Annotated in this window: 44 protein-coding genes and 2 pseudogenes; 16 read left to right on the top strand and 30 right to left on the bottom strand. The window is 56.3% G+C overall.

Annotated elements, in window-relative coordinates; genetic code table 11:
- Window positions 1–411: 411 nt before the first annotated feature.
- Window positions 412–621, top strand: a complete 210-nt coding sequence (locus B2R17_RS25370; RefSeq protein WP_286766199.1) for a hypothetical protein — start codon at window positions 412–414, stop codon at window positions 619–621.
- Between the two features lie 51 nt (window positions 622–672).
- Entirely contained in the window at window positions 673–1,251 is a 579-nt protein-coding gene (locus B2R17_RS25365) for a serine/threonine-protein kinase (protein WP_286766198.1), read from the top strand.
- A 682-nt stretch (window positions 1,252–1,933) separates the two neighbouring features.
- Here the strand turns inward: B2R17_RS25365 and B2R17_RS25360 are convergent.
- From B2R17_RS25360 to B2R17_RS25340, 5 genes are all read right to left on the bottom strand, one after another.
- Window positions 1,934–2,425, bottom strand: a complete 492-nt coding sequence (locus B2R17_RS25360) for a hypothetical protein (protein ID WP_037249510.1) — start codon at window positions 2,423–2,425, stop codon at window positions 1,934–1,936.
- A 2-nt stretch (window positions 2,426–2,427) separates the two neighbouring features.
- Window positions 2,428–3,513 (bottom strand): hypothetical protein, encoded by a 1,086-nt coding sequence (locus B2R17_RS25355; protein ID WP_008660608.1) that lies wholly within the window; start codon window positions 3,511–3,513, stop codon window positions 2,428–2,430.
- 93 nt (window positions 3,514–3,606) lie between these two features.
- Window positions 3,607–3,885, bottom strand: coding sequence for a DNA-directed RNA polymerase subunit alpha C-terminal domain-containing protein (locus tag B2R17_RS25350; protein WP_007326741.1), 279 nt, complete (start codon window positions 3,883–3,885; stop codon window positions 3,607–3,609).
- Between the two features lie 138 nt (window positions 3,886–4,023).
- Window positions 4,024–4,797, bottom strand: coding sequence for a lipoate--protein ligase family protein (locus B2R17_RS25345; protein WP_286766197.1), 774 nt, complete (start codon window positions 4,795–4,797; stop codon window positions 4,024–4,026).
- Window positions 4,778–8,422: an ABC transporter permease gene (locus B2R17_RS25340; protein WP_286766196.1), complete on the bottom strand. Its 3,645-nt coding sequence runs from the start codon at window positions 8,420–8,422 to the stop codon at window positions 4,778–4,780. Before B2R17_RS25340 ends, B2R17_RS25345 begins: the two co-directional genes overlap by 20 nt.
- Window positions 8,423–8,580: 158 nt before the next feature.
- Between B2R17_RS25340 and B2R17_RS25335 the strand changes: the two genes are divergently transcribed.
- The gene (locus B2R17_RS25335) at window positions 8,581–10,557 is read left to right on the top strand and encodes a TolC family protein (protein WP_286766195.1); all 1,977 of its coding nucleotides are present in this window, start codon (window positions 8,581–8,583) and stop codon (window positions 10,555–10,557) included.
- 216 nt (window positions 10,558–10,773) lie between these two features.
- Here the strand turns inward: B2R17_RS25335 and B2R17_RS25330 are convergent, their stop codons facing one another.
- The 10 genes from B2R17_RS25330 to aroF form a co-directional block, all read right to left on the bottom strand.
- Window positions 10,774–11,553 (bottom strand): SDR family NAD(P)-dependent oxidoreductase, encoded by a 780-nt coding sequence (locus B2R17_RS25330; RefSeq protein WP_286766194.1) that lies wholly within the window; start codon window positions 11,551–11,553, stop codon window positions 10,774–10,776.
- Between the two features lie 69 nt (window positions 11,554–11,622).
- Window positions 11,623–11,982 (bottom strand): hypothetical protein, encoded by a 360-nt coding sequence (locus tag B2R17_RS25325; RefSeq protein WP_286766193.1) that lies wholly within the window; start codon window positions 11,980–11,982, stop codon window positions 11,623–11,625.
- Window positions 11,983–11,989: 7 nt separating this feature from the next.
- Window positions 11,990–13,645: a putative manganese-dependent inorganic diphosphatase gene (locus B2R17_RS25320; RefSeq protein ID WP_007332016.1), complete on the bottom strand. Its 1,656-nt coding sequence runs from the start codon at window positions 13,643–13,645 to the stop codon at window positions 11,990–11,992.
- A gap of 276 nt (window positions 13,646–13,921) precedes the next feature.
- Window positions 13,922–14,485 carry a phosphopantothenoylcysteine decarboxylase gene (locus B2R17_RS25315; protein ID WP_286766192.1) on the bottom strand — a complete coding sequence of 188 codons (564 nt, stop codon included), beginning with the start codon at window positions 14,483–14,485 and terminating at the stop codon, window positions 13,922–13,924.
- Window positions 14,485–14,757 (bottom strand): DNA-directed RNA polymerase subunit omega, encoded by a 273-nt coding sequence (locus tag B2R17_RS25310; RefSeq protein ID WP_007326729.1) that lies wholly within the window; start codon window positions 14,755–14,757, stop codon window positions 14,485–14,487. The genes B2R17_RS25315 and B2R17_RS25310 overlap by 1 nt, the downstream gene beginning before the upstream one ends.
- Window positions 14,742–15,371, bottom strand: coding sequence for a guanylate kinase (gene gmk / locus B2R17_RS25305; protein WP_286766191.1), 630 nt, complete (start codon window positions 15,369–15,371; stop codon window positions 14,742–14,744). Before gmk ends, B2R17_RS25310 begins: the two co-directional genes overlap by 16 nt.
- Window positions 15,372–15,378: 7 nt before the next feature.
- Window positions 15,379–16,329: a YicC/YloC family endoribonuclease gene (locus B2R17_RS25300; RefSeq protein WP_339888285.1), complete on the bottom strand. Its 951-nt coding sequence runs from the start codon at window positions 16,327–16,329 to the stop codon at window positions 15,379–15,381.
- 74 nt (window positions 16,330–16,403) lie between these two features.
- On the bottom strand, window positions 16,404–16,973 hold the full coding sequence (secG, locus tag B2R17_RS25295) for a preprotein translocase subunit SecG (protein WP_286766189.1): 570 nt from the start codon (window positions 16,971–16,973) through the stop codon (window positions 16,404–16,406).
- 52 nt (window positions 16,974–17,025) lie between these two features.
- Window positions 17,026–17,790, bottom strand: coding sequence for a triose-phosphate isomerase (tpiA, locus tag B2R17_RS25290; protein ID WP_008660591.1), 765 nt, complete (start codon window positions 17,788–17,790; stop codon window positions 17,026–17,028).
- On the bottom strand, window positions 17,787–18,854 hold the full coding sequence (gene aroF, locus B2R17_RS25285) for a 3-deoxy-7-phosphoheptulonate synthase (RefSeq protein ID WP_286766188.1): 1,068 nt from the start codon (window positions 18,852–18,854) through the stop codon (window positions 17,787–17,789). The genes tpiA and aroF overlap by 4 nt, the downstream gene beginning before the upstream one ends.
- A 454-nt stretch (window positions 18,855–19,308) precedes the next feature.
- On the opposite strand from aroF, the gene B2R17_RS25280 reads away from it, so the two are divergent.
- Window positions 19,309–19,890, top strand: a complete 582-nt coding sequence (locus B2R17_RS25280) for an RNA polymerase sigma factor (RefSeq protein ID WP_007332024.1) — start codon at window positions 19,309–19,311, stop codon at window positions 19,888–19,890.
- 49 nt (window positions 19,891–19,939) lie between these two features.
- The gene (locus B2R17_RS25275; protein ID WP_286766187.1) at window positions 19,940–22,510 is read left to right on the top strand and encodes a VWA domain-containing protein; all 2,571 of its coding nucleotides are present in this window, start codon (window positions 19,940–19,942) and stop codon (window positions 22,508–22,510) included.
- A gap of 111 nt (window positions 22,511–22,621) precedes the next feature.
- Here the strand turns inward: B2R17_RS25275 and B2R17_RS25270 are convergent, their stop codons facing one another.
- Genes B2R17_RS25270 through B2R17_RS25260 form a run of 3 tightly spaced genes read right to left on the bottom strand, consistent with a single transcriptional unit; the run spans window position 22,622 to window position 25,411 of the window.
- On the bottom strand, window positions 22,622–23,416 hold the full coding sequence (locus B2R17_RS25270; RefSeq protein ID WP_286766186.1) for a DUF4184 family protein: 795 nt from the start codon (window positions 23,414–23,416) through the stop codon (window positions 22,622–22,624).
- Window positions 23,417–23,457: 41 nt separating this feature from the next.
- Window positions 23,458–24,330, bottom strand: a complete 873-nt coding sequence (locus tag B2R17_RS25265; RefSeq protein WP_286766185.1) for an SPFH domain-containing protein — start codon at window positions 24,328–24,330, stop codon at window positions 23,458–23,460.
- Between the two features lies 1 nt (window position 24,331).
- The gene (locus B2R17_RS25260) at window positions 24,332–25,411 is read right to left on the bottom strand and encodes an SPFH domain-containing protein (RefSeq protein ID WP_286766184.1); all 1,080 of its coding nucleotides are present in this window, start codon (window positions 25,409–25,411) and stop codon (window positions 24,332–24,334) included.
- A 208-nt stretch (window positions 25,412–25,619) separates the two neighbouring features.
- Here B2R17_RS25260 and B2R17_RS28465 point away from each other — a divergent pair, with 208 nt between their 5' ends.
- Complete coding sequence (locus B2R17_RS28465; protein ID WP_414707400.1) at window positions 25,620–25,739, top strand: hypothetical protein; 120 nt, start codon at window positions 25,620–25,622, stop codon at window positions 25,737–25,739.
- Window positions 25,740–25,855: 116 nt separating this feature from the next.
- Window positions 25,856–25,957 (top strand): annotated as a pseudogene (locus B2R17_RS28460) (hypothetical protein); the annotation flags it as partial.
- On the opposite strand, the gene pheT reads toward B2R17_RS28460, so the two are convergent.
- The 4 genes from pheT to rpmI all read right to left on the bottom strand — a co-directional run bounded on the left by pheT (window position 25,954) and on the right by rpmI (window position 29,964).
- Window positions 25,954–27,999: a phenylalanine--tRNA ligase subunit beta gene (pheT, locus tag B2R17_RS25250; protein ID WP_286766183.1), complete on the bottom strand. Its 2,046-nt coding sequence runs from the start codon at window positions 27,997–27,999 to the stop codon at window positions 25,954–25,956. The pseudogene B2R17_RS28460 and the gene pheT overlap by 4 nt on opposite strands.
- A 191-nt stretch (window positions 28,000–28,190) precedes the next feature.
- Window positions 28,191–29,234: a phenylalanine--tRNA ligase subunit alpha gene (gene pheS / locus B2R17_RS25245; protein WP_286766182.1), complete on the bottom strand. Its 1,044-nt coding sequence runs from the start codon at window positions 29,232–29,234 to the stop codon at window positions 28,191–28,193.
- Window positions 29,235–29,243: 9 nt separating this feature from the next.
- Window positions 29,244–29,600 carry a 50S ribosomal protein L20 gene (rplT, locus tag B2R17_RS25240; protein WP_007332030.1) on the bottom strand — a complete coding sequence of 119 codons (357 nt, stop codon included), beginning with the start codon at window positions 29,598–29,600 and terminating at the stop codon, window positions 29,244–29,246.
- A 157-nt stretch (window positions 29,601–29,757) separates the two neighbouring features.
- The gene (gene rpmI, locus B2R17_RS25235; RefSeq protein ID WP_007332031.1) at window positions 29,758–29,964 is read right to left on the bottom strand and encodes a 50S ribosomal protein L35; all 207 of its coding nucleotides are present in this window, start codon (window positions 29,962–29,964) and stop codon (window positions 29,758–29,760) included.
- Window positions 29,965–30,433: 469 nt separating this feature from the next.
- Between rpmI and B2R17_RS25230 the strand changes: the two genes are divergently transcribed.
- The gene (locus tag B2R17_RS25230; RefSeq protein ID WP_286766181.1) at window positions 30,434–31,474 is read left to right on the top strand and encodes a PQQ-binding-like beta-propeller repeat protein; all 1,041 of its coding nucleotides are present in this window, start codon (window positions 30,434–30,436) and stop codon (window positions 31,472–31,474) included.
- 43 nt (window positions 31,475–31,517) lie between these two features.
- Here the strand turns inward: B2R17_RS25230 and B2R17_RS25225 are convergent, their stop codons facing one another.
- Entirely contained in the window at window positions 31,518–31,961 is a 444-nt protein-coding gene (locus B2R17_RS25225) for a response regulator (protein WP_286766180.1), read from the bottom strand.
- 404 nt (window positions 31,962–32,365) lie between these two features.
- On the opposite strand from B2R17_RS25225, the gene B2R17_RS25220 reads away from it, so the two are divergent.
- Window positions 32,366–32,596: a FeoA family protein gene (locus tag B2R17_RS25220; protein ID WP_007326709.1), complete on the top strand. Its 231-nt coding sequence runs from the start codon at window positions 32,366–32,368 to the stop codon at window positions 32,594–32,596.
- Window positions 32,593–34,608, top strand: a complete 2,016-nt coding sequence (gene feoB / locus B2R17_RS25215) for a ferrous iron transporter B (protein ID WP_286766179.1) — start codon at window positions 32,593–32,595, stop codon at window positions 34,606–34,608. Before B2R17_RS25220 ends, feoB begins: the two co-directional genes overlap by 4 nt.
- A gap of 31 nt (window positions 34,609–34,639) precedes the next feature.
- On the opposite strand, the gene B2R17_RS25210 is transcribed toward feoB, so the two are convergent.
- The 4 genes from B2R17_RS25210 to B2R17_RS25195 all read right to left on the bottom strand — a co-directional run bounded on the left by B2R17_RS25210 (window position 34,640) and on the right by B2R17_RS25195 (window position 39,948).
- Window positions 34,640–36,172, bottom strand: a complete 1,533-nt coding sequence (locus B2R17_RS25210) for an MlaD family protein (protein WP_286766178.1) — start codon at window positions 36,170–36,172, stop codon at window positions 34,640–34,642.
- A gap of 3 nt (window positions 36,173–36,175) precedes the next feature.
- Window positions 36,176–37,060 carry an ABC transporter ATP-binding protein gene (locus B2R17_RS25205; RefSeq protein WP_286766177.1) on the bottom strand — a complete coding sequence of 295 codons (885 nt, stop codon included), beginning with the start codon at window positions 37,058–37,060 and terminating at the stop codon, window positions 36,176–36,178.
- On the bottom strand, window positions 37,060–37,950 hold the full coding sequence (locus B2R17_RS25200) for an ABC transporter permease (protein ID WP_339888272.1): 891 nt from the start codon (window positions 37,948–37,950) through the stop codon (window positions 37,060–37,062). Before B2R17_RS25200 ends, B2R17_RS25205 begins: the two co-directional genes overlap by 1 nt.
- 273 nt (window positions 37,951–38,223) lie before the next feature.
- Window positions 38,224–39,948 carry a hypothetical protein gene (locus tag B2R17_RS25195; RefSeq protein WP_286766175.1) on the bottom strand — a complete coding sequence of 575 codons (1,725 nt, stop codon included), beginning with the start codon at window positions 39,946–39,948 and terminating at the stop codon, window positions 38,224–38,226.
- A gap of 304 nt (window positions 39,949–40,252) precedes the next feature.
- On the opposite strand from B2R17_RS25195, the gene B2R17_RS25190 reads away from it, so the two are divergent.
- From B2R17_RS25190 to B2R17_RS25175, 4 genes are read left to right on the top strand one after another with little or no spacing between them, the layout of a single operon-like run.
- Window positions 40,253–41,146, top strand: a complete 894-nt coding sequence (locus B2R17_RS25190; protein ID WP_286766174.1) for a polysaccharide deacetylase family protein — start codon at window positions 40,253–40,255, stop codon at window positions 41,144–41,146.
- Between the two features lie 38 nt (window positions 41,147–41,184).
- Window positions 41,185–42,375, top strand: a complete 1,191-nt coding sequence (locus B2R17_RS25185) for a glycosyltransferase family 4 protein (RefSeq protein WP_286766250.1) — start codon at window positions 41,185–41,187, stop codon at window positions 42,373–42,375.
- 13 nt (window positions 42,376–42,388) lie between these two features.
- Complete coding sequence (locus B2R17_RS25180; protein ID WP_007332043.1) at window positions 42,389–42,994, top strand: lysophospholipid acyltransferase family protein; 606 nt, start codon at window positions 42,389–42,391, stop codon at window positions 42,992–42,994.
- A gap of 2 nt (window positions 42,995–42,996) precedes the next feature.
- Window positions 42,997–43,893, top strand: a complete 897-nt coding sequence (locus B2R17_RS25175) for a hypothetical protein (protein WP_286766173.1) — start codon at window positions 42,997–42,999, stop codon at window positions 43,891–43,893.
- Between the two features lie 15 nt (window positions 43,894–43,908).
- Here the strand turns inward: B2R17_RS25175 and B2R17_RS25170 are convergent, their stop codons facing one another.
- The 3 genes from B2R17_RS25170 to B2R17_RS25160 are packed head-to-tail and all read right to left on the bottom strand — an operon-like array spanning window position 43,909 to window position 47,707.
- Window positions 43,909–45,156, bottom strand: coding sequence for a hypothetical protein (locus B2R17_RS25170; protein ID WP_286766172.1), 1,248 nt, complete (start codon window positions 45,154–45,156; stop codon window positions 43,909–43,911).
- 8 nt (window positions 45,157–45,164) lie between these two features.
- Window positions 45,165–46,502 carry a 3-keto-disaccharide hydrolase gene (locus B2R17_RS25165; protein ID WP_008663025.1) on the bottom strand — a complete coding sequence of 446 codons (1,338 nt, stop codon included), beginning with the start codon at window positions 46,500–46,502 and terminating at the stop codon, window positions 45,165–45,167.
- Window positions 46,503–46,534: 32 nt separating this feature from the next.
- Window positions 46,535–47,707 (bottom strand): sulfotransferase family protein, encoded by a 1,173-nt coding sequence (locus tag B2R17_RS25160; RefSeq protein WP_008663026.1) that lies wholly within the window; start codon window positions 47,705–47,707, stop codon window positions 46,535–46,537.
- Between the two features lie 258 nt (window positions 47,708–47,965).
- Between B2R17_RS25160 and B2R17_RS25155 the strand changes: the two genes are divergently transcribed.
- Together B2R17_RS25155 and B2R17_RS25150 are read left to right on the top strand one after the other, a co-directional pair.
- Window positions 47,966–48,286, top strand: coding sequence for a MazG nucleotide pyrophosphohydrolase domain-containing protein (locus B2R17_RS25155; protein WP_008663028.1), 321 nt, complete (start codon window positions 47,966–47,968; stop codon window positions 48,284–48,286).
- A pseudogene (locus B2R17_RS25150) lies at window positions 48,262–49,617 on the top strand (hypothetical protein); the annotation flags it as partial. The gene B2R17_RS25155 and the pseudogene B2R17_RS25150, both read left to right, overlap by 25 nt.

Genomic DNA, 49,617 nt, shown 5'->3' with positions numbered 1-49,617 from the left:
CCCTCACCCTCGCGTACGCCTGAGCGGCGTCGCTCGACCTCTCCCCAAACTTCGTTTCGGGAGAGGTGCGTCGTGAGTCAATCTGCCGAAAAGCGGCATCAAAAAATTCCACAACCTCTCAGGTCGTGGGGGTGCTCGCGCTGCAGATTCGTCCCAAACGCGAGTTCATTCCGATCCTTCAGCTTGGTCGGACGGGTGCATCGGGTGAAACCTATGCCTTTAACGAACACGGCATCATGATCAGCAACAGCCGCTTTGACGAAGAGCTTTTCCTGTTGGGAGTGTTGCCGGACCAACCCCATTCGCATTCCATTCTGAAGACGTCCGTGCGAGACCCCGGCGGTGATATGACACGCGGTTTTCGCCCCGACCGTCGCCGGTCTCAATTGCCGCTGACGACCATGGCAGCTGATGCAATCGCGGGAAGCGGTGATCGAAGCTCAACAATTGGGCCAATACACACTGGATCAAAAACTCGGCAAAGGCGCGATGGGAGTCGTGTACAAAGGCCACCACTCGATGCTGCGCCGTCCCTCCGCGATCAGGCCGTTGCACGCCGACAAAGTGAACGACACCTCGATCGCTCGGTTCGAACGAGAGGTCCAGATCACCTGCCAATAGAACCACGCCAACACAATCGCGATCTACGATTACGGTCGCACTCCCGAGGGAGTGTTCTACTATGTGATGGAATACCTCGACGGCATCGACCTGCAAGAGCTGGTCAACAATTACGGGACTCAATCCGAGGCCCGGGCCATTCATATTCTGCTGCAGATCTGCGGGTCTCTGTTCGAAGCCCATTCGCAAGGGTTGGTCCATCGCGACATCAAACCTGCCAATGTGATGTTGAATCGGCGCGGTTGTGAACCTGATGTGGTGAAGGTCTTGGACTTTGGTTTGGTCAAAACCGTCGACCGCAGCGAAGGATCACCCGCGAACGAAGGGAGCTCGATGTCGGGGACGCCGCTGTACTTGTCGTCTGAGTCCATCCAGGCACCGATGACCGTTGACGCTTGCAGCGACATCTATGCCGTCGGTGCAGTCGGCTACTTCTTACTAGCGGGCAAACTGTGTTCGAAGCAGACAATTTGGTCGACCTGTGTCAAAAACACATCGAAGAAACGCCGGTCCCCCTGTCGCGGCGCGGCAACGTCAAAGTATCCAGCCAACGCGAAGACGCGATCATGGGGTGGCTGGAAAAGTCACGTGCGAAGCGACCGCAAACGGCGCGTGACCTTGGAATCCTGATCTCGAAATGTGAAGCTGTGAGCGAATGGACGATCGAGGAGGCCGATCGATGGTGGGGACGGCACGAACGCGGATCCGAAAACAAAGTCTCCGCGACATCGTCTCCTGGATCGTCTTCAACCGGTTCAGCGGCGATGGACGCCACGATGGACCAGTCTTCCAATGAATCACCAAACGACAATTTCTAGTCGAAGGGTTTGGACCGAAGTGTCGCCGCATGAACGTCAATGGTGGAAGCGAAGCCAACACCTTTCTGATTTGTTCTTCTAAGCAGGTACGCAGGTTTCATCGGGTATTTGAGCCGTTGGCGTTAGCCACGGTTTTCACGCACAACCGGGGCTAACGCCCAAACGGCTCACATGGTTGTACTTGATCATTCCTGCCGACCTGCTTAGGCGAGGTTGATTCCATGCAGCTCTACCGTGCCTTTGCTGAGATGGAAGTTCGCAACGGAAAATCCATGCTGGAAAACTGCCTCAATAAGAAGATTGATCGATCGGCAAGCCAAACACACCGCCCAATACTCAGACCTGCAACTTGCCGCCACTTCGCTGCTTGACGATTTCAGCCTGAATGTGCCTCGACGGCTTCCGAAGGTTGGCACCGCACTTGCTGAGGGCCCTGAAATCAGCAGCAAAACAGAATCGACTTGGTGTTGCCGTCCCCTTACTGCGACGAGCCGCTAGGACCGCGGGCGACGGCCGCGTAGCCGTGAGATGACCGACGGAAGTTTCGCTGCGAGCGATTTTCGCTGAGGTGCATCATGACGCTGCTCGAGCGGGACCGGGTCGGTGATCAATTCCTGATTCAACTCCGGCTGGTGCGTGACCAGATAAAACGGTTGCTCGGCGACGATCTCGCGACCGTCGGCCAAGAACACTCGCACGCGAATTTTCCAGTGGATCTGCATCAGGTGGCCCTGATAGCTGAGCGGCGAGGCCGGCAGCACACACTGGATCTCGTGACGGTCGTTTAGCGGGAGTCGCTCAAGATCCGAACGGTCGTATCGCTGGAAGTGATGGACTCCAAGGTCCTCGTCGCCTTTTCCCTCGGTGTGCCAAAGCACCGAGATCTCGACGCTCTGCAATTCCTCGAGTTCGACCCGACTGATACGCCAGCCTGCTTTCAACTGGCAGCCGGCCGCATAAGATCCGTCATCACGACAGACCGACACATTCACCGCGGGCTGTCGGGAGGCGACATGAGCGGCGGATGGACGAGCAGCGGGAAACTTCGGCAGAACGATGGCCACGGACGGGACTCTCCGGAAACTAGCAGTCGCCACCTGACGACGTTGTTGGTTGCAGCAAATGAATGCATCACGTTTTCAGGCAGCTCGAATGACAATTGTTGCTCCCAGGGCCCGCGGGGGTCAACACGGACCGTTTTTTCCTTCAGCAATTCTTGCCGCAGTGCCACATGATGATCACTGCGAACGTCCGTGCCCTGGCGAAAAAACGACTCTTCTTCGCAAACCAACTCGATTTTCAGCCATTTTAGGTGCATCTTGCCCATTTGCGAGACAAACAGCTCGTACTGGCCACCGGGCTGCAGCGGGTGGTCACTGATTTCCACCACCGTCGCCCCGACCCCGGCGACCTGCCGGACCTGCTTCAAAAACACCCGCAGAGACCAAACCGCAACACACGAAAACGGCACCATCAGCACCGCCAAAATGGGCCGAGGCATGTCGTACCACCAACCGGACACCACCACCGCCAACAGCACCAAACACAGGCAATTCCAGCCCAATGCGAGCGCCGCGGAACCAAACACACTCATCCGTCCGGTCGAGATCGAGGCCAACCGAAAGCGAAGCCGCTCGCCGGGACTCTCATTCATTCCCTGGCGACGGGGAACCGTTGGTAATTCGGGAAATTCCTGAGGGTCGAATTCCGGTTCGAACGATTGCGAAGACTCTTCGGCCGCCGAATCTCGCCCGGCCAACGATCGAGTCTCATCGATTGCTCGTTTCCGACTGGCCGAAAGACGCTCTTGGCTGAATCCAAGGTGCAGCAATCGGTAACCGAGCCCGAAAACTCCAGACGCGATGGAAGCAACCGAAACGACCGCAACCACCCATCGCCCCCATCTTCCGCCACCCTGAGTCAGGTTGGACTCCAGAACCCGACGGGCCTCTTCGGGAAGATCGATGCCGATACGAGACATCATCGCGGACGAAACGATGACCAACGCCAGAACAAAAACGCCCAGCAGGATCAATCCAAGGTAGAACGCGAGTTCACCAAGAATGCCACGCATGGCCCCGGTCCGCGAACGGCGTCCCCGTTTCTTACTCCAGGGACGCAGTAGCGTTCTCGACCAGGATCGTCTCACAAAGGACTACCGTAGCAATCAGTTAGCGGTCGAAACGGCCTGACGGCCAGGGCGATAAAACCCAAGTTGCTCAAGCGCGTCGTAGACTTCTTCGAGAGTCTTTTCGCCGAAGTTGCTGATTTTCAACAAACGTCGAGGCGTCGCGTTGAGAAGGTCGCGAACGGTCAAAATGCCGGTCTCTTCCAGGCAGTTTGTGGTTCGAACGGTCAAACCCATTTCCGCGATGCTCAGATCGAGACGTTCACGGCGCAGTCGGGCTTCTTCCTCAGCCTTACTCAATGGAATGCGGGTCTTCATGAGAATCCTTTCACGAAAGGGTGCAATGGCGACAAAAAATGTGCAGATCGTCGTGTAAAGATAACCAATTCATACGCCCTGACAATGGCAACGCCTCGCAATCTTGGACACTCTTTCCACCACACTCCGCGGCATCCATCAACGCCGAACGTGCCAATCCTCGGTGCCATAACGCGTCCTTAACAATTCGTCAGCCACTTCTTCGATGGATCGAACCACCGACGAGTCAGGCTTGGACGACGCCCCAAATTGCTCCGCCAAATCCAAAGTCAACTGCGGAACATCGACATTGATGTTCCCGATGAATTCGCGGTGACTTCTTTGCTGACGATACTCCGGCTGTCTCGGTGCAAAATCCAAGCACGACTGGATCAGATCCAAATCGGAATCAACCAAGATGGTGCCATGATAAAGCAGGTGATGCCGCGCCACACGCAAGCTGTTGCCGGAGAACTTTCGGTTCTCAAACGTCAGGTCGCAGATTCCTTTTCGTTCCGCATTTGGCAACTGTGACTGGACCGCCGCGAGAACTCGCTGCATCACATAATCATGCGCAACGTCAATCTTGCGAATCGACGTTTCATCGAGCAACCGCAGCACCACGCTGTACATCCAACACCCTGGTCCGCCGACCACGGAAGCGCCTCCGGTACAACGTCGCAGCACCTCAATTCGACGCTCGCGACACCACGTACGATTCACTTCTTCATTGATTTTGGAACTGCGTCCCAAAACGACGGTCGACTGATCGAACTGCCATAACCGCAACGAATCAGTATCCATCGTCGTGGACTGGTCTTCGCCGACGACTTGGTCCGCCCACTGCAACATCGCCTCATCACGTGCGAGTTGCCTGCGGGCGAGCATCGATGAATCTTCGGCAGGGTCGTTTTCAAAGTTCAACAACTGCATTTTCGGCTCGCAACGATTCGATCAACGGCAGCGTCAACACTTTCCAAACGGCCACCAAACCGGCCAAGGTCCCAAACAACAAAATCGCAAGCAAGATCCCCAGCGGTTCCATGATCGGCATGTTGGTTCCTGACAACCAAGCGTACGGCAAAACGGCCATCATCGCGGTCACCGCTCCGCATCCAATCCCGATAGCCAGCAAGAACGTATTCTCCCCCAACACCAACGCTGCCAAACGCTGACGAGTGAACCCGACCGCTCGCATCACCGCCAACTCGCCGCGACGCTCCAAAACGCTTCGCAATTGAGCGACCGCCAAACCGATCGTTCCAAGCAACAATCCCAACGCCCCTAAACTTTGGAACGTTCGCAGATACGTGTTTTGAACCGCCAGCAATCCCGCCAACACATGGTCGGCACGTTGCACGTCCATGCCAGCGTCAACCAAACGCGACTCCAACACTTCGGCGATCTCATCGACTTCGTCATCGCGGTCTGAAAGTTCACTCGCAGCGGACTCCGACGCGTCCCCACCTTGCATCGCAAACAGAAAGTACTGGTAACCAGTAGAACTCGGAAAGACGTTCTCGAAGGCTCGTTCACCAATGATCAACTTGCCTTGCAACACCGAGCCCGCCAACAAACCGACCACTCGAAAATGCACATCACCGCTGCCGTAGTTGAATGCTTTGACTTCACCCAGACCACCACGCATTTGCAAACTCCACATGGCGGTGTTTTGATCAATCACGACCGGCACCGGATCCTCGACCGTTCCGGCCGCGGGAACATCCAACAGCTCCCAGGTCGCCTCCGACGAGTCCGCCTCCATGCTCGCCCAACCAAAACCGTCCAGCGAATCTTGATCTGACAATCCAATGACCGTCGGACGCATCGCTTGATAAAGATTGTTGCAACTCGCATCGTCGCCACCCTTCATCCGAAACGGAACGACGCGAACGTTGTCTTTGGTGAACGATTCGGCGTCTCGACCGAGCAACTCCGCACGCACGTCCTCCGCACGCAGATCTTGGTGAAGCGGCTGGGCCGTTTGTCCGATCAAGTCAAAGCCGCCGGTCCCTTCTCGCGTCGGCGACAATCGAAACACGCTGATCGACAAGATCAAGAAAGCCGCCGTCGCAACCAACCCGATCGCAAGCGTGCTGCGGAGGGGACTGCGACGAGCGTTGGCCATCGCCAGTGAACTCAGCGACCCACCGCCCAGCCCCGGTGTTCGCATCGTGTGACCGGTTGAAGCTTGCTCACCGCGAGCCCCACCGGAATCTCCTCGTCTGCGAAGCGATCGGTGCACCCAAATCAAAATCGCCACCAACGACAACATTCCTGCTCCAACGAAGCCGCCCGCCGCTTGTTGACCGCCGCCCATTGCTCCAGCGATCGCGGCAACAAACGCGAGCACCAACAACGCGGTGGCAACCCATTTCGATGCATTGCCATCATTGGGATTCTTGGCCTTCGCACCGCCGCTCAAAGCATGCGATGAATCCATGGTGCGACCACCGACCAACGCAGCAGGGTTCAACCGCAACAAGAAACGCAGCGTCCAGGCCGCCGTGAACATGCACACCAACCAACCGAGGATCCCTCCCAAGGCGATCGACATCGGCGTCGCATGAAATTGCAAAAACGGAACTGTGACCGCTCCGACCCACCATGACTTGAGCGCCCACAGAACCGCCCACGCGTACGCCACTCCGCCCGCGATTCCAAGCAGTGTTCCAAACGCAGCGGTCACCGCGGTTTCACCCAATGCCAACTTCATCACTCGTCGCGGGGTGAATCCAACGGCCAACAATGTGCCGAACTCACTGAGTCGTTGAATCACGCCCAATCGCAACAGCAAAGCGATCAACATCGTCGCGGCCAAGATCACAAAAAACGACAAAGCCAAGAACAAACCATCAAACGGTGTGGTGCCTTTGGACGCCGCCAACTGTTCGGCACGAATGGATCGCGGTGTCCAACCAAGCTCACTCTGCACGCCGCGAGTGGCAGCCAGGATTTTGGCTCGCAAGGCGGGCATGTCTTTGGCCAAACTCGCATCCAACCTCAAACCAGTCGTTTGCCCAAAGCGGCTTCCAAAGATCGTCTGGCCGACGTCCAGCGGAACAAACGCTTTGGGGGTCAGCCGCTGCTCGTTCCAATAGGCATCGTCCTCACGTTCAATCTTGCGATCCAACTGAAACGGCAAGTCCCAATCGCCGATCGAATCTTGATCGGTCACGCCAGGAACATCGGGCGTCAACGCCGGATCGTTGTAGCGAGTGATCGGCTCGTCAAACACAGCTTCCCGGTTCCTGCGATAAGGCTTGCTTGGGATCGTCAACGGAACAATCTGAGTCACCACCGCATCGAACGACCGTTCAATTTCGCGGCCGTTTTCAACTTCCGGTTCGTAGAAGAACACGCGAACTTGATCACCAACTGCGGCACCCAAACGATTCGCGGTCCAATCATTCAACACGATCGGGGTTTCGCCCGAATCCGTCGTCGGTTGCTCCTGGAACGAATAGTCCAGCGGCAACGTGGGTCCGTCATCAATGGCGGACAACGTGCTGTAAGGAACCGAATGGGATTGTTCGTTGACGATCACTTCGCCGGTTTTGGGATCGACCTTTTCGATCGCATTGGCGAGGTAAGTCATCACCGGCGTCACGGTGCCTTCGGGCAACGCATCCATGACCGCGTTGACCGCATCGTTCTTCAGCAACAGGTTCTCGCTAGTCAGCGAAATGTAGTCGATGATTGGCTCGCCGCCTTCTTCACCACCCCGCTGAATGTGTTGCAGGTTCCATCCCAGCGTTTCCAACGACCAACTCACGTCATCCCCAGAAATTTCGCGAGCCAGGAAAATTGCGTTCGCCTGTCCATCGCGGTCCAACACGTCTGCGATGACTGTGCGAGACGCAAAAACCGTCTTGGGTGCCGCTTGGTTGGGACTCAGCGAAAATCGGCCCAGTCCGGAATCGGGCACGATGGCAGCGACCTTCATGCGAGGCAAACCTTCGCTTTGGATCTCACGACGCCCCAGCGGACTATCGGCCGGCACCGCACCCTCAACCGGCAATCGCAATGTGACTTGATCGCCGACGGAAACTTTCAATTCGTCCGCAGCGGCTTGATTCAAGACAACGCTTTCTTCTCCTGGCATCGCCTCCGGCCGAATCCCGGTCACGTCCAAATCCCAAAACGATTCGTCGATCCCAAGAACTTGAACGCCGCCGATGCGTCGCTGTCGATCCGAACCTTCGACATCCGCCTCAATACTGCCACCGGGAAACAAAATGACCGGCGTCACAAAGGAATCCTTCGCGGTGGTGCCCGTTGTTTCCGTCTCTCCCTGACCGATGGATTCGCCTTCGATGGACAAATCCGCCAACGGGAAAAAGGCTCCAGGCGAAACAATCGATTCAATCTTCCCGAGCCGCTCCACCGTCAGCGATTTCAAGCTGCCACGCATGGAATCGCCCACCAACAAGGCTCCCGTGATCACCGCGGTCGCAGTCGCTACCCCGAGCGCCACCGCAACCGTCACAGCTTGACGATGACGAAGCGTCGAAAGGATCAGCGAGACCAAAGTGACGGATCGAGCGCGAGATGCCATTGGTTTCCGGGGGTCGGGGGGTGTCAACGGTCGTGACGGATGAACACGCGTCGGGGTCCAAAGTGCCTGGCGTGTTCGCTTTGCGACGATAACACGGTGGAGTTTGATTCCGAGTGCGTCCCACCAAGTTTGTAGGTTTCCTTACCGTCTGTCCACGCATGCATTTGCAACGCAGTCATTCGACGTTCTGCAACCGCCATTGTCACGGTGGCTGGGATAGTCCATTGCAATGTTGGACGTTGGTGTTCGCCTTAGCATTCACCTCGATCGGGTGCCGATCCAATCAACCAATGCCCGATCGCGTTGCCAATTCAATCAAAGTCCCAAGCGAAATCAACGATCGAACGAATCTAGCGTCGGCCGTTCGCCTGGGAATCCCGACCGCCACGCAACAAGCCGGCGTTGAGCACCACGTTTACAATGACCACGTCGAGTCAGCCCCCACCAACTCGCAAGATCCGTTCGGCGGCAAACGAGACACGCAACGTCTGATCGAGTTGGCCTCCGCTAAACAATCTGGCCAACTGGACATCGCCACCCCGGCGATGCCTTCATCTGTTCCGTTGTCAAACGCATCCCTGTCGCCGGAGTTCTGGGATCTGACGGAAGCCGAGATGATCACGTTGGCTTTGCAAAACAGCGACGTCATTCGATCGCTTGGTGTACGAGTCCTCGAAGCACCGGCCTCCGTCACGACAGCCTACGACACCGCGATCCAAGCGACCGACCCAATGTTTGGACCGCAGGCTGCCTTAGCGGAGTTCGATAGTCAACTCAGTGCCTCGCTGAACACCCAAAACAACGACCGCGTTTTCAACAACGCCACGTTGGGCGGACAAGTTCAAGAGTTGGTCCAAGACTACGCCCAATTCCAATCTGGTTGGACAAAACGAAACACATGGGGCACCCAGTGGGACGTGCAATCCATCCACCAGTACGACAGCAACAATAGAGCGGGCAACTCTTTCCCAAGTTATTGGGAGACCCAACTGGAATTGGGAGTCCGTCAACCGTTGCTGCAGGGTGCCGGACGCACGTTCAATCTCATCGCGGGTCCCAACGCTCGCCCCGGGTTGAACTTCTCGAACGGTATTTGGATCGCTCGAATCAATTCCCAAATCAGCCAAGCCGATTTTGAAATTCAGTTGCGAGACTACTTCCTCGAACTGTACACCGCGTATTGGCAACTTCAGCGACTCTATCATTCGTACGCAAGCATTCGCCAAGCTCGAGACGTCTCGTACGAAATCTGGCAAACGGTTCTGTCAAAGAAACAATCCGGACTGATCGGCGGCGAAGCCTACAAAGAAGCTCAGACGCGAGCGCAGTACTACCGCTATCAACGCGAAGCGGACCTTGCACTAGGCGGCAGCGAAGGCGAAACGGGAATCCGGAATGCTGAACGAACACTCCGGCGGATGATTGGGCTGCCCATCGCTGATGGCAAACTCCTGAGACCAGCCGACGGTTTCACGGTCGCCCCCTTCGAATTCGCGATCGATGACAGCGTTGCTCGCGGGTTCCAACACCGAACCGAACTCAGGCGTCAACGCCTGCAGGTCCAACAACACAACCTCCGGCTCGTCGCTGCCAAAAACTTCCTACTTCCACGATTGGACATGATCGGTCGCACACGAGTGAGAGGCTTTGGCGACGACCTGACGGGCGATGGCCCACGTTTCAGCAGTGCAGCCGACGACTTCTTCTCTTTCGATCACACCGAGTGGGAATTCGGCGTCGAAATGGGTGTCGCTCCTTTGAGGCGACAAGCCAAAGCCGCGGTGCGAAATGCCAAACTGCAACTGCACCGTGAACGCTCCATCCTGGAAGAGCAACAACACGCGGTGACGTTTGAAATTCACGACGCGATTTCGAACAGCCAATCCAGCTTCGCCGCGTTGCAGAATTCGCTCGCCCGTGTTGAAGCGGGGCAAGACCGCCTCGCTTCCTCGAGGGCCCTCTATGACGCCGGAAAAATTCAATTGGAGTTTTTGATCGACGCAACGGAGGAACTGCTTCATTCCCAACGTCAATTGCATGTTGACCAAACGAACTACAGCTTGTCGCTCGTTCGAATCAGCCGAGCGATGGGAACGCTGCTGACCGACGTCGGCGTTCACTCTTACCGCCGCTAAGATCGGTCTTGGGGCCTTCCAAGGCCGTCGAAGTGAAAACCCGACGCGTGAGCGAGGCATTCCCCAGATTCCGGCCGCGCAAGTTTTGAAGTTGCGCTTTTGCAGTCGGTTTTGTTGGCCAACAGCCAACATCAACCCACACGTTATGAATTGAATTTGGCCGTTGGCCATTAGAAGTAAAACCCAAACTCAAAACTCACGCCGCGGTTTTCCAGGTCAGCGAGCCGTCCAGCCTCCATCGACCGTCAGCATGCTGCCCGTCATGTAGCTCGAAGCATCGCTGGCCAAGAAAATCGCAGCCCCTTGGATCTCTTGCATCTGTCCCCAACGCTCCAGGGCGGTCGCACCGACAATGAACCGTTTGGCTTCTTCGGTATCCGCGATTGGAACGTTCATCGGAGTCAAAAACGGACCGGGGCAAATGGCATTGACGGTGACATTGTCTGGGGCCAGTTCCAAACCCAATGCTCGTGTCATTTGCACCACCGCACCTTTGCTGGATGCGTACGGAGTTCGGTTGGCCAACCCGACCAAACCGAGCGTGCTGGCCAGGTTGATGATTCGGCCGGCACCGTTCTTCTTCATCACCGAACTGGCGTGCTTGCAACACAACCACATGCCATCCACGTTCGTTGCCTGAACCTGCCGGAATTGTTCCAGCGTCAGCTCATCGATCGAGCCACGCACATTGATTCCTGCACTGTTGATCAATACATCCAACCGAGAAAACTGGTCGACGCATCGCTGCACCATCTCAGCAACATTGCTTTCGACGGTCACGTCCGCCCCGATGCCGATTGCTTGAACCGGGTATTCGTCAGCAATCTTCTTTGCCGCCTCGAACGCTTGTTGTTCATTGCGACTGACCAAACAAACGTTCGCGCCGGCGGATGCGAGCCCGGCACCCATCGCTTCGCCCAACCCTTTGGAGCCTCCCGTGATCAGGGCGGTTCGGCCGGACAAATCAAAGAGCTTCACACCGGGCCATCGAGTCATGTTTGTCACCAGAGAGAAAACGTGGAACGAGACCCAGACCAACTGCTCCATCAGCGGCAGCTTGCCGTCTCAAGAAATCGCGATGCGGCCGCCAATGTATCCAGCGAACAAAGCAATGAGAGAATAGAACCCGGTCAGGCCAATGACGAGCCCCAGCATCGAGTCCAGCCCCATTCCTTGCAAGTGAACCGCCACCGCGAAGGACATCAATACCATGCCCGAGAAAATGGATGCGAGAAAGCACCAGAACATGGTGGATAGAAACCCGAGGACCATGCCTTCCAAGGTTCCCGAAGCGGCTCGTCCGGCCAGCGGTCCAATGGTCGCCGGCCCGAGAGCCACCCAGAACACGGGGTTTAATCGCACCAAAGAGAAAACTATCGCAGCCCACGTCAACACCAAGATCAAATGCACGATGCGGAACTGCATGACAGACTCACGTGGGTCCAGGTGAATTTTCCAACAGGCTGCTGATCAGCGGCAACAACTGCTTTTTGCGACTGACGACGTTCTCCAATTTATACAATCGGTCTTCGAGCTGGGGGTAGTTGATCTCCTCCCAACCTTCCGGTTCGCTGCTCATCAACAACAAGCTTCCGTTGCTCGAGATATCAGTCACCAACAAAGCTGAAAACTCAAGGTTCTCTTCTTCCGACAATCGCACCAAAGCCTGACTGAGTTCCGTTTGGCGTTCCCAGAACAGATCGAGTCCGATCTCTTCGATTTGAGAGATCGAAAATCGTCGTCCGTTCTCTTCGAACTGCTTGCAATCTTCGCGAACGACCTTGTCCGGCGTGCAGGATCGAAGTGCCGAACCGATCTCGAAGAATTCATTGGCGTACTCCGCCAACTCCACTTTGCAATAACCCTGCAACCATTCCAGTAATTCGCGATCCACGTCCGTTGTTGTCGGCGAACGCAGATACAGCGTGTCACTGATGATTCCCGATGCCATGCAAAGCGCGATGCCGGGTTCAGGATCCAAACCTTCCTGCCGATACATGCGTGCCACCAATGTGCACGTGGACCCGACGGGATCCATGATGAACCGAATGGGTCCGGTCGATTTCAATGAGCCACCAAGCCGGTGGTGATCGAGAACTTCGACGATGTCAGAATCTTCCGCGCCTTCGACGGCCTGTCCGATTTCGTTGTGGTCCACCAACACCAACTGAGGCCGGGGTGGGTGAACCATATCCGACTTGCTCAACACCCCGATCAGCTTTTGGTTGTCGACCACGGGGAACACGGTCTGCGCCGAGCGATAAATCTGTTGCTTGGCTGCTGCGACAGGAAGCTTCGCGGACAACGCCAGGAAATCTCGATTGACGACTTCTTCAATCAACTGAGCGGCTTTGATCCGCATCGTCGTCGTCGCGGTGTCATACGGGCTGTTGATGACGGTCACGCCACGTCCGCGCGCGAGTTCCATCAAACCGCTGGAGAGCTCATAGCCTCCGGTGACCACCAATCCTCGCACACCCATCTCGAGAGCGGGCAATTGGATCGTCGGCCGGTCACCGCTGACGACCAACAACCGGTCGGCCGGGAATTGCTTCATGCGCTCGCAGAATCCGCCGGCGCTCATCGCACCAACGGTCAGGATCATGTCCTCATTGAGGCTCGAATCGACCGCGTGCTGGTACGATCCGCCCAAGACGGAAACGACTTTGTCGAGGTTGGTGCGGACCTCTCGAGATCGATATGGATCCACACCACCTTGGAAGACCAGCTCCAACAGATCCAGCAGCGTGACCAATCCGATCAACTGATCGTTGTCGTCCAATACCGGAATGGAGCGAAGCTCATGCTCGTCCATCCGTTCGTAGACTTCATAAAAGACGTCCGAAGTTCGAGCGACGATGACGTCTCGATTGCAGATATCCTCCAGCTCCGGCCGGACATCCATGATGATTTTGGGCGCCGCCAGCTTGGCTTTCCGGAGCGCAAATTCGGTTCGTTCGTTGGGTGGACCACAACAGGCCGCCACCGCGTCAGGTCGAGTGGTTCGACGAAGAAAATCAGCGTAGGCCAAAGCACTGCAAATCGCATCCGTGTCCGGATTGCGGTGACCAAAAACGTGGACCGTCATGAAGACTATTCAATAACTCGATGGTGAAACGCGAGATGCAGCGCTTCCCGCGTGGATGATCCCAAGCCAGCCGCCATCACTGAACCGAGCCACCCGCGTCTGCCCAAGTGAGCATCAGCCCACTTCAAACATGGATCGGTTTCCAAATGCACGACCATTCAATCTTAGACCAAATGCCGGCACGAATTGTGCCAAAGATTTCGCTTGCGATGTCACGCCCAAATCACCCTGCAACCGATTTCACTGGTGACGCATTGTCGCACGGCACATCAACGTTCAGTCGATTTGCGTTGCACGATCGGAGAACAACGTTTCCAACGTCTTCAAAATGGTGACGGGTTCACTCATTCGACCGGTGCCTTTGACTCGGCAACTGAGCCAACCGTCCTCGGGGCCGACCAGATGGCAACCATCCTCTCGAAGGATTTCCACGTTTCGCTGGACCGCCACATGGTTCCACATTGGATCGCTCATCGCGGGTGCCAGCAACACCGGGCTGGTGTTTTGCAGATACAGCGTGCTGATCAGATCTGACGCCATTCCTTGAGCGAATTGAGCCATCAAATTCGCGGTCGCGGGTGCAACGACCATCGCGTCAATTTCTCGCGTCAGCTCGATGTGGCTGCCCAGCGGAAATCTCGCATCGAAGACTTCATGAACGACCGGACGGCCCGAAAGCGCCGCCAAAGTCGCATCACCGATGAATTCGGTGGCCGCCCGAGACGTGACCACCTGAACTTGATGGCCAGCCTGTGCCAATTTGCTGCACAGGTCGGCCGCTTTGTACGCGGCGATTCCACCACCAATCGCCAACAGAATCCGCCGCGTCTTGGGTTCCATTACAGGTCCGAAGGATCCAGTTCAGGAGCTTCGCTAGCCGCAACGATGGCATCGAGGTCGTCGACCGTTTCGATTTCGTTTTCCATGTTCAGAAAGATCTTGTCCTGGACAATCTCTTGCAACACGATCGACATTTTGTCGTGCGTGTCCACGCTGACCAACGCTCGGCTGCCCTGGTTGAGCTGGACGAGACGTTTTTGGATCAAGGTGCTGAGTTTGAAACGGCCACCGATCTTGTTGACGATTTCTTCTTCTTTCAGTTCTTCGAGCACGGCGTCGTTTTCCTTTGATCCAGTAAGATCTGGCAAATTTCGGTGACAGCGTTGTCGACCGATTCATTGATGATTTCGTATTGATAGCGGCTCAAGCATTGCATCTCGGCCGCGGCGGTTTCGAGTCGAGCAGTCAGAGAAGATTCTGATTCGGTGCCACGATTTCGCAACCGTCGCTCCAACTCTTCCATGCTGCCGGGATGCACAAAGATCGTCACGGGGCGGTAATGAGGGTCATCTAGGACCGCCATCGCACCTTGCACATCAATCTCTAAAATTACCCATTTCCCGGCATTCAGGCCAGTGGCAACTTGGTCCTTTAGGGTGCCATACCACTGCCCAAGGCTGAAAACTTGCTTGCATTCGACAAAGTCGTTCAGCTTTCGGCGGCGTTCGAATTCCTCATGGGACAGGAAAAAGTAGTCTCGTCCGTGTTTTTCGCCCGGACGTGGCTCGCGAGTCGTCGCGGAAACGCTGAGCTGGAGCGGCACGTCGCAACGTTTCATCAATTGCTTGACGACCGTCGACTTTCCTGCGCCGCTGGGCCCCGAAATGATGACCAAACGGCCCGGATGAGCGGTTTCGCAGGCGGATGAGCTGGATGGATCGTTCATTCGATGGTCACTCCAAATTCTGAACGAGTTCACGCATGCGTTCGATCGCGCACTTGATCTCGACCACATGCTCGGCAACTTCAGCGTCCCCGGCCTTGCTGCCAATCGTGTTGGTTTCGCGATTGAGTTCCTGGATAATGAAATCGAGCTTGCGGCCGACGGCTTCCCCGCGGCTGCCCGATTCACTCGAGGCCGTTTCCGCAGATTCGCCAACCAACACGCCTCGCATCAGACTCAAATGACTTCCCAGGCGGGTCAATTCTTCGCTGATGTCGGATCGATCTGCAAAAAGCTGCACTTCGCGAATCAGATCGACCGGGTCGCCCGCCGACAAACCATTCTCCGCCAACGCTTTTTCAATGCGTTCGCGAAGCCGTTCTTGATAACGGGCCACCACCTGAGGAGTTCGCTTGGCGATTTCCTCGCAGCGGGTCTGAATCAGCGTCATGTCCTGCTCGATCGATTCGGCCATCGCGATGGCTTCATCCGATCGCATCTGCTTGAAACGATCCAGCGCGGATTCCACGCTTTCCTGGATCAACGACCACTTGGCCGCCAAAGCCTGCTCATCGGCCGATCGGTTCTGTGATCCGGCCGAAGGCGATTCCAGCACACCCGGCATTTGCATCAGGTGAGCCAAATCAATGTTGGTCGAGGTGACGGCATCGCCCATTGCCAAAGAATCAGCGACCTGTGCCAACTGTTCCGCGTATGAACGGACCACATCGGCGTTGATTCGAGGCAGATCAGCTCCGGGTGGCGGGGTGAACCGAACCTGGACAGTGACGCTGCCACGGTGCAGATGCTGACGGACCAATGCCTCCATCTTGGGCTCAAACTCCGATACCGAATCACTGGTACGGAGAATGATTTTCAGACCACGATTATTGACCGAGCGAATCTCGGTGACGACCGAACCGGCGGCCCCTGAGGTTTCGCCTCGGCCCTGGCCGGTCATGCTGCGCAGCGAAGGGTAGGGCGACCCGCCGTGCGGTGAAGAGGGATTTGCTTGCGTGCGAAGGGACGCCTGCGTCACGGAGTTTCCTCATCCGAGGTGGTTTCAACTTCGGTTGTTTCGTCTGCTTCTGGTTCGGTTTCGGTTTCGTCGGCTGTGTCAGCAGCATCGGAATCGCCCGACGACAAAGAGCCCAATGATCCGATGGCAGCATCCAAATCGCTGACTTCGTCGCTATCGGATCCCGTTGGTACAACCAATCCGCTGGTGATGTCTTCGACGTCGTCACCAGGCCCGCCTTGAATTTGCGAGTCACTAGTGTCGGCGACGGCGGGAGTGTGAGCTCCCAATTGATACATCGCAAATGCACACACCAATGCCCACACGGCCGCGGTTCCGACGGTGATGGCGGTGAAAGTGTCACCCGCTTTGCTGCCAAATGCGGACTGGCCACCGGGTCCACCCAGGGCTCCTGTCAAACCGCCGCCTTTGCCGCGTTGGATCAAGATCAACAAGATCAAGAACACCGACAAAAACGCCATCAACCAACCCAACACGACGCTCATGAACGAGGCCAAGGGCAGGGCGGGAATCAGTTGATTGACCAACGACGCGGGTTGGAGCAAAGAATCGAAAGCGACACTCACGGCGAACAGTCCGTTGAAATGGAAAGGTTGTGGGAACGAATACGGAGTCAGATCAGGCGGAGGGAGCCGCGTTGATGATCCCAGCGAAATCATCGACCTTCAAGCTTGCCCCGCCGACGAGAGCCCCGTCGATGTTGGGTTGGGACAACAACTCTTCTGCGTTGCCCGGTTTCACACTGCCACCGTACTGAATTCGGATTTGTTCGGCGACTTCGGTCGAGAACATTTTTCCCAAAAGCTCACGAATGAAGGCGTGAACCGCTTCAGCTTGCTCTTTGCTGGCGGTTTTACCAGTCCCAATCGCCCAAACAGGCTCGTAGGCGATGACAATGTTGGCCGCACGAGCCTCGTCCAAACCTTCCAACGACCCGCGAATTTGCGTTTCGATGACCGATTCGGTGTCGTCCGCTTCGCGTTGTTCGAGGGTTTCGCCGACGCAAACGATCGGGACCAAGTTTCCAGCCAACGCGGCATGCAGTTTTTTCGCGACGCAAGCGTCCGTTTCGCCCATCAATTGACGACGTTCGCTGTGACCCAAAATCACAAATCGGCAACCGACATCGGTCAGCATCGACGCGTTGACTTCGCCGGTGAAGGCACCGTCTTCGGCGGCGTACAGGTTCTGAGCGCCCAATTCGACGGGAGTCCCGACGACGGCATCTGCCACGCCGCTCAGGTAAACCGATGGAGGACACAAAACGACTTCGACAGCGGGCGACTTGCCAACTGCGTCGACAATGCCCTTGGCAAGCGACGCGCCGGACTCGGCACGCATGTTCATTTTCCAGTTACCAGCAATCAGAATGCGACGACTCACGCGAGGGCCTCGGTTGGCGGGGTGTTTTTAGTGGTTGAATTCGGAAGAGGTGAGATCGTTTTACCCAGCAGTTCAGCCATCGCGGCCATCTTCTGAACGATCTCGTTGTATTGTTCGGGCAACAAGGCTTGAGCCCCGTCGCTCTTGGCTTCTTCGGGACAATCATGGACTTCGATGTGCACGCCATCCGCACCCGCAGCCAAACCCGCCAAAGCACATGGCGGAATCAAATCCGGCCGGCCCGTCGCATGCGATGGATCGACGATGATCGGCAAGTGCGTCAAACCTTGGACAGCTGGCACGGCAGCGACGTCGTACAGGTTGCGAGTCGACGGATCAAAGCTCTTGATACCACGTTCGCAAAGCACCACGTTCGGGTTGCCTTGAGAGAGCACGTACTCGGCGCTCATCAGCAGGTCTTGGATCGTGGCCGCCATCCCACGTTTGAGCAGGACAGGGCGATCGGTTTTGCCGACCTCGGTCAGCAACACGAAATTCTGCATGTTGCGAGCTCCGACCTGCAGCATGTCGGAATACTCCGCCACCAACTCCACATTTCGCGGGTCCGTGATCTCAGTCACAACCGGCACGCCAAACGTATCGCCGACTTCACGCAGGATCTTCAGGCCAGCTTCGCCCAGACCTTGAAACGCGTAGGGGCTGGTCCGCGGCTTGTAAGCTCCCCCGCGAAACAGGTTGGCACCTGATTTCACGACACTCTCGCCGATCCGCATCATCCGGTCGCGATCTTCGACGCTGCATGGCCCCGCGATCATGGCCAGGTTGCCTCCACCGATTTTCACTCCCGACACGTCGATGACGCTGGATTCAGGATGAGCTTCTCGGGAGGCCAATTTGTAGGGTGGCAAAACGGGAACGACTTGGTGCACGCCGGGGATCGATTGGAGCTGTTGTTCGGTGATGAGACTCTCGTCGCCAATCATGCCGATGATCGTGCGAAACGTCCCGCGGCTGAGGTGCGTCTGGAACCCCATCGACTCGACCTTTTGGATCACATGGTCGATCTGATCGTCGGTCACGCCGTTTTTCAGAATCAATATCACGACTAAATCCGCGAAATGGCCGGTGGGTGGGGATGCAGACTGCTAAAAGAGACCGCACACCATAGCAGTCGACCCGCCAAATCGTCGAGAGGAGCTGTTTTCAGGGTTGAGGGGCCTGGGGAACACGGCAGTGGCGAAGATTGAGAAAGTTAAATTGACAGTTGCAAATTTGAAATTCAGTGAACTCCCTCTGGGCGAACATCGGGTAGATCAGCACGGCAGCAACAACTGGCCGCCAAACCGCCGAATCTTTGGCCTCCCAACCAAGATTTTACAATTTCAAATTGTCAATTGAACTTTTTCAATCTCCACCGGCAGACAACCAAGTGATGGCGATCCCCTGAACACCCTCAATCTTTTTCTGCCATCCTCCTAAGAAATCCGCCCCCCACTCGTTGAGTAGTCGGAGGCGACATGATTCGTCTCCCTTTTTCTCCTCTCGCAATGAACCGCCATGAGTCAACCGGCCTCCACTTCCGCGGCCGAGGACCTCGTCGATCCAGGTGCATCTGAACCGGATTCGTCCGGACAAGATTCTCCTGGGACTCGGAATACCGAGTGGATCGCCGAGGTCGTCGACCAGTTCCAGCGTCCTTTGTTGGCCTACGCCACCGGGATGCTGGCGGATCGCATCGCCGCCCAAGACGCCGTGCAAGAAACGTTTTTGCAATTGTGTCGCAAACGGCCGGACGATTTGGTCGACCGCTTGGCCCCATGGTTGTTCACCGTCTGCCGCTCACGAGTGATTGACATGCAACGCAAACGATCCCCTGACCGACTGGATCCTGACGCTGTCGCCGTCATCGATCCCGCCCCGCGCCCCGACGCGGTGGCCCAAGACCACGAGGCCCACGAGCAAATCGCGGCTTCGATTGAAACGCTGTCGCCCCGACAACGCGAAGTCATCCAGCTTCGAATGCAGGCTGGACTGAGTTATCGAGAAATCGCTGACGTCACCGGCATGACGGTCAGCAACGTCGGCTTTCATCTTCATCAAGCCGTCAAATCGCTTCGCGATGGTCTGGCCGTCACCTGAAGCCTGACCAGTTCTTCCAATTCATTCTTCCGTCATCGGATCATCGATCATGTCTAATTCATCCACTTCTCCTCCGTGGGACGACCCTCGCGTCACGGCATTCGTCCTGGGCGAGCTGCCTGAAAACGAAGCCGCTCAATTCACCGAAGAGATGAACGCCAACCCGGAACTCGCCACCGCCGTCGAGGAAGCTCGAGCGGTCACCGAGCAAGTCGAATCGTTCTTCCACTCCGCCGCGGTCCCACCACTGGAATCCAACCGCGTCGAAAGCATCGTTCGCGAAAGCGAAACGGCTCCTACCGACGAAGCCCCTGTCTCCGCAGGCTCAGCGGCTAGCACCGCCTGGTTCCAAACTCGATGGGTCCAATGGTTCATTGCGGCCAGTGTCATCGGGATCATCATGGGACTGTCAATTCCAGCGGTGCATACCGCTCGCGAGTTGGCATCTGACCAACGCCCTGCCGTCGGAATGATCGCCACCGATCAATCGGGTCCAGAAGTCTACGAGTCCGTTTTGATCGAAGAAGAGATGCCACTCGAAGATGACGAGATGGTCTACCAACCGCTCGACAGAATGACTGCCAAATCAGCGCCCGCCGAAAAGAAGGCGAAGGGCGAGTCCTTTGGCTTTCAAGCAGCCAGCCGTGTCTCAGGAATATCGCCTGCCGCCGAAGCCACTTCATCGGATGCAAGCCCACGAACCATTGCCGAGTCCTCGCTTCCTTCGGCGAACGAGCAAGCCGTAAGGTCGAGACGAGCCAAGCGAGCTGAGGATCCAACGATGGAAATGGGCATGGACTCCATGATGGGAATGGGCGACATGGAGATGGCTGGCCCGGCAATGGACATGGGCATGGGCAAGGACGGGATGGGAATGATGGGCGGAGGTATGGGCGGTATGCCAGCGGGCGAGATGCTTCGTCTTGAACTAGATAGCCAGCTCGCTACCTCCACGGACAGCGAACCCTCAGCTGGCAAACCGATGATGCATGACTTTGGATTCAAGCCCGTTCCTTCTTCCGCACCCAACCAACCAGCCAGCGACCGAGTCGCCTTGCGAGTGCTTGGACGCAGTGTCCCAGAGAGTGAACAGGAAGAATTGACGCGAGGACGTGCTGGTGGATTGCCAGGCTATGGTGTGCCAGCCACGCCCGATGGCGAAGGCCAGGGTCCCGGGATGTCCGGTGACAAATTCGAACCCATCACGGAAAACGAATTCCGACGCGTCACCGCTGATGCGCTCAGCACGTTTTCAATCGATGTTGACACCGCCAGCTACGCGAAAGTCCGCAGCTACCTGCAACGTGGCCAACTGCCACGCCCCGACTCGGTCCGCATCGAAGAACTAATCAACTACTTCGATTACCAGTACACGCCTCCATCGGCCGAAGATCCGGTTCCGTTCTCCTCCGCGATGGCGGTCGCCTCGTGCCCTTGGAACGAAAACAATCGCTTGGTCCGAGTTGGTATCCAAGCCAAAGACATCGACCGAAAAGAACGTCCGCGTTGCAATTTGGTGTTCTTGATCGACACCAGCGGATCGATGAAGCGGCCCAACAAGCTGCCGTTGGTCATCGAAGGCATGAAGGTGCTGCTCGACCAACTGAAAAACAAAGATCGTGTCGCGATCGTGGTCTACGCCGGTTCCTCCGGATTGGTCCTCGACTCGACCCCGGTCAAGCAAAAGAAGAAGATTGTCCGCGCCCTATCTGCTCTGTCGGCTGGTGGCAGCACCAACGGTGGTGCCGGTTTGCAACTCGCTTACCAAACCGCCCGTGAGAACTTCATCGAGGACGGCGTGAACCGAGTGATCCTGTGCAGCGATGGCGACTTCAACGTCGGAATGACTGGCACCGATCAACTGGTGGCCGAAGCGACTCGCCAATCCAAATCGGGCACCGAACTGACGGTGCTGGGATTCGGAATGGGCAATCACAACGACGCGATGATGGAACGCATCTCCAACTCCGGTGCAGGCAACTACGCCTTCGTTGACACCGTTTCCGAAGCAAAAAAGGTGTTGGCGGATCAAGTGACCGGCACGCTGTTCACGGTTGCCAAAGACGTGAAGATCCAAGTCGAATTCAATCCCGCGGTCGTCTCGGCCTACCGATTGATTGGGTACGAAAACCGGATCTTGGCCAAGGAAGACTTCAACGACGACAAGAAAGACGCCGGTGAAATCGGAGCCGGCCACCGAGTGACGGCTCTGTACGAGATCGCTCCGGTGGGCAAGCTCCCTGATTCCATCGCACCCGATGTCGATCCGCTGAAGTATCAACCCACGGACGATGCTGATTTGAGCTCCGAAGCACCAACCAATGAAATTCTGACGCTGAAGATTCGTCACAAGCCACCGCAAGGCGACGTCAGCGAGAAACTCGCATTTCCGCTTGTAAACGAGAGCGTGCCCTTCCAGGAAGCCGACACCGACTTCCAATTCGCTGCCGCGGTCGCAGGTTTTGGGATGCAGCTTCGCAATAGCCCCCAAGCTGGAACATGGACGATGGACGACGTGATCGCCACCGCGACCGCTGCCAAAGGCGATGACGAACACGGGCTCCGAGCCGAGTTCCTGGAACTGGCGCGAACGGCGAAACGATTGATCGTCAACGACTGATCCCTCGCCCAGAACCTGTCTCTCGGTGGTCCCCCACCGAGACGAGCACTGAAGACCAGACCATGGTTCACGATGGAGACCATCGTGCTACAGGTTCACTGACGTGCACGTCTATTGATCGGACGAAGCTTCCGCACGCGACCAAATCGCGTGCATCACGACACTGTAAAGCACCAGCGCGATGATCATCAACGCACCGAAGATCATCACGCTCTGGCGAAGTGCAAACGTGACGCCGTAGTCCGAATGAACGGCGTACACCCAGGACGCGTGAACCAACATCATCAAGCACGCCACCGTCATCACCGACAACGTGACCGAATCCGGGATACGAGTTCGCTTGGGTTCCGGACCGCCTTCGGGTTGTTTCCACAACCACCTCAGAGCGAACACGCCCATCGGCGGCAACAAGAACAGCGACGACAAGTGCTGGGCCACCGCATACCATCGCACGCTACGATCGGACAACGAGAACGCTTCGGATGACAAAAACGGCAACGCGATCATCGATCCCCAGCGATGTTGATGCGTGAACGAATCCCAGAACACGTGCGTCGACGCGCCGACCAAAACACAAATGGCAACCGAAAGAATGGATTGCCACTCGACCGACACCGGGCGATCCGCGATCGGTCGAACCCGCGTCCGCAACGGCCCCGGCAGCAACTCCACCGCCGGTTGCTTGATCAACAAGTGATAGACAAAGTACGCAGCGACGCCGACTGGAACGCAGTCGATGAACAACCCACGGATGCTGTGAAACGATTCGTAGTCGAACAGCATCGGGAAGAACACGCCCGCGTCGGGCACCATGCACCCGATCGCGAGAGCGGAAAAGGGCAGACGCCACTTTGCCATCCACGCGATCGGAATTGCCGCAGCAACATGAGTCGGAGTGAACGGCATCGCTTCTCAAATCACTTGTTGGGCAGTGCCACGGAATGAGCTCAGCTCGCTTGAACCAGAACATTCGCCGAGTTTGGCAAAACACTGACCGAAGCTCCTGACTCAAGCAAGTTTTCAGCCTCCATCACTTGAAGCACCGCTTCCAGGATTTCAGGGTCTCGCTTGGCGATCTCGTTCAGTTTTTCACCCACGACGCTCGGACGCGCCGCAGCGGCTTCGGCCATCTTACTCGACACCTTCAGCGCGGTCTCGCTCTTGATCAAACCCACACGGTTTTCACCATCTTGCTTCATCGCACTGGTCACCTGAACCAATCGCTTGACGACCTTCTCGGTGATGTTCTCGACCATATGACGGTCGGTAAAGGCGACCTTTCGAATGTAGACCGAACCCAACCGATACCCCCACTTTTCTGACAGCGGCGACACCGCCTGCCGGACAGTTCGGGAAAGACTGTGCCGATCCTCAAGCATCTTTTCCATTTCAAGGTTGCTCAGCGTCGAGATCGTCGAACTGGTCACGTTGGCTTGCAACGAGCCGTCTGGGTTTGCATTGGTGAACAGGAACGCGGTTGGATCCTGGACCTGCATTTCGTACCAGATGCCGACGCCCATCGGCGTGCCTTCTTCCGAGTTGACCATCTGGCTACGCAAGTAGTGCTGACGCAGTGCCGTGTCGACGACGTACTTCTTGCCGAAGAACGGAATCAACATCGCCTTGGCACCAAAGTGAACCAGCGGGAATTGCAAACCGGGCGTTTTGATCTCACCCAGCACTTTGCCAAACAAAGTGAACACCTGCGACTCGCACTCAGCGACGCAGCAATACAAACCAAAGAAACGAGCGAATCCGAGCAAGATCGGAACCAACATCAACCCGAAAACGAAGCCGGGAACAAAACCAAGAACATCCATCTTATGCCTTCCCTTCAATCTTTGATTCGGTTTGATAAATACGCTCGGTGCGTTTGAACAACGGCACTCGCAAGTTTCGCAAGTAAGCCTTCAAGCAATCCGATCCGCCTTCGGACTTAATGCTGATCAACGTCCCGGCAAGTTCATGCAAAGGAGCCACTTCGGCTTGAGCGTTGTTCGTCGCGATCTCGACCGCACGAGCACTCATCGTGATCTGTTGCTCCGAATCCGCACGCGCGGTGCTGATGTCGGCGGCGACCTGGTTGCGTGTGCTATTAATCGCCGACAAGGCTCGGTCGACTTCGGCGGGTGGATCAATTTCGGTGATCAACGCGGCATCCAGCTCGATGCCATATCGGCCGGTCGTCGAACGACACTGCTCTTCCATGTATTGATTCAACAGTGGCAAGTTCTTTCGCAAATCGTTGATCGAAACACCTTCGGAAAGTTCAACAGCACTCGTTTGAGGTTCAATGTCACCGTCGCCCGTGCCAGCGATTGCTTCGGTCTCCGCGACGGCATCGGCCAACAAGCTTTGTCCCTTGGGATCGACAAAGTTCGCGATCCGCTCACGCAGCACGGAGACGAAATACCCCATCACGTGCTCCAGCGGACTCTCCACGCCAAACAGATACGGGTAGAGGTTGTTCTCACTGATCCGGTAGCGAATCTGGCCGTTGACTCCTGTGGTCAGGTTGTCTTTGGTGACCGCTTCAATCGTGCTTTGAGCCTTGGATGGGTCCCACGTCAGATCGACCGTTTGAGTCGCGACGCTGACCTTGTGAACTCGTTGCCAAGGCAGCTTGAAATACGGCCCACCGGGACCGATCACTTCGACTTGCGGGTACTCATAGCGTTCCCGTTCGTCATCCGAGAGAACTTGACCATCGGATCCCGCCCCGAGACGTTTCACCGCCCCAAAGGTCGTGACGACCGCTCGCTGATCCGGTCGCACGGTGTACAAACACCCGACCAGAACCTTGAGAGCGGCATAGAAGCCAACTCCCATCATCAACCCAACCAAGAAAAACACGCTGCTACCTCTTTGGAAAGTTTCCGTTGCATCCGAACTGAATGTCACCCGAATTCGACAGCGAAACGCTGCTTGAAACCCTAGCCCGCGAAGAAAGCCACGGAGCGGTTTTCCAACAATTCATTCGCTTCCAAAATGGATTGGATCGAATGTAACGACTGAAAGAGGGTGACGCTGGATGAAGAGGCTGGTTTGCATGCGAGAGAGGGCGCAGGTTGGTTGATGTTGATGCGCATGCGCCGAAGTAGGCCAGGTCATTACCTGGCATCCAGCCGATGCTTTGGAACAAAGCGAGGCGAATAGCAACACGCCTTCAAGCTCTAAACCCGCCGGCCAATCAACTTGCCAGGCGGGGCCTGGCCTACGTTTGGCATGATTCAGACTTGGGAATTGAAAAAGTTCAATTGACAATTCTAAATTGTAAAATCGCAGGCAGAGGTTCAGCACCGATGTAGGCCAGGTCATTACCTGGCACCCAGCCGATGCTTTGGAACAAAGCGAGGCGGGCAGCAACATCGCCATCAAGCTCTAAACCCGCTGGCCATTCACCATGCCAGGCGGGGCCTGGCCTACGGAAACTTGAGAGCGATCTAGCGAAGCAAGACGGCGTCGAGCTGTTTTTCGCAGGACGCGACCAACTCGTTGATGATTGAATCAGCATCGCCGCCGCTGAGTGTCTCCGTCTGGCTTTGCAGTTCCATCGAGAACAGCACGCGTTTCTTGTCGGGGCCGTCGACCTTTTCGTTGCGATACGTTTCGCGATAAGTCAAATCCGCCAAACGCTCCTTGGCTGCCTTGCGAACCAACCCAGCCAACTCATTCCAACGCACTGACTCAGGCAACACCAAATTGAGGTCACGCTGAATCGACGGGAACGGACTGACCGCTTGTTGCTGTGGCACCAATCGCGACTGATTGACCAACACGTCCGCGGACAACTCGGCGGCAACGACACGTCCGGTCAACTTCCATTGCTTGACCAATTTATCATCGACAAATCCCAAGAAGCCCAAACGCATTGGCTCCTTGCCATCGTCACCGACAAGCGACAACTCCACCGCGCCGCCCTTGGCAAAACCATCTCGCTGCACCGGAGCGACGGTCAACTCACCTGGAACACCCAAGCGATCGCAAAGCGTTTCGATGGTGCCCTTGAGAGCAAAGAAGTCTTCGCCAGCGATCAAACCAATGTGATAGGTCTCGTCGGGCAACAACGCACTGTCGCTTCCCGCAGGCGCGGGCAAGTAAACGTGAGCGATCTCAAACAGGTCCGCAATCAAACTGGCCGAAGCCCAGTTCGCGGCACGGCTTTGCAGCAGACTTGGAATCAGCGATCGTCGCAGCGTCCGGGCACCTTCCAACATCGACGTGCGAGTCTGCAGAGCGGGCAACTCCGTCCACGGCGAGATCATTTGATCCAGCTTTTCGGTGACCACGCTGGGCGTCATTGCTTCGCTGATTCCGGCTGCGGTCAACACGCCGCGAATGCGTTCCATCGCGGTGTCGAAACGACGCTTGCTGCTGGGAGCAACGGGGATCGGCGAGTTCTCGGAAATCTTGTCATAGCCGTGAATCCGCGCGACTTCCTCGATCAAGTCGACTTCGCGAGTCAAATCGTGACGCCAGCTTGGCGGGACACACTGCAACCCATCGGCGAACGCGGAAACCTCGCAACCGAGCGAACGCAGGATTTTGTCCAGTTCCGCGGTTTCGATTTCCAAACCCAGCAGCGCCGCAACACGCTTGGGACGCAGTAACACGGTCTCGCGGGCTGGAATTTCAGGAGCAGTGTCGATGACACCCGGTGCAACCGATCCGCCAGCGATCTCGGTGATCAACTGGCACGCTCGGCGACTGGCCCAATCAATCCCGACTGGATCCACGCGACGTTCAAACCGGAACGACGATGGGCTGTGCAGCTTCAATCGACGAGCCGTTCGCCGAACCGACAACGGCACAAACTCGGCGGCTTCCAAGACGATATCGGTCGTCGCTTCGGTGACTTCCGAGGACGCTCCGCCCATCACGCCACCAACGGCCAACGCATCGGACGAATCCGCGATCACGCAAGTCGAATCGTTGAGGTCGTAGTTGCGATGGTCAATCGCCTCGAGTTGCTCTTTGTCTTTTCCTGAGCGAACGACGATCTTGCCATCGCCGACCTTCGCCAGATCGAACGCGTGCAGCGGTTGGCCACATTCCATCATCACGTAATTGGTCACGTCGACGACGTTGTTGACCACGCCGATGCCAACGGACTTCAGCGACTCCTGCAACCACTCAGGGCTGTCGCCAACCTTCACGCCGCGAATCACGCGAGCGGTGTAGCGGGGGCAGGCCTCGGGCATCTTGTTCTCGACCGCAAGCGATTCGTCGATCGCCGCCCCGGACTCTTGATACTCGATCGCTGGAATCTTCAGCTTCTGCTCCGTCAGCGCCGCGATCTCTCGCGCGACACCGATGTGTCCCAGGCAATCACCGCGGTTGCTGGTGACTTCCAAGTCGATCACGACATCGCCGCCGACTGTTTCACTGCCTTCGTGATTCAGCCCAGACAGACTGAGTCGATCGACCAACTCATCGTGTGGCAGCGTCAGGTCAACGTATCGCGACAACCATTTCCAAGAAACAAGCATGAGAGCGAAGTGGGCAGAAGATGAAGTCGGGAGGGAAAATCTTGATAGAAACCGCAGAGCATCGTGTCGATCATGTTTTCACACGTGCGACAACTGGTAGCCGGATTCGCCAGAATTCGGACCGCGAGTTGCTTCTTCAAAGTCAGTCGACTGCAGCTAAATCCAGCTCGCGTCAACGACATTCTGATTGCTCAAAACTGCTTCAAGAACCGCAAGTCGCCGCTGTATAAATCGCGAATGTCGGTGATGCCATGACGACGCATGCACAGGCGTTCGACGCCGAGACCGAATGCGAATCCGCTGACCTTTTCAGGGTCGTAGCCAACAGCAGCGAACACGTTGGGATCGATCATCCCGGCGCCACCAAATTCAATCCACGTTCCGTTCCACAGAAAGTCGACTTCGACACTGGGTTCGGTGAACGGGAAGAAAGATGGCCGGAAGCGAATTTCAACGTCTTCGCCGAGGTAGTTGTTCGCGAAAACACGCAGGACGGTCTTCAAGTTGGCCATCGTCACGTTGGTGTCGACGAGCAACCCTTCCATCTGATGGAACATCGGGAAGTGCGTCGCGTCCGGTGCATCGGGACGATAGACACGACCGAGCGAAATGATTCGGATCGGCGGCTGACCTTCCTTCATCACGCGAATTTGAACGGTGCTGGTTTGGCTTCGCAGCAACTGCGAACCTTCGTCACCGGCACTGACCGAACTCTTGCCCGAGGGATCCTTCGCAGTCGCCAAGTAAAAGTTATCCAGCGGATCACGAGCGGGATGATCTTCAGGAATGTTCAGCGCAACGAAGTTGTGCCAGGGGTCTTCGACCTCGGGACCTTCGGCGACCTCAAACCCCATCCGCCCCATGATTTCAGTCAGGTGACTGATCGTCTGGGTGATCGGGTGAATGTGCCCGAGCGAAGGGCGAGTTCCGGGGAGAGTTGGGTCGAAAGTCGGATCGGCACCTGAATCGTCGCCACCAGCCAGGTTTTGCTGGGCGCCTTCGAAAGCAGAGTTGATCGCCGACTTAACCGCGTTCAGCTTCGCACCGGCGGCAGGCTTGTCAGCCTTCTCGATTCCGCCGAGCATTTTCTGAATGTCTTTGAGCTGCCCTTTCTTGGCACCCAAAAACGTCACACGAGCTTCCTCGAGCGCTGCCGCATCGGAAGCAGAAGTGAACGCGGATTCAGCGTCCGACTGGAGTTGATCCAGTCGGGAGAGGAATTGATCGAGTGACATGATGGCGACTTAAGCTGCCAGAGTCTCTTTGACCTTGTCGCAAACCTGCTTGAAGCCGGCGGCGTCATGAATCGCCATTTCCGACAACGATTTGCGATCGAGTTGAATCCCGGCTTTGTTCAAACCGTGGATGAACTCACTGTAGCGCAACCCGTGTTGCTTGACGGCGGCGTTGATCCGAATGATCCACAGCTTGCGGAATTCACGTTTGCGGACGCGACGGTCGCGGAATGCGAATGCGCCCGAACGGAGCAGGGTTTCTTTGACGGTACGCGTCAGATTCCCGCGGCCACCGCGGAAACCTTTGGCTCGTTTGAAAAGACGCTTCTTCGATTGCCGGCGAGCGGCACCTTTGGTCGTACGCATCGAATTGAATTCCTAAATGCTGTGGTGATCTTTCGGGTCGTCCTGATTCAGGCCCCGGCAGAAAGAAAGGTCAACGCGACCGCTCAATCCCCGAAGTTCCGCCCAACCAGGTGGCCGTTGGATTCCGTGGTGGAAAAGAAGTGTAAGTCAGGTCGAATCAGTAGCTGTGGCCGTTGAGAGCTGCGTGAATGGTTGGTTCCATGCACTCAGCAACTGCGGTGGTTCCACGCAGGTTACGACGACGTTTCTTGCTCAAACCCTTGGCCAAGTGGCTGGTACCGCTTTGACGGTGCATCGCCTTGCCTTTGGCCGACAGACGGAACCGTTTCTTGGTCCCTTTGTGAGTTTTGATTTTGGTTCCCATGAGGGCATCAACACTGGTTGGATGGTGATTTTCGAAAAACGAAGCGGGGGAGCATATCGGATAGTCGTCAAAGCTGCTAGGGCGACCGTCCGGTTTCTGCGCGAGTGGCAGGTTCTGCATGACTGGCAGGGTGCCGTCTTCTCACCCGGTACCTGCTCCGGTGAAGGCGTGCAGGCTAGCACACAGGACCGGCTGTTCGGGCAAAGATCGGCAGGACCGACCGAATCGCTGCACAAAAGTGGTCCTCGGCGGCAGTAATACCTGCGTGATTCCCCGCAGAACACGTCCGTTCCGCAATAAACCCCGCCACACCCTCAGTTTTCTTGCCATGCCAGATTCTGGCATCCCCGCAAACCGATGAATGCGTGATTCTGTTCCATCGCGGCCTCTCCGGCGGCAGATTCGTCTATCATCGGACGCGATCGCTAAGATCCCTTCCCAAATCCCCTCCCCGCAGAAGCAAGTCCCCATGATTCAGAGACTCCAAGCTTGGATCGGCTCATCCCGCGCGACGACCGCGTCATTCCAATTGCGAACCACCCGACGAGCAGCTTTGCCGGTCATCGCCGCAACGCTGATTGGTTTTGCGATACAAACCAGCCCGGTGTCGGCCGAGGAAACGACCGATCAACACCGCGTGCTGCTGCACGGCAAGAAAGGCCTCGTCGTCGTTGAGCCGGATGGCTCCATCGGATGGCAGATGGATTGGGGCGGGATTCACGATCTGCACCTGTTGCCCAACGGCCACATCCTGACTCGCCAAGGCCCAGCAACCGTGGTCGAAATCGATCCGAGCACGAAAGAAGTGGTGTGGAGCTACGATTGCGGGAAGCGGGGCGGCAATGAAGGCAAGCGGATCGAAGTCCACGCTTTTGAACCACTCCCCAACGGCAACCTGATGATTGCCGAATCGGGTGCTCAACGACTGATCGAGGTCAACTGCGACGGTGAGATCGTTCACCAAATCGCCTTGCAGGTCGAAAACCCGAACGCACACACCGACACGCGTTTGGTGCGTCGTCTCGACTCAGGAAACTACCTGGTCGCCCACGAAGCCGACGGCAAGGCTCGCGAATACAACCGTGATGGCGATGTAGTTTGGGAATACGAAGTGCCAATGTTCGGCAGAAAAGCTGCTCGTGGTCACGGACCGGAAGCGTTTGGCAACCGCCTTTTCGCTGCCCTGCGAATGAAAAATGGCAACACCCTGATCGCGTCAGGCAACGGGCACAGCGTTCTCGAGGTCACTCCGGACAAAAAAATTGTCTGGGATATCCACCAAAACGATCTCCCCGGAATCCGCTTGGCTTGGGTCACGACACTGCAGGTCCTGGATAACGGCAATTACGTGCTCGGCAACTGTCACGCGGGTCCGGGGCAACCCATCCTGATTGAGCTTGAGCCCTCGACGAAGAAAGTTGTCTGGCAACTCGATCGTTTCAACGACTTTGGAAATGATGTTTCCAATTCGTTGATCATCGACAAAATCGAACTCGACTGGCTGAACTGAACCAGTCCCCAAGCGGAGCGACCCGATCAACGAAGTGTGCGTGTCACGGAATTACCACGATCCGCCAATAGGATCGAATCAGATCGTGAAGATTCCGGCACGCGTCACCGACCCGTGACTTCAAGATGTAACCCGCAACGTTCTTCTTGTAGGCCGCGACCAAGTCCATTTCGTGGTCGGATGTTGTGAGCACGAATACGACGGTCGAACAAAGTTCAGGATCTCGGCGAATCTCCTCGAGAAACTCCACGCCGTTCATGATCGGCATGTTCATATCGAGAAAAACCATCCGATGTGGCCCGATTGACTTTTCCGGATGCTCGCCTCGAAGAATATCGAGAGCTTCTTGACCGTTTTCTGCTACCGTCAGTGGGTTCGGGACATCATTCTTTTTGATTCCGCGTTGAAACGCCATCACATCGATTTCGTTGTCTTCCACCAGCAGAATGTGGACCTCGTCCAAGCTCGAAACCGTTGCATGCGACATATCAATCAGCCAAACGAAGGGAAAGCACTCGCGTGATATCGGGAAGTAACGGTCCGACAAGCCAACGGACCAAGACAAACTGCGAGCAACTCGAAATCATATCGAAATCTGCTGGCTAATCGAAACGCTCAAACCACACCTCCGCAAACTAGAATTTGTAAATGCTGTCACGCCGACGCCCCCCAAAAGGACGACTGGTGATCGCCAGAGCACGATCCACGCCCACCAACGACTTCCTTCCAATCCGATATGCGTTGTTCCTTTAGCGGATGACCGAATCATTCGCTGTGAACGAGCGAACTGCAAAATTTGTGCACATTCGGCGAAACGTCCCACTACCCACCGATCGCTCGAAGATCTAAAGTGGACGCAATCGAGAACCGTTCTCATTTACAGGTGATGACTTGATCGCTGAACTCGCCCTGGACCGTTGCGGATCCAACAGTGCCGAAATCGTTCGTTTGGACCTGCCCGAAAACTGCGCTTCGCGTTTAAAAGCGTTGGGACTGTTTGAAGGTCAACTGGTGCAGTTGTCTCGCCGAGGCAATCCGCTGATTTTGAAAGCAGCAGGAAGCCGGATTGCCGTAGCTGGGGAGATCGCTCAACAGATCTTCGTTCGAGCCACTGACGGATGAGCGTTTCACCGGTTGCTCCTTGCAACTCTTCTGAAGATGCCTCCGCCCAACAGCTTTGCCAAGCTCGAGTGGTTGCCATGGTCGGCAACCCAAACGTCGGCAAAACATCTCTCTTCAACCGACTGACCAACCTGCTGGCGAAGACCTCTAACTTCGCTGGCACCACCGTGGACCGACGCACCGGCACCGCGGATTTAAACGAAGGTCAATCATGCACGTTGGTTGATTTGCCGGGCCTGTATTCGCTGACGGCGTCATCTCCCGAAGAACAGATTGCTCGAGCATTCATCACCGGTGAATCCGAATGCCCTCCCGAGGGCGTCCTGGTCGTGGTCGATGCGACCAACCTTCAACGCAGCCTCGCCGTTGCCCGCGAAGCCATCCAGTGCGGGCGGCCAACGCTCGTCGCCGTCAACATGATCGAACTGGCTCGCAAGAGCGGTGTCGATGTGGACTTGGATGTCCTGTCACAAAAACTTGGCTGCCCCGTCATCGGAGTTTCCGCCCGTACCGGCGAAGGCCTGGACGACCTGAAATCCAACCTGAGGCAATTGCTGCAGCCACGAAAAATGGTAGTGCTGAGCGCGGATGCCGAGCCGGCTGAGATTGAATGCGGAGCATGCGGGGCTTGCCCGTTCGCGGATGGCCACCGCTGGGCTTCGACACTCGCTCGCGAAAGCACGCGAACCGGATACGTCGCCTCGGACGAATGGACGGACCGAGTCGACCAAGTCACGACCCATCGTTTCCTTGGCCCGGTGATTTTTGTCGCCGTGATGGTCGCCGCGTTCGCGTCAGTGTTTTACCTCGCGCAGTATCCGATGGAATGGCTCGACGCCACCTTCGGTTTGGTGACCGAGAAGGTCGGCGGTTGGTTGCCCGAAGGCGACCTGAACAGCTTGATCACCGACGGAATCTTGGCAGGCATCGGCGGCGTTGTGATCTTCCTGCCGCAGATCTGCATTCTGTTTTTCATGTTGGCCATCCTCGAAGACTCCGGCTATCTCTCGCGAGCAGTCGTCGTAATCGATCGATGGATGCGGCGCGTCGGATTGCCTGGCCAAGCGTTTGTGCCGTTGCTCGCAGCTCATGCTTGCGCCATTCCGGCGATCATGTCCACCAAAGTCATCGCGAATCGGCGAGACCGACTCGCTGCGATCATGGTCATCCCGTTGATGACTTGTTCGGCACGTCTTCCCGTCTACACGATGGTCGCCGCGTTGCTGTTTCCTTCCAGCCCATGGTCGGCCGCGTTGCTTTTCGCGTCGGCCTACGCACTCGGGATGGTCGCCGCTTTCTTCGTCGCATGGTTGCTGAAACGATCGATCTTGCCGGGTGAAGCCTCTCCGCTGATTCTGGATTTGCCTCCCTACCGAACACCATCGCTCAGCAACGCACTCCGGCATGCATACGAACGCGGATGGGGATTCCTGCGCAATGCAGGGGGCGTGATCCTGGCCATCAGCATTGGCATTTGGGTTTTGTCGACCTATCCTAAACTTTCGGAAGAACGTTTTACTGAGCAGTTGCAAACGGCAGGCTTGAACGCGGAAACGCTCGAAGAAACGGACCTGGAAAACCGCCGTGCCCTCGCCGCACAAGAACACGCCGTGATCGGACGGATGGGCAAGTTTGTTCAGCCCGTTTTCGCGCCGCTCGGTTTTGACTGGAAGACCAGCGTTGGTGTGATGACCAGTTTCGCCGCTCGCGAAGTGGTCGTCTCGACGCTCAGCATTCTGTACGGCTTGGGCCCTGAACCCGAGGATGAATCATCGCTGCATGATCGATTGATGTCGGCCACCGACGCGGAAGGCAACCGAGTCTTCACTACCGCAACATGTGTCAGCCTGCTGGTATTCTTCGTCTTGGCGATGCAGTGCCTTCCAACTCAGGCTGTCACCAAAAAGGAAACCGGCTCATGGGGATGGGCGGTGTTCCAATTCGGCTACATGACCGTCTTGGCCTACGTCGCCGCCTTGATCGCCTACCAGACGATCTCGCGGTTCACCTGAGCCAATCGATCAATCATTTGCGGGCATTGGTTTACTTCAAACCCATTCCGCTGGGACGGTTGGTGATCGCACCGCGGACGCCCAATTGCCTTGGGTCACGAGCGATCTTGTCCGAGAAGACGCGAACGTCATCGAGGATCGGTCGCAGACGTGCCGAAGCCGCTTCGATGTTCTGAACGGTACGCTGGACTTGGTAGAACAGCTCATCATCTTCCAGCAGACGACGAACGGTTCCGTCACTGCTGTTGAGCGTTCGACCAAACGTATCCAACTGCACCAATGCGTTGTCAACGTTGGCCAAGCTCACCAAAACAGCTTCGATCAACTCACCGCCACGTTCACCCAACGGTTCAGTGAAGGCCTCGATGTTCTCCGCTGTGCCCTCAAAGCTCTTGGCCGTCGATCGAACGCTGCGAAGCGTGGATTGCAATTCGTTCGCGGTTTGCGAAACAGCGTCCTCGGCAACGATCCCGACCTGTTCGAATTGCCCACCGACATCACGAAATGTCTCAAACGTTTCGCGAGCGTCTTCGAGAGTGACTTTGACTTCGTCCAAAACACCAGGCAATCGATCGACCGTATCACTCACGCTTCGCTGTATTTGAGGGTCACCAATGATTGACCTGATGTCGCGAACCAAGAAGCTGAACTCTTTGACCGCTTGTGATGCATCCCCGGCCAATTGTGTGATCGTTGGCGGAGTCTGCATTCCTTGCTGGCCGGGCAATGGTGTCCCCAACTGAGTTCCAAACCCTTGCGGCGGAGTGAATCCCTGCGGAGGAATGGTTGGCTGCTGCATGCCCTGCTGTGGCAGCGGTTGTTGCATCGCCACTTGTTGAATCACACCCTTCGACGTAGCGTCCTTCGGACTTGAATGAGTCGCCAAAACAATCGGCCGGGCCCACTCGGGAGCGGGTGCCATCGACTGAGGAAAGCCGCCCATTGGAACCGATGGCGACGATACCGGTGCGGTTGGACTCAGCCCAATCACGCCACGAACATCGCGAACCAATCCCTTGATGTCGCTGCCAATATTTTGAATCGCATCCCCCGCACCACGCACGCTTCGGAACGTCGAGACGAGTTCATCTTCCATCCCAAAGATCAACGAGAATGGGTCTTCCAACTTTTTTCCATAGTCGAACAGTTCGCCATCCGTGTAGGGTTGTTCTATCAAGTCCGGATTGTCATCGAACAACCCAATCAATTCACGCCGGTCGGCTTTGCGAAACTCAAGTTTCGAGTCACCGGTGATCAGCGACCCGATTCCAATTTGAGGAATGTACTGGTGCGTCATCGAGACACTCTCGTCCATTGAAAGGATCAGCCTCACGCCACCTTCTTCCTGCAACCGGATGTCATCGACGCGCCCGATTTTGACGCCATCGCGATACACCGGCGCATTGACATTGATCCCATCAGCGGACGGGAAATAGACGTTCAACGTGTACTCGCGATTTAAGATCGCGGGGAACGCACCAAACAAGAACGTGAGGATCACCGCGATTCCAATCGCCGCGATCACGAGCACGCCCACACCAAAACGAAGTCTGCTGTCATCCATGGTTCAACCCATCCCCTGAGACATTTCGCGGATGCGATCCCCCGCTTCCCCTCGCACAAACTGGCGGACACGACGATCTTCGGCGTGTTCGAGTTGGCTCGGTGGAGCGTCAAAAAGTATTTGCGACTGATCGAGTTCGAGCCGACGTCGCGGATAAAACATAATCACTCGGTCAGCCACTTTGCGTGCGGTGTGCATGTCGTGGGTGACGACGATGCTCGTCACCGGATACATCCGGCGCGTATTCAAAATCAATTCGTTGATCACATCGCTCATGATCGGATCCAACCCGGTGGTTGGTTCGTCATAAACAACCAATTCCGGGCGGAGAACCAACGCACGAGCCAACCCGACGCGTTTTTGCATCCCGCCCGACAACTCAGCCGGCCGCTTGTAAATCACTTCTTCGGGCAATCCGACCTCACCGATGTGCTGACGCACTCGATCGTTGATTTCGGCATCGTCAGTGCCCTCTTCGTTCTGTCGAATCGGGAAGGCGACGTTGTCGAAAATGTTCATGCTGTCGAATAGCGCCGCATGTTGAAACACAAACCCAAATCGCCGACGAACGATCGCCAACTCAGCTGGACTCAGCCCCGACAAGTCTTGTCCGTCAAACATCACACGACCGACGGTTGGTTGCACCAATGCCACGATCGTCTTCATGAACACGGTTTTGCCGCAACCACTTTCACCGATCACGGCGACGGTTTGCCCGCGTTCAATTTGGCAGTCGATGTCCTTCAAGACCGTTTGGCCATCAAAGGTGACTTCCAGGTTTTCCACTTCGACCAATGGACGCTCTGCCACCGCGACGGCTGATTCTTCAGCTTGCGGTTCGGATGCGTCTTGCCCGGATGGATCGATCGGTGGGTTGGAATCGCTCACTAAAACAGACTCGTGCCTTCCGGGTAGAAACTGAAATACACCCAGTCCAAAACGATGTTCAGGAACAGGTCGATCGCCAGGATCATCACGAACGAATACACAAACGCTTCCGTCGCGGCTTTGCCAACGCCCTCAGCTCCGGGTTGGCAATTGAAACCGCGATAACAACTGATGATGGCAATCACGCCGCCGAAGAAAATGCTTTTGAAGATCCCGTTGAAAAGATCAAAGGCGACCACGCCTTCACGCGAATGATGCAGATAGGCGGCACGGTCGATTCCGAGAATGATGACGCTGTAGAAATACCCGCCAACGATTCCCATGAAGTCCGCCACGATAGTCAGTGCGGGAATCAAGAACAGACACGCCATGAATCGCGGCACGACCAGATAGTGAATCGGGTCGGCACCCATCGTGGTCAACGCATCGATCTGTTCCGTCACACGCATCGTTCCCAGCACCGCCGCCATGGCGCCGCCAACTCGCCCGGCCAACATCGTCGCCGCCAACACCGGCCCGAGTTCCCGAACCAACGATGTATTGATCACAACACCGAGGTGCGTTTCCAATCCGATGGTGTGAAACTGGTAGTAACTCTGAACCGCCAGCACCATTCCGATGAACGATCCGGTAAGTGCCACGACCGGTAGGCTCAACACGCCAACCTGATAAAAGTTGACCAACACCGTGTCACGTCGAGGCATTCGAGTGAACATCCACACGAACATCTGCCAAGTGAACATCGCCAAGTCGCCAACCGCGGTGACTCCACCAACCACAGCAGTTCCCCACTGCATGATCCATCGCCGCATTGGCGTATCGATCGGAATCTCCGGTTTCGCAGTTTGAATGCGAAGAACGGATTCGGTCGTGGATGCTTGCTCCGACATAGCGGCGAAGACAGCCCCGTGGGTGAAAGACGTGAAACATCTCACATCGAACCGATTCACCAATCACTGCTGGCTGAACGGTCGTGCGAACATCGTCTTTATCGGCCGGGCGAATGTTGCGGATCAGTCAAACTGCGCCGCGAAGTCAAACTTTGCCGGCTGCTAGAAAATCCCTCAGGATTGGCAAGCTCGCCGCAGACGCTGAACGTCGACTTCACTTGGCAACGCACGGGTGAAGCCAAATGGCGAGACCGATGTTTCATCAACCTGGTGCTAAGCGGCACGGCCACCGCGTTTGAGCTGTTTGCGAACACGACGACGCTCCGCTTTGCTCATACCGGACCAATCAATGTCCTCTTCATTCATCTCGCTGTAATCAGGCTGAGAATCATCGTAGGAGTTTTGATTGGACGACGAATGGTCGTTGGATCGCGAATCCGCAACCTCTTCGAAATCTGACGCCGAGACCTCTTCTTGTGTTTCGGATTCGTCATCCGTCGCATTCTTCTTGGCCTTGCGGCCGAGCGATGGGAACTTCAATCCGAAACGTCGCTTCTTCGGCGCCGCGTCTGCATCTTCGTTCTCTGAATCGTCGGTCTGAGTCATCTTGGCCGGCTCTTCCTCGACGTCCGAACCATCATCTCCATCAGTTTTCGGTTTACGCTTCCACTTGGGGAACCAAGAACGTTTGGCTTTCGGCTTGGCGTCGTCTGCTTCGGTGTCGTCGGCTTCGGTTTCAGCGGCTGACAATTCCTCTTGCTCGTCCTCGATGGTTTCTTCCTCCGAGTCCACGTGCTTTCGCTTGCGTCCCCAGAACTTCCATTTGGAGGCTCGCTTGCTGGACGTCTCTTCATTGTCCTGTTCATCGTTGGACGACACTTCGTTCGCAGCCTCGTCGATTTCATCATCTTGCTTGGACGCTTGATCACGACGGCTCGATGGCTCATCGCTCGCGGGCGACGCTTCGGCACGTTGCCAGAACCGTCGTTTGCGTGCCGGTTTCTCATCTGTCTCAGTTGTTTCCTTAGGCTTTGTCTCAACCTGCTTCTCGGGCCGTTTCGGTTCCGGAGCCTTCTTGACTTTCAGTTCTTTCGCGGGCTTTGGTGGCTTGGGTTCGCGTTTGGTCCAATCACGCATGCTTTCCCATTGCTCGGCCGACGCTTGCCGAACTCGGACTACCAAGCTCGCTGGTCGCTGAATCCCTCGGACATCCATGTAGAGCGTTCGCAGATACATGACAGTCGCGCAAAACCAACACGATGCTGCAACCAACATCGCTGACGTAAACGCGGTCCAACGAAGCGGTGTATCGATCGCGAGCAAGTTCCAATTCTCAGCAACAGGCAACAACGCCGCCAACCAACCAGCAAACATCCATGATGCTGCGACTCGGTGCTTCCAAATTTCGGCCGTGGTGCGCAATAACATCACCGCTCCACCAACGGTCAGCAGTAACTTCACCCAATCACTACCGGACAGAGCCACGCGTTTTCCCAATGCCCACTCGGTCACACCGCCCAACAAATCGATCAACGGAACCATCGTCGCGACGCTGCCTAGCAAAGCCATCACGGTGACGAGTCGCCACAGCCGATAGTGCCCTTGGAAATCATCGTTTCGATATCGCCGAAGCTGGTAGACCAACCAAGACGCGCCTGCGATTCCCAGCATCAACATGCTGGTGCAGTAGCGTCCCAAACTGCCCACGGCATCAATGCGAGTGACTGCCGTGACCGATGGACGTTCCGCCAGTGCTGGCCAAGCGACTGATGCGTAGTGCAATCCGATCAGCACGAAAGCGACGGAGATCACCGTCGCCATCAAGCCGAAAACCGCCGACCTTTGGACGGGAACCAAAGAGAACCAACGTCCGCGCAAGCACCTGCGAACACGGGACCCGTAGGCGACAGCGGGCCGGCGAGCTTCTCGCCATTGCTGCTGGACCGCCTTCTGTTTGGCCGTCGTGTTTCCGGTGTCGCCGCCCGCGGTGGTGAGCATGACCCTTCGGCGGCGTTCGGTCGGACGTCGAGTGTGATTCATTGTGTCGGGCGTAACAAAACGCTGCCTCGCGAGACAAGCCAAATCGCCACCGTCGATTGAGACTCCCCAACGCAACACCCACCAAACACCTGTTCGGATGGCTACTCCTTTGCTTCTCACGCGGTCATTCAGCACGCATAACCGGAATATTTGATTCGCGAACGAGTAGAACCTTGAAACCTGTTTCCCATGGGTTTCACATTCCCCCCCAAGGCGGCGTAGCTTTTTCCACTGCTCCATCACGCTCACCGCCCACGTCATCATGCAACTGCTCCGCTCACTCGCGATCTCCACCCGGCTGGCCGTCCAAACGCCTTGGCGGAAAAAGCAAATCCAACGCATGTGCGAGCGTGGCGAAGCACCCATGTCGGTGCTTTTCTATCACCGGGTTGCGGACGAACCGATCAATCCGTGGACGATCTCAAAACGCGAATTCGAGCGGCACGTTGACTACTGCCGGGACAACTTTGAATTGATCTCGCTGGAAGAAGTGCAGCGACGGCTCGAGTCGGGCCATTCGCCGCGCCCGTCAGTCACATTTACATTCGACGATGGGTACTCGGAAAACTGCGAGCTCGCTTTACCGCTGCTGATTCGCCATCGGATTCCCTGCACATACTTCGTCACCACTGAAAACGTGCGTCACGGCCGTCCGTTCGAACATGACCTGCGTCTTAACCGCCCCCTGCCGATCAACACCATCGAGCAGCTCAAAGCGGCCGCAGATAGCGGCATCGAAATTGGACTGCACACGGCCAACCACGTCGACTTCAACCGAGTTCACACGGTCGAAGAGCTGAACAAAGAAATCGTTGAAGCGAAATCTAATCTCGAAGAGATGATCGACCGACCGGTTCGGTATCTCGCCGTTCCATTTGGATTGCCCGAGCAAATGCGTCCCGCTGTCATCGAAACGGCTCGAAAGTGCGGGCTGATTGGCATCTGCAGCGCCTACGGCGCCTACAACCTGGTTGGCGACGACTCGTTTCACATTCGCCGCTTTCATGGCGATCCAGAATTCAATCGTTTTCGCAATTGGCTGACCTACGACAACCGAAAAAACTTGCGGCGACCGACCCTGCCAACAGAAGACGTGCTGAACATTGCACCGGAAGTTGCCACGAAAGTTCGTCAGCCCGAATTGGCTTTCTCATGAACACAAACACAAACTCTGCCGAGCACCCATTGAACTGCATGTTCATCATCACCAGCATGCCGGTCGGTGGTGCCGAAACGTTGCTCGTCAATTTGATGCGGCGAATGGATCCGAACCTTGTCCGTCCCGAAGTGATTTGCCTGAAAGAACCAGGCCCACTCGGAACCGAAATTGCCAACGAGTTTCCGATCCACAGCCACCTGATCCGTGGCAAGTACGACGTCGCGGTGCTGCCTCGATTGGCTCGTTTGATGCGCAAACGAAAAGCCGATGCGGTGATCACCGTCGGTGCCGGAGACAAGATGTTTTGGGGACGCTTGGCCGCGCAAATGGCGGGCGTGCCTGTGATCGCGTCGGCACTGCATTCCACCGGTTGGCCGGACGGCGTCGGACGTCTGAACCGCTTGCTCACTTCCATCACCGATGCATTCATTGGCGTTGCCGAATCACACGGCGAATTCCTGCGTACGTTCGAGAAGTTCCCGCCCAACAAAGTGAACGTGATTCGAAACGGGATTGATTGCGATCGCTTTCATCCTTCCGCCCAGTGCCGCACCGCACCCAACGTTCGCGAAGAACTCGGGCTGCCCGAAGAAACTCCGTTGATTGGAATCGTAGCGGCGCTGCGAAGCGAAAAGAATCATTCGATGCTAATGCACGCAGCTGCCAAACTGCGCGACCGGCATCCCGACCTTCAAACGCTGGTTATTGGCGACGGCCCCGAGCGAGCGACGATCGAACCTTTGATCGAAGAATTGGGACTCACCGACCGAGTTCACCTGCTGGGCAATCGTGGAGACACGCCTCGTTTGCTCGCCGCCATGAATGTTTTTACGCTTTGCTCACTCAACGAAGCCTCACCGGTTTCAATCTTGGAAGCTCTCGCGTGTGAGACCCCCGTGGTCGCCACAGACGTGGGATCCATTTCCGAAACCGTTCTGCCGGGCAAAACTGGCGAACTGGTCCCCAGCGAAGATGTGCAGTCCTTCGTGGCAGCGATCGATATGCTGCTCAACGATCCTCAGCGGAGTTCACAATTGGGTCGAAACGGCCGCGAATTGGTTCAAGCCACCGGATCGCTGCAATCGATGGTGGACGGCTACCAATCGCTTGTGCATCGAATTTTCACAGAGAAATCACGAGCCCGCCAACGAGCTTCCTCTGCCGAAACCGCTCCTCGAACCCGCACCAACCCAATCAAGGGTGCTTCGAGGGCAACGGCTGGCTGATTAAACTGGTCGCATGACACTGACCAGCCATATCATCGTTCTGCTCGCAAAGATGTTCAGCGGCTTCACCGTTCGGTGGGTGGATTGCCAGCCGGACACGTGCCAACGAATTTACTTTGCCAACCACACCAGCCACCTCGACGCGGTGGTGCTTTGGTCGGCATTGCCGCACGAAATACGCCTGTTGACTCGTCCAGTCGCGGCAAAAGACTACTGGACCGGGAGCTGGTTCAAAGAACACATCGCACGCAGCTTCAACGCTTTGTTGATTGATCGCAAAGAGATCAAGGTCCACAAAAGCCCGATCGACATCATGATCCGGCAAATGGGTGACCTGTATTCGTTGATTGTGTTTCCAGAAGGAAGCCGATCAGCTGGCGAAGAAATGAGCGACTTCAAAAGCGGCCTGTACTACTTGGGTAAGAAACGCCCCGACCTCGAATTGGTCCCCGTTTACATCGAAAATGTGAATCGAATCTTGCCGCGTGGCGAAGTGCTGCCGGTTCCGTTGCTCTCATGCATTACGATCGGCGCTCCCATCTTTTTGGAAACCGGCGAACCCAAAGCTGACTTTTTGCGCCGCGCTCGCCAAGCAGTGCTCCAACTCAAGGAAGTCTGAACATGTCGACGCATCCCACCGATCCGTTTCAATCTGGTTCGCCGAACGATCCAAACGTCATGGTGCAACCTGCCAAAAAATCTGGTTGGGGCTGCGTCATTTGGGGATGCTTAGGAACGCTCACTTTCGCGATCGTGTTGTTGGTCGCCAGCGTCTTCGGTGCCTATTACTTGTTCACCGGCCAAGTCGAAAAATACACCGACGATCGGCCCGCCGAAGTCCCCGTTGTCGAATGGGAACAAGAACGCTTGGATGAGCTGCAGGCCCGGATCGACGCGTTCAGCGAACAAGTTAAATCCGGCTCTCAAGACGACGAAACAACCATCGACGGCGAGATCACTGGCGATGAACTTGAGACGACCGATCCTTCGCCGGTTGACGCCGACGCTCCCCGAGAGTTGCGTTTGACCAGCGACGAGATCAACGCATTGATCTCGGCCAACGAAGAATTACGAGGCAAAGCGTACGTGCGAATCGAAGAGAGCCGACTGTACGGTCAAATCACTTTGCCGACCGACATGATTCCCGGCGGCAAAGGACGTTACTTCAACGCCGATGCCGAGTTCGAAGTCTCGATGGACAATGGCGTTTTGGTCGTGCGTCTGACCAGCGCCAGTGTCAAAGGCGAGCCCATCCCGGAATCATTCATGGAAGGCCTCGCACAACAAAACCTTGCGAAAGACGCCTACGACGATGTTGAGACAGCGGAACTGCTGCGGAAGTTTGACAAGATCGAAGTGGTCGACGATGCAATCATCCTTCAATTGCGTGAACCGGACGCCGAGAACGATTCGGACGAAACGGGTGCATCAGAAGATTCCGATGCACCAGTCGACGATGCTGACTCAGCAGAACCAGAATCAGTGCCGGAAGACGCCGCCGAATCAATCGCAGAGTGATCTCGCGATCGGTGGTCAGGGCACCAACCAAAACTGCTTGCCGGCTTTCTCAAACTCGTCCGGCCGAGTCCACCACTGCTCGTCTCGTTCGCCCGTCCAACGGTCGGATGCGGATTGAACTTTGCCGCGAACCTGGTTCTCGATACCGAACTGCTGGATGATCCGATCCGCCAGCGCCCACTGATACCGAGCCTGTGGAACGGAGGGCACTTTTCGAACGGCCAGCGATAACTGACCGAGATGAAAATCGTGCCATCGATCCGAATCATTATCGGCGGTGATTGCGGCCTGCCATTCTTCGGGCAATTGGTCGATCGCTGACTCGTGAATCTGAAGCGTGACTCGGCTGCTGTGCGGTGAGTACAACGCCCACGCAAACCAGTGATCCCAGTAGCCTGCTCGCTCGAATACCGGCATCACGAGAGCGATCACAACAACCGCCCAAGACAGAGCCCCCACGCGGCGAATCTCTGGGTTCGGCTTGTCTTCAACTTCCACAACGGTTCCGGCGAACAACCACCAGGCTTGCATCGCCATCACAGCGTTCCAGACGATCACACCGGGGCTGTGCCCCAATCCCATCGGTGACAACACCGCGATCAACCCGAGGTGCATCACCGTCGCCATCCAAACGCCCAGCATCCGAGTCCGAGGCCAACTCAGTGCAATCGCAACGCACAATTCAAAGGCCGGGAAGCTAGCCGCGGCAATCAGCCTGGTCCTTGCCGACCAAGCCGATACATCAACGCCGACCCATTGCAGCGGAGCTTTGAGGAAGTCCTGGCCAACGGTGTGCAAAAACTGAAAATCAAATTTGCCAACCGCACTGAATACGTACACGCTGATCGTCAGCAAGCGAACCAAACGGAAGGTTGATTCAGACAAACGCCCCGACTCGTCCCGTGGAGCAGCCGCGAACAAGATGGCGTAGAGAAACGATTGATAAGCCCAAGGTTGCAATCGATGCTGATCCAGCACCACTGCGGTCGCCAGCGACACTGCGATGATCGGCCATGTCAAACGCGATCGTCCCAATCCAACGGTCGCGAAACAAGCAACCACAATCGCGAGCGTCGCTGCGAAGGAAACCAAACCGGCGGCTTGCTGCGTCAATCCGACCTTCGCCAGATCAAACATTGGCACCGCGGGGTAATCCCCCGTTCCGATCCAGCTAGCCGGCAGCCAAAGCCGAAATGTTGCGGCCATCAAAGCCAACAATGCGAGCGACCAAAACGCTTCGTAACCGCCTCGCGTCCGCCTCATCGCCACCACTATTCACCGCCTTCTGCGGCGACCTTTTCGGCAACTGCGATTTGGCGATAGGTCGCTTGCGTAGTCTTGTCGTGTCCCTGCACGATGATCGAACCGGGCTCCAACCGAAGTCCTCGGCGAGGATTTTCATCCGCCTTGCGAGTGTCAACGATATCGGTCACCTGCAAACCGTTGACCCAAGTTGCGAAGTGATTGCCTTCGGCGACGAGCAAGATTGAATTCCATCGCTCCGGTTCACCGGCAACCACACGAGCGTCTTGTCGACGAAAGATCCCGCCGGCACCGCAGTCAGCGGGCTGCAACGGATTGCCATCGATCAACTCGTTGCTGACCTGGCACTCGTAGCCCATCATTTCATCGCCGGGGATGGCGCGAAAGAACAAACCCGAGTTGGATTTTGGATCATCCATTTTGTAATCAGCCAACATGACGAAGTCGCCGAACACAGCCTCCGTTTCAAGCTGTTGCTTGCCGCCGTCGACGACCAAATGACCATCGTCATTGATTCGGTATTCGCCATCCATTCCTTCCCGAACGGTCCAACCTTCCAAGCCATCGGCCAACAAATTCTTCAGACCCAATGGACGCAACTGAATGTCTTTGAAAGTGATTCGGCCTTCGCGATGTTGCAATCCGATGTATCCGGAGGTCGGCTGCGTCGCATCATCCAATTCGCAAGTCACGGTTCCGTCGATCGTGACTCGCAACGTTGCACCATCGCACAAGATGTTCATCGTGTGCCATGTCTCAGGGTCGGTGTCGAACGTTTCGCCTTTCGATCGCTGCACCACGCCTCCGGTTGGAAACGGATTCGACGGCGGTGCGATGTTGACCTCATAGCAATCCGTTTGAACGCTCTGCGGATCCAGCGTCGTGCGTACAAACACACCCGAGTTGGTCTCTTCATCGCATTGGAACTGCAATTCCAATTCGTAGTCGCTCCACTGCGTCGACGTGGTCAGCAAACAATTCTCGCCTTGATCGGCCACGATGGTTTCATCTTCCACTCGGAAGTTGGCATTCCCACCGATCACCCACCCAAACAAAGTGTGCCCGTCAAACAATCGAATCCAACCCTCTTGGGTTCGTTCGATCGGCAAACGACTGGCCAACAACTTCTCGGCGTCGGCTTCAAAAACGGGCGGCTCAAAGGAAGCCTCGGGAGACTCCGGCGGCAACTCATCGATCGCGGCAACCGAGCCGGTCGTGGTTTCAGCTTCTTTGTCCGTTGACTCCGTTGTCGCGGAAGACGAGCAACCCGCAACGATCATGCTGGCGCACAAGCAAGTCGCAATCGTGAACGCATAGGACGAGCGAGAGAAGATTCGGTTCATCATTATCCAAACGATCCAGTGAATTCAAAAAAAGATCAACGGTATCCGTACCGGTCAAAATAGTCGCTCCAACGATCCAGCAGGAGCTTTTCTTGATCCGGATCCAATTGGTGCTTGTTGGTTTTGTACTGCCGATGTTCGTTGTCGGCCCAATCTTGGATGTCTTCGCTGACCGTATCGAAATCGCTCAACCGCAACGACTCGTAGATCGTTCGCAAAGTGCCAACCGGATCGGCGATCAAGTCTTCGTAACGAATATCGATGATGTGATGCTCGTCGATCTCCTGACGATCCGCATGAAACGAGTCGTACATCTTTGACAGACAAGTCAGCACGTATTCATCCAGCCCTTCTTCATCGCTGGTTTGCAACGATTGAACCTCGTCCAAACTTCGCCACAGCCGACAGGTGCTTGGAAACAGCGACCGCGGATCGCGAGTGATGTGAACAAACTTGGCTTGCGGGAAAGCTCGAGCCAAATGACCGGTTCGGCCGGTGTGCGTTGGACTTTTGATCACCAAAGGCCGATTCGTCGACACGCTGACTCGCAACAAAAACGACCGCAGCGTCGACAACCAAGTTTCGCGATCCTCGTTGGACACGTCGATCAGGTCCAAATACTCCATGTCGACCTGATTTCTTCGCGGAAACGCGATTCTGCGATATGGCGAGGGCAGCCCCAGGTTCATCAACGCAAACTCGTCCTCTTGTGGCCGCTCCCACCCCGCATCCATGTTGTCCATCGGACGCTTGCCCGGCAGCAACCAACTGGCGAATTTCCGAAAGAACCACTGGGTCACGAGAAAATGCGAGGGTGCAAAGCACTGAAACGTCGACGGGCTGCTGAAGCGTTCGTCGCGGACCATCAACTCATGCAGCAACGTTGTGCCGCTTCGCCAGTGGCCGACGATGAAGACCGGAGGCCCGTGCAATTCAGCTTCTCGCAGCCGTCGCGCGAACAAAACGTTCTGCAGCCACGTCAACAGCGTGTTGACGAATGTTGTCAGTGAAACGCTGATCACCATCGGGATTCGCGATGGACTGATTTCGAAACTGCCACTGCGCAGCAAACGCCACCATGCGGCTGGCCGCATCCCGTGCCAAAAACGCGGGCTGTAAAACGGGTACGAGTTCAGCTTGGCCGGTTTAATTTTTGCCGCTTTGGCTGAAGGCGTTGAGGGAACTTCGGATTTCGAAGTGGATTCCATGCGACTGGTTGCAAGTGTGCCGAAATTGGGCGGAACGGAAGGGGACAGCGTGACACAAGAGGGAGGCATGCCAAGGTGCCTCGCGGTTCCGATTCGGGTCGCTAGAATACGCCTCGCAGTCGAATTGGCCTATCATCCGAATCGATCGAATAAAGATTTTTTGCGTGTTTGACGGTTCAAAGTAGCCTGACCCGCAATCTCGAATCCAATCTTCCACTCGGCCTTTGCCGAATTCCGCCTTCTCCGCCCGACTTCTTCATGACGTCTCCCAGCAAAGATCTCTCGATCGCGGATTTGCAAAAGCACATCCACCGCATGTACTACGACAAAGACGTCGCTCGCGGTGTGGATGGAACATTCATGTGGTTGATGGAGGAGGTCGGTGAACTCGCCTCCGCCTTACGGGGGGATGACCGCGAAAATTTGGCAGAAGAATTTGCCGACGTGATCGCTTGGTTGTTCACGATCGCAAACGTCGCCGACATCGATTTGGCCGACGCTTTGTCGAAGAAGTACGGCAATGGTTGCCCGGGGTGTGGGCGTTTTCAATGCGAATGCAGCCTGAGCGAAAAGCCATGAGCAGTTGGAACGCATTTGCACAGATCCGCCAAAGCCAAAGACTCACGTCTTCGCTGATCCCGATTTTCGCGATCGCCTTGCTGGCGACAATTTCGATCCATCGAGGGTCGTCCGCCGCGGCACAGGACGCCATGGGCCCCAGCGTCCAAGCGAAGTGGGCAGGAATCCAAGGTCACTATCGACCGGGCCAGTGGACCGCCATTCGACTGAAGACCGCGCAAGGCGAATCGACCATCGGCGATGCGATTCCCGTTGAGCAGCTCAGCGGCTTGGTCATCGAAACGCTCGACGGTGACGGAGCGGTTGTTACCTACGAACAACCCAACCTTTCCGAAAACTCTCCTTTCGGGCTCGTCATTCCCGGCAGTGAAGCCGCCCCGATCATCATTCGATCTGGCGATCAAGTTCTGGCGAAAACGCGATTGCCCGAAAGAGGCGTTCCAGCCAACGGAGCCGCCATGATTCCTTTGGGAATGCCCTGGGTCATGGTCTTTGGCGACACGCTCACCATCGACACGATCGGAGTGAACGAACTGCTCAACCGCGAAGCTTCGGTCGCGGTGACTCACATCCAGGATCCCGCCGCGGTCCCAAACCATGCGTTGGCTTTAGATGGCATCGACTTGATGGTGATCAACGCGGCTGGCATTCCGATCCTGAAAGAACTCAGCGCATCGCAACGAACTGCGCTGGCACATTGGGTTCGCAACGGCGGGCAAGTCTTGCTGACGCTGGGCGAGAATGCGGAGGCATTGCTGGACACGGCCGATTGGTTGGCGGAGTTGCTGCCCGAAGCGGTTGCGACCGCCAAAACCACTCGAATGGACCCGTCAGGTTTGGAAACGTTCACGAGCAGCCAGACTCGACTTCCTGAGTTTGAGGGGCTTCAGCTTCCCAAAACTTTTGGCCGCGAAGGCATCGGCGAAATGCTGATTTCCGGCCGAACCAGCCGCCGGGTGAGCCAACCGTTTGCTGTTCGATACGTATCCGGGTTTGGCAACATCACTGTGTTGGCGGCGGATCTGGAATCGCCCGAATTTGCCGAATGGCCCCAGCGGATGGACTTGGTCATGCTTTTGATCGGCGATCAGCTGCGGCATGCTGACGAAGACAACGTGAGCGAAAGCATTCGGCTCAGCGGCTTCGCAGACTTGGCTGGCCAAACCCGCGCGACGCTGGATCGTTTTGACCTCAAACGCCCATTCAGCTTCGCTGTCTTGGCGGTGATCATCGGCGTCCTGATCGCCTTGGTTGGTCCACTGGACTACTTGCTGATGCGAAAGTTCAACCAAAGCAGTTGGATCGGCTGGCTGACGTTTCCCACAGTCTCC

The organism is Rhodopirellula sp. UBA1907 (assembly GCF_002337565.1).
Classification (GTDB): Bacteria; Planctomycetota; Planctomycetia; order Pirellulales; family Pirellulaceae; genus Rhodopirellula; species Rhodopirellula europaea.
The sequence above is the reverse complement of the archived record's forward strand: the minus strand, read 5'-3'. Positions and strand labels throughout refer to the sequence as shown.

What these genes read in the sequence shown, in the direction of transcription:
- pheS (WP_286766182.1), bottom strand. Translation starts at nt 29,234, where the DNA reads ATGTCACTCGATCAATTCCTCTCCCGACTGGATCAACTCCAGTCGGAC.
- B2R17_RS25165 (WP_008663025.1), bottom strand. Translation starts at nt 46,502, where the DNA reads ATGATGAACCGAATCTTCTCTCGCTCGTCCTATGCGTTCACGATTGCG.
- B2R17_RS25370 (WP_286766199.1), top strand. Translation starts at nt 412, where the DNA reads ATGCAATCGCGGGAAGCGGTGATCGAAGCTCAACAATTGGGCCAATAC.
- B2R17_RS25270 (WP_286766186.1), bottom strand. Translation starts at nt 23,416, where the DNA reads ATGCCGTTCACTCCGACTCATGTTGCTGCGGCAATTCCGATCGCGTGG.
- B2R17_RS25355 (WP_008660608.1), bottom strand. Translation starts at nt 3,513, where the DNA reads ATGCGTGGCATTCTTGGTGAACTCGCGTTCTACCTTGGATTGATCCTG.
- B2R17_RS25210 (WP_286766178.1), bottom strand. Translation starts at nt 36,172, where the DNA reads ATGGATGACAGCAGACTTCGTTTTGGTGTGGGCGTGCTCGTGATCGCG.
- B2R17_RS25230 (WP_286766181.1), top strand. Translation starts at nt 30,434, where the DNA reads ATGATTCAGAGACTCCAAGCTTGGATCGGCTCATCCCGCGCGACGACC.
- B2R17_RS25195 (WP_286766175.1), bottom strand. Translation starts at nt 39,948, where the DNA reads ATGCTCACCACCGCGGGCGGCGACACCGGAAACACGACGGCCAAACAG.
- B2R17_RS25275 (WP_286766187.1), top strand. Translation starts at nt 19,940, where the DNA reads ATGTCTAATTCATCCACTTCTCCTCCGTGGGACGACCCTCGCGTCACG.
- B2R17_RS25170 (WP_286766172.1), bottom strand. Translation starts at nt 45,156, where the DNA reads ATGAGGCGGACGCGAGGCGGTTACGAAGCGTTTTGGTCGCTCGCATTG.
- B2R17_RS25320 (WP_007332016.1), bottom strand. Translation starts at nt 13,645, where the DNA reads ATGACGGTCCACGTTTTTGGTCACCGCAATCCGGACACGGATGCGATT.
- B2R17_RS25330 (WP_286766194.1), bottom strand. Translation starts at nt 11,553, where the DNA reads ATGACTCGATGGCCCGGTGTGAAGCTCTTTGATTTGTCCGGCCGAACC.
- B2R17_RS25155 (WP_008663028.1), top strand. Translation starts at nt 47,966, where the DNA reads ATGACGTCTCCCAGCAAAGATCTCTCGATCGCGGATTTGCAAAAGCAC.
- B2R17_RS25190 (WP_286766174.1), top strand. Translation starts at nt 40,253, where the DNA reads ATGCAACTGCTCCGCTCACTCGCGATCTCCACCCGGCTGGCCGTCCAA.
- B2R17_RS25160 (WP_008663026.1), bottom strand. Translation starts at nt 47,707, where the DNA reads ATGGAATCCACTTCGAAATCCGAAGTTCCCTCAACGCCTTCAGCCAAA.
- B2R17_RS25315 (WP_286766192.1), bottom strand. Translation starts at nt 14,485, where the DNA reads ATGGAACCCAAGACGCGGCGGATTCTGTTGGCGATTGGTGGTGGAATC.
- B2R17_RS25345 (WP_286766197.1), bottom strand. Translation starts at nt 4,797, where the DNA reads ATGCAGTTGTTGAACTTTGAAAACGACCCTGCCGAAGATTCATCGATG.
- pheT (WP_286766183.1), bottom strand. Translation starts at nt 27,999, where the DNA reads ATGCTTGTTTCTTGGAAATGGTTGTCGCGATACGTTGACCTGACGCTG.
- rplT (WP_007332030.1), bottom strand. Translation starts at nt 29,600, where the DNA reads ATGCGTACGACCAAAGGTGCCGCTCGCCGGCAATCGAAGAAGCGTCTT.
- B2R17_RS25175 (WP_286766173.1), top strand. Translation starts at nt 42,997, where the DNA reads ATGTCGACGCATCCCACCGATCCGTTTCAATCTGGTTCGCCGAACGAT.
- B2R17_RS25280 (WP_007332024.1), top strand. Translation starts at nt 19,309, where the DNA reads ATGAGTCAACCGGCCTCCACTTCCGCGGCCGAGGACCTCGTCGATCCA.
- B2R17_RS25180 (WP_007332043.1), top strand. Translation starts at nt 42,389, where the DNA reads ATGACACTGACCAGCCATATCATCGTTCTGCTCGCAAAGATGTTCAGC.
- gmk (WP_286766191.1), bottom strand. Translation starts at nt 15,371, where the DNA reads ATGAACGATCCATCCAGCTCATCCGCCTGCGAAACCGCTCATCCGGGC.
- B2R17_RS25200 (WP_339888272.1), bottom strand. Translation starts at nt 37,950, where the DNA reads ATGTCGGAGCAAGCATCCACGACCGAATCCGTTCTTCGCATTCAAACT.
- B2R17_RS25340 (WP_286766196.1), bottom strand. Translation starts at nt 8,422, where the DNA reads ATGGCATCTCGCGCTCGATCCGTCACTTTGGTCTCGCTGATCCTTTCG.
- B2R17_RS25300 (WP_339888285.1), bottom strand. Translation starts at nt 16,329, where the DNA reads ATGACCGGCCAGGGCCGAGGCGAAACCTCAGGGGCCGCCGGTTCGGTC.
- feoB (WP_286766179.1), top strand. Translation starts at nt 32,593, where the DNA reads ATGAGCGTTTCACCGGTTGCTCCTTGCAACTCTTCTGAAGATGCCTCC.
- B2R17_RS25185 (WP_286766250.1), top strand. Translation starts at nt 41,185, where the DNA reads ATGTTCATCATCACCAGCATGCCGGTCGGTGGTGCCGAAACGTTGCTC.
- B2R17_RS25325 (WP_286766193.1), bottom strand. Translation starts at nt 11,982, where the DNA reads ATGCAGTTCCGCATCGTGCATTTGATCTTGGTGTTGACGTGGGCTGCG.
- B2R17_RS25350 (WP_007326741.1), bottom strand. Translation starts at nt 3,885, where the DNA reads ATGAAGACCCGCATTCCATTGAGTAAGGCTGAGGAAGAAGCCCGACTG.
- rpmI (WP_007332031.1), bottom strand. Translation starts at nt 29,964, where the DNA reads ATGGGAACCAAAATCAAAACTCACAAAGGGACCAAGAAACGGTTCCGT.
- B2R17_RS25265 (WP_286766185.1), bottom strand. Translation starts at nt 24,330, where the DNA reads ATGGATGTTCTTGGTTTTGTTCCCGGCTTCGTTTTCGGGTTGATGTTG.
- B2R17_RS25225 (WP_286766180.1), bottom strand. Translation starts at nt 31,961, where the DNA reads ATGTCGCATGCAACGGTTTCGAGCTTGGACGAGGTCCACATTCTGCTG.
- B2R17_RS25335 (WP_286766195.1), top strand. Translation starts at nt 8,581, where the DNA reads ATGCATTTGCAACGCAGTCATTCGACGTTCTGCAACCGCCATTGTCAC.